This window comes from Pseudomonas sp. EggHat1 (genome assembly GCF_014892995.1).
In the GTDB taxonomy this organism is placed as follows: Bacteria; Pseudomonadota; Gammaproteobacteria; order Pseudomonadales; family Pseudomonadaceae; genus Aquipseudomonas; species Aquipseudomonas chaetocerotis.
Genome location: NZ_JACKQK010000010.1, coordinates 57672 through 113861, shown reverse-complemented (window position 1 = coordinate 113861; position 56190 = coordinate 57672). Strand labels below are relative to the sequence as shown.

59 protein-coding genes and 1 pseudogene (2 of these 60 running past the window's edge) are annotated in these 56190 nt (G+C 63.3%); 26 read left to right on the top strand and 34 right to left on the bottom strand.

What is annotated here, in order from left to right; genetic code table 11:
• From INS93_RS16690 to INS93_RS16675, 4 genes are all read right to left on the bottom strand, one after another.
• Positions 1-1257 carry the 5' portion of an FTR1 family protein gene (locus INS93_RS16690; protein WP_192984002.1) on the bottom strand. Its footprint begins 633 nt before the window's first position, so 1257 of the gene's 1890 nt are visible here — the first part of the coding sequence; its start codon is at positions 1255-1257; the stop codon falls past the left edge of the window.
• Between the two features lie 250 nt (positions 1258-1507).
• Positions 1508-2140: a LysE family transporter gene (locus INS93_RS16685; protein ID WP_192984000.1), complete on the bottom strand. Its 633-nt coding sequence runs from the start codon at positions 2138-2140 to the stop codon at positions 1508-1510.
• 76 nt (positions 2141-2216) lie between these two features.
• Entirely contained in the window at positions 2217-2756 is a 540-nt protein-coding gene (locus INS93_RS16680; protein WP_192983998.1) for a mechanosensitive ion channel family protein, read from the bottom strand.
• Positions 2756-4669: an ATP-binding cassette domain-containing protein gene (locus INS93_RS16675; RefSeq protein WP_192983996.1), complete on the bottom strand. Its 1914-nt coding sequence runs from the start codon at positions 4667-4669 to the stop codon at positions 2756-2758. Before INS93_RS16675 ends, INS93_RS16680 begins: the two co-directional genes overlap by 1 nt.
• Positions 4670-4707: 38 nt before the next feature.
• Between INS93_RS16675 and INS93_RS16670 the strand changes: the two genes are divergently transcribed.
• On the top strand, positions 4708-5151 hold the full coding sequence (locus INS93_RS16670) for a TIGR02444 family protein (RefSeq protein WP_192983994.1): 444 nt from the start codon (positions 4708-4710) through the stop codon (positions 5149-5151).
• Here the strand turns inward: INS93_RS16670 and INS93_RS16665 are convergent.
• Entirely contained in the window at positions 5148-6116 is a 969-nt protein-coding gene (locus INS93_RS16665) for an AlgP family protein (protein WP_192983991.1), read from the bottom strand. The two genes, INS93_RS16670 and INS93_RS16665, sit on opposite strands and share 4 nt — an antisense overlap.
• 136 nt (positions 6117-6252) lie before the next feature.
• On the opposite strand from INS93_RS16665, the gene INS93_RS16660 reads away from it, so the two are divergent.
• A complete protein-coding gene (locus INS93_RS16660; protein WP_192983988.1) occupies positions 6253-6900 on the top strand; it encodes an FKBP-type peptidyl-prolyl cis-trans isomerase in 648 nt (215 codons plus the stop codon).
• A 208-nt stretch (positions 6901-7108) separates the two neighbouring features.
• Here the strand turns inward: INS93_RS16660 and rsd are convergent, their stop codons facing one another.
• The 8 genes from rsd to INS93_RS16620 form a co-directional block, all read right to left on the bottom strand.
• Positions 7109-7582, bottom strand: a complete 474-nt coding sequence (rsd, locus tag INS93_RS16655; RefSeq protein WP_160016838.1) for a sigma D regulator — start codon at positions 7580-7582, stop codon at positions 7109-7111.
• Between the two features lie 236 nt (positions 7583-7818).
• Positions 7819-8310 (bottom strand): disulfide bond formation protein B, encoded by a 492-nt coding sequence (locus INS93_RS16650; protein ID WP_192983985.1) that lies wholly within the window; start codon positions 8308-8310, stop codon positions 7819-7821.
• A gap of 151 nt (positions 8311-8461) precedes the next feature.
• Positions 8462-9709 carry a heme biosynthesis HemY N-terminal domain-containing protein gene (locus tag INS93_RS16645; RefSeq protein ID WP_192983983.1) on the bottom strand — a complete coding sequence of 416 codons (1248 nt, stop codon included), beginning with the start codon at positions 9707-9709 and terminating at the stop codon, positions 8462-8464.
• Positions 9706-10836, bottom strand: coding sequence for a uroporphyrinogen-III C-methyltransferase (locus tag INS93_RS16640; protein WP_160016841.1), 1131 nt, complete (start codon positions 10834-10836; stop codon positions 9706-9708). Before INS93_RS16640 ends, INS93_RS16645 begins: the two co-directional genes overlap by 4 nt.
• Before the next feature lie 12 nt (positions 10837-10848).
• Positions 10849-11619, bottom strand: a complete 771-nt coding sequence (locus INS93_RS16635; RefSeq protein ID WP_192983980.1) for a uroporphyrinogen-III synthase — start codon at positions 11617-11619, stop codon at positions 10849-10851.
• The gene (gene hemC, locus INS93_RS16630; protein ID WP_160016843.1) at positions 11616-12554 is read right to left on the bottom strand and encodes a hydroxymethylbilane synthase; all 939 of its coding nucleotides are present in this window, start codon (positions 12552-12554) and stop codon (positions 11616-11618) included. The genes INS93_RS16635 and hemC overlap by 4 nt, the downstream gene beginning before the upstream one ends.
• A 94-nt stretch (positions 12555-12648) precedes the next feature.
• Positions 12649-13395, bottom strand: coding sequence for a LytR/AlgR family response regulator transcription factor (locus INS93_RS16625; protein ID WP_074677846.1), 747 nt, complete (start codon positions 13393-13395; stop codon positions 12649-12651).
• Positions 13392-14474: a sensor histidine kinase gene (locus tag INS93_RS16620; RefSeq protein WP_192983977.1), complete on the bottom strand. Its 1083-nt coding sequence runs from the start codon at positions 14472-14474 to the stop codon at positions 13392-13394. Before INS93_RS16620 ends, INS93_RS16625 begins: the two co-directional genes overlap by 4 nt.
• Before the next feature lie 232 nt (positions 14475-14706).
• Here INS93_RS16620 and argH point away from each other — a divergent pair, with 232 nt between their 5' ends.
• The 8 genes from argH (at position 14707) to INS93_RS16580 (ending at position 22140) form a co-directional block, all read left to right on the top strand.
• On the top strand, positions 14707-16101 hold the full coding sequence (argH, locus tag INS93_RS16615) for an argininosuccinate lyase (protein ID WP_192983974.1): 1395 nt from the start codon (positions 14707-14709) through the stop codon (positions 16099-16101).
• Positions 16102-16136: 35 nt separating this feature from the next.
• The gene (locus INS93_RS16610) at positions 16137-16379 is read left to right on the top strand and encodes a hypothetical protein (RefSeq protein WP_192983972.1); all 243 of its coding nucleotides are present in this window, start codon (positions 16137-16139) and stop codon (positions 16377-16379) included.
• 21 nt (positions 16380-16400) lie between these two features.
• Positions 16401-16880 carry a GNAT family N-acetyltransferase gene (locus tag INS93_RS16605; RefSeq protein ID WP_192983969.1) on the top strand — a complete coding sequence of 160 codons (480 nt, stop codon included), beginning with the start codon at positions 16401-16403 and terminating at the stop codon, positions 16878-16880.
• A gap of 71 nt (positions 16881-16951) precedes the next feature.
• Positions 16952-17704 carry an endo alpha-1,4 polygalactosaminidase gene (locus INS93_RS16600; RefSeq protein WP_226945569.1) on the top strand — a complete coding sequence of 251 codons (753 nt, stop codon included), beginning with the start codon at positions 16952-16954 and terminating at the stop codon, positions 17702-17704.
• A 26-nt stretch (positions 17705-17730) separates the two neighbouring features.
• The gene (locus tag INS93_RS16595) at positions 17731-18006 is read left to right on the top strand and encodes a hypothetical protein (protein ID WP_017678311.1); all 276 of its coding nucleotides are present in this window, start codon (positions 17731-17733) and stop codon (positions 18004-18006) included.
• Positions 18007-18059: 53 nt separating this feature from the next.
• Entirely contained in the window at positions 18060-18911 is an 852-nt protein-coding gene (locus INS93_RS16590; RefSeq protein ID WP_420707317.1) for a substrate-binding periplasmic protein, read from the top strand.
• Positions 18908-19162, top strand: a complete 255-nt coding sequence (locus INS93_RS16585; protein WP_021487644.1) for a TIGR02647 family protein — start codon at positions 18908-18910, stop codon at positions 19160-19162. Before INS93_RS16590 ends, INS93_RS16585 begins: the two co-directional genes overlap by 4 nt.
• Positions 19163-19281: 119 nt before the next feature.
• The gene (locus INS93_RS16580) at positions 19282-22140 is read left to right on the top strand and encodes a class I adenylate cyclase (protein WP_192983966.1); all 2859 of its coding nucleotides are present in this window, start codon (positions 19282-19284) and stop codon (positions 22138-22140) included.
• Positions 22141-22265: 125 nt separating this feature from the next.
• Here INS93_RS16580 and rnk read toward each other — a convergent pair whose 3' ends face one another.
• The 4 genes from rnk to INS93_RS16560 all read right to left on the bottom strand — a co-directional run bounded on the left by rnk (position 22266) and on the right by INS93_RS16560 (position 24416).
• Complete coding sequence (gene rnk / locus INS93_RS16575; RefSeq protein WP_192983964.1) at positions 22266-22673, bottom strand: nucleoside diphosphate kinase regulator; 408 nt, start codon at positions 22671-22673, stop codon at positions 22266-22268.
• A 117-nt stretch (positions 22674-22790) separates the two neighbouring features.
• Positions 22791-22988: a DUF1289 domain-containing protein gene (locus INS93_RS16570; RefSeq protein WP_160016851.1), complete on the bottom strand. Its 198-nt coding sequence runs from the start codon at positions 22986-22988 to the stop codon at positions 22791-22793.
• Positions 22978-23310 carry an iron donor protein CyaY gene (gene cyaY, locus INS93_RS16565; protein WP_017678304.1) on the bottom strand — a complete coding sequence of 111 codons (333 nt, stop codon included), beginning with the start codon at positions 23308-23310 and terminating at the stop codon, positions 22978-22980. The genes INS93_RS16570 and cyaY overlap by 11 nt, the downstream gene beginning before the upstream one ends.
• A gap of 68 nt (positions 23311-23378) precedes the next feature.
• A complete protein-coding gene (locus tag INS93_RS16560; protein WP_192983962.1) occupies positions 23379-24416 on the bottom strand; it encodes an AraC family transcriptional regulator in 1038 nt (345 codons plus the stop codon).
• A gap of 169 nt (positions 24417-24585) precedes the next feature.
• On the opposite strand from INS93_RS16560, the gene lptM reads away from it, so the two are divergent.
• Genes lptM through INS93_RS16530 form a run of 6 tightly spaced genes read left to right on the top strand, consistent with a single transcriptional unit; the run spans position 24586 to position 29166 of the window.
• Complete coding sequence (lptM, locus tag INS93_RS16555) at positions 24586-24711, top strand: LPS translocon maturation chaperone LptM (protein WP_017361215.1); 126 nt, start codon at positions 24586-24588, stop codon at positions 24709-24711.
• Positions 24712-24724: 13 nt separating this feature from the next.
• A complete protein-coding gene (lysA, locus tag INS93_RS16550) occupies positions 24725-25972 on the top strand; it encodes a diaminopimelate decarboxylase (RefSeq protein ID WP_160016853.1) in 1248 nt (415 codons plus the stop codon).
• Between the two features lie 10 nt (positions 25973-25982).
• Positions 25983-26813 carry a diaminopimelate epimerase gene (dapF, locus tag INS93_RS16545; protein WP_192983960.1) on the top strand — a complete coding sequence of 277 codons (831 nt, stop codon included), beginning with the start codon at positions 25983-25985 and terminating at the stop codon, positions 26811-26813.
• Positions 26810-27508 (top strand): DUF484 family protein, encoded by a 699-nt coding sequence (locus INS93_RS16540; RefSeq protein WP_075744829.1) that lies wholly within the window; start codon positions 26810-26812, stop codon positions 27506-27508. Before dapF ends, INS93_RS16540 begins: the two co-directional genes overlap by 4 nt.
• A 57-nt stretch (positions 27509-27565) precedes the next feature.
• The gene (gene xerC, locus INS93_RS16535) at positions 27566-28468 is read left to right on the top strand and encodes a tyrosine recombinase XerC (RefSeq protein ID WP_192983958.1); all 903 of its coding nucleotides are present in this window, start codon (positions 27566-27568) and stop codon (positions 28466-28468) included.
• On the top strand, positions 28465-29166 hold the full coding sequence (locus INS93_RS16530) for an HAD family hydrolase (protein ID WP_192983956.1): 702 nt from the start codon (positions 28465-28467) through the stop codon (positions 29164-29166). Before xerC ends, INS93_RS16530 begins: the two co-directional genes overlap by 4 nt.
• A 194-nt stretch (positions 29167-29360) precedes the next feature.
• Here INS93_RS16530 and sutA read toward each other — a convergent pair whose 3' ends face one another.
• From sutA to glnK, 4 genes are all read right to left on the bottom strand, one after another.
• Positions 29361-29684: a transcriptional regulator SutA gene (gene sutA / locus INS93_RS16525; protein WP_192983954.1), complete on the bottom strand. Its 324-nt coding sequence runs from the start codon at positions 29682-29684 to the stop codon at positions 29361-29363.
• Between the two features lie 77 nt (positions 29685-29761).
• Positions 29762-30187, bottom strand: a complete 426-nt coding sequence (locus tag INS93_RS16520; protein WP_192983951.1) for a secondary thiamine-phosphate synthase enzyme YjbQ — start codon at positions 30185-30187, stop codon at positions 29762-29764.
• Between the two features lie 98 nt (positions 30188-30285).
• Positions 30286-31536: an ammonium transporter gene (locus tag INS93_RS16515; protein WP_160016859.1), complete on the bottom strand. Its 1251-nt coding sequence runs from the start codon at positions 31534-31536 to the stop codon at positions 30286-30288.
• 334 nt (positions 31537-31870) lie between these two features.
• Positions 31871-32209, bottom strand: coding sequence for a P-II family nitrogen regulator (glnK, locus tag INS93_RS16510; RefSeq protein WP_003096476.1), 339 nt, complete (start codon positions 32207-32209; stop codon positions 31871-31873).
• Positions 32210-32618: 409 nt separating this feature from the next.
• Here glnK and INS93_RS16505 point away from each other — a divergent pair, with 409 nt between their 5' ends.
• Both INS93_RS16505 and INS93_RS16500 read left to right on the top strand, forming a co-directional pair.
• Positions 32619-32879 carry an accessory factor UbiK family protein gene (locus tag INS93_RS16505; protein WP_160016860.1) on the top strand — a complete coding sequence of 87 codons (261 nt, stop codon included), beginning with the start codon at positions 32619-32621 and terminating at the stop codon, positions 32877-32879.
• Positions 32880-32982: 103 nt separating this feature from the next.
• Positions 32983-34476, top strand: a complete 1494-nt coding sequence (locus tag INS93_RS16500; protein ID WP_192983949.1) for a YifB family Mg chelatase-like AAA ATPase — start codon at positions 32983-32985, stop codon at positions 34474-34476.
• A 1-nt stretch (position 34477) separates the two neighbouring features.
• On the opposite strand, the gene INS93_RS25130 is transcribed toward INS93_RS16500, so the two are convergent.
• From INS93_RS25130 to INS93_RS16490, 3 genes and pseudogenes are all read right to left on the bottom strand, one after another.
• Positions 34478-35200: a methyl-accepting chemotaxis protein gene (locus INS93_RS25130; protein ID WP_420707319.1), complete on the bottom strand. Its 723-nt coding sequence runs from the start codon at positions 35198-35200 to the stop codon at positions 34478-34480.
• 135 nt (positions 35201-35335) lie between these two features.
• Positions 35336-36412 (bottom strand): annotated as a pseudogene (locus tag INS93_RS25125) (Cache 3/Cache 2 fusion domain-containing protein); the annotation flags it as partial.
• 348 nt (positions 36413-36760) lie between these two features.
• On the bottom strand, positions 36761-37681 hold the full coding sequence (locus INS93_RS16490; protein WP_192983944.1) for a LysR substrate-binding domain-containing protein: 921 nt from the start codon (positions 37679-37681) through the stop codon (positions 36761-36763).
• 139 nt (positions 37682-37820) lie between these two features.
• On the opposite strand from INS93_RS16490, the gene INS93_RS16485 reads away from it, so the two are divergent.
• Complete coding sequence (locus tag INS93_RS16485) at positions 37821-39206, top strand: NorM family multidrug efflux MATE transporter (protein ID WP_192983942.1); 1386 nt, start codon at positions 37821-37823, stop codon at positions 39204-39206.
• Positions 39207-39265: 59 nt separating this feature from the next.
• Here INS93_RS16485 and INS93_RS16480 read toward each other — a convergent pair whose 3' ends face one another.
• Positions 39266-40933: a putative bifunctional diguanylate cyclase/phosphodiesterase gene (locus tag INS93_RS16480; RefSeq protein WP_192983940.1), complete on the bottom strand. Its 1668-nt coding sequence runs from the start codon at positions 40931-40933 to the stop codon at positions 39266-39268.
• Positions 40934-41204: 271 nt separating this feature from the next.
• On the opposite strand from INS93_RS16480, the gene rep reads away from it, so the two are divergent.
• The 3 genes from rep (at position 41205) to INS93_RS16465 (ending at position 44663) form a co-directional block, all read left to right on the top strand.
• Positions 41205-43214 carry a DNA helicase Rep gene (gene rep, locus INS93_RS16475; RefSeq protein WP_160016865.1) on the top strand — a complete coding sequence of 670 codons (2010 nt, stop codon included), beginning with the start codon at positions 41205-41207 and terminating at the stop codon, positions 43212-43214.
• 234 nt (positions 43215-43448) lie between these two features.
• Positions 43449-43931, top strand: a complete 483-nt coding sequence (locus INS93_RS16470) for a UPF0158 family protein (RefSeq protein WP_192983938.1) — start codon at positions 43449-43451, stop codon at positions 43929-43931.
• A 159-nt stretch (positions 43932-44090) separates the two neighbouring features.
• Positions 44091-44663: a xanthine phosphoribosyltransferase gene (locus tag INS93_RS16465; RefSeq protein ID WP_160016867.1), complete on the top strand. Its 573-nt coding sequence runs from the start codon at positions 44091-44093 to the stop codon at positions 44661-44663.
• Here INS93_RS16465 and INS93_RS16460 read toward each other — a convergent pair.
• From INS93_RS16460 to dadA, 6 genes are all read right to left on the bottom strand, one after another.
• Positions 44660-46792 carry an acetyl-CoA hydrolase/transferase family protein gene (locus INS93_RS16460; protein ID WP_192983936.1) on the bottom strand — a complete coding sequence of 711 codons (2133 nt, stop codon included), beginning with the start codon at positions 46790-46792 and terminating at the stop codon, positions 44660-44662. The two genes, INS93_RS16465 and INS93_RS16460, sit on opposite strands and share 4 nt — an antisense overlap.
• Positions 46793-46905: 113 nt before the next feature.
• Positions 46906-47328: a c-type cytochrome gene (locus INS93_RS16455; RefSeq protein ID WP_074915285.1), complete on the bottom strand. Its 423-nt coding sequence runs from the start codon at positions 47326-47328 to the stop codon at positions 46906-46908.
• Between the two features lie 113 nt (positions 47329-47441).
• Positions 47442-47990 (bottom strand): cupin domain-containing protein, encoded by a 549-nt coding sequence (locus tag INS93_RS16450; protein ID WP_004423167.1) that lies wholly within the window; start codon positions 47988-47990, stop codon positions 47442-47444.
• Between the two features lie 301 nt (positions 47991-48291).
• The gene (gene alr, locus INS93_RS16445) at positions 48292-49365 is read right to left on the bottom strand and encodes an alanine racemase (protein WP_192983934.1); all 1074 of its coding nucleotides are present in this window, start codon (positions 49363-49365) and stop codon (positions 48292-48294) included.
• 253 nt (positions 49366-49618) lie between these two features.
• Positions 49619-49966 carry a RidA family protein gene (locus INS93_RS16440; protein WP_074915290.1) on the bottom strand — a complete coding sequence of 116 codons (348 nt, stop codon included), beginning with the start codon at positions 49964-49966 and terminating at the stop codon, positions 49619-49621.
• Between the two features lie 39 nt (positions 49967-50005).
• Positions 50006-51304 carry a D-amino acid dehydrogenase gene (dadA, locus tag INS93_RS16435; protein ID WP_192983932.1) on the bottom strand — a complete coding sequence of 433 codons (1299 nt, stop codon included), beginning with the start codon at positions 51302-51304 and terminating at the stop codon, positions 50006-50008.
• Positions 51305-51460: 156 nt separating this feature from the next.
• Between dadA and dadR the strand changes: the two genes are divergently transcribed.
• Positions 51461-51949, top strand: coding sequence for a transcriptional regulator DadR (gene dadR, locus INS93_RS16430; RefSeq protein WP_013713454.1), 489 nt, complete (start codon positions 51461-51463; stop codon positions 51947-51949).
• 63 nt (positions 51950-52012) lie between these two features.
• Here dadR and INS93_RS16425 read toward each other — a convergent pair whose 3' ends face one another.
• Entirely contained in the window at positions 52013-52612 is a 600-nt protein-coding gene (locus INS93_RS16425) for a LysE family translocator (protein ID WP_160016961.1), read from the bottom strand.
• 109 nt (positions 52613-52721) lie between these two features.
• Between INS93_RS16425 and gcvA the strand changes: the two genes are divergently transcribed.
• Positions 52722-53627, top strand: coding sequence for a transcriptional regulator GcvA (gene gcvA, locus INS93_RS16420; protein ID WP_192983929.1), 906 nt, complete (start codon positions 52722-52724; stop codon positions 53625-53627).
• A 73-nt stretch (positions 53628-53700) separates the two neighbouring features.
• On the opposite strand, the gene INS93_RS16415 is transcribed toward gcvA, so the two are convergent.
• Entirely contained in the window at positions 53701-54054 is a 354-nt protein-coding gene (locus tag INS93_RS16415) for a YkgJ family cysteine cluster protein (protein ID WP_192983926.1), read from the bottom strand.
• A 211-nt stretch (positions 54055-54265) separates the two neighbouring features.
• Between INS93_RS16415 and INS93_RS16410 the strand changes: the two genes are divergently transcribed.
• On the top strand, positions 54266-55579 hold the full coding sequence (locus INS93_RS16410; RefSeq protein ID WP_192983924.1) for an NAD(P)/FAD-dependent oxidoreductase: 1314 nt from the start codon (positions 54266-54268) through the stop codon (positions 55577-55579).
• A gap of 55 nt (positions 55580-55634) precedes the next feature.
• On the opposite strand, the gene INS93_RS16405 is transcribed toward INS93_RS16410, so the two are convergent.
• Positions 55635-55859, bottom strand: a complete 225-nt coding sequence (locus tag INS93_RS16405; protein WP_192983921.1) for a DUF1127 domain-containing protein — start codon at positions 55857-55859, stop codon at positions 55635-55637.
• Positions 55860-56042: 183 nt separating this feature from the next.
• Here INS93_RS16405 and INS93_RS16400 point away from each other — a divergent pair, with 183 nt between their 5' ends.
• A protein-coding gene (locus INS93_RS16400; protein ID WP_192983919.1) for a PLP-dependent aminotransferase family protein crosses the window boundary here: on the top strand, positions 56043-56190 show its beginning. 1301 nt of this gene lie beyond the right edge of the window; the window shows 148 of its 1449 coding nt (coding positions 1-148); it begins with the start codon at positions 56043-56045; its stop codon lies off the right edge, out of view.

The window sequence follows — 56190 nt, the reverse complement described above, 5'->3', positions numbered from 1 at the left end:
ACCGGCGAGCAGTGCCAGGCCCCAGCCGACGTGCACACTGCGCACCGCCTGCTGCTGTCCGGTATTGCGCAGGAAGGCGAGAATCGCTGCCAGCACCAGAATCGCCTCAAGCCCCTCGCGCAGCAGAATCAACAGGCTGGCGAAAAAGCTCAGGCTATCGTCCATCGCGCCATCGGCCAGCAGCGCAGCAGACTTGTCCAGCTCGACCTTGGCCTGCTCCAGTGCCTGGGCAGCCTGCGCAACACTCGCGCCATCCTGCAGCGCCTGCCGATAGGCCATCAGAGCGCGCTCGGTGGTCTTGCGCTGCAGGGCATCGAGGTTGTCGAGGGCACTTTCGACCAGTTCGAAGCCTTCCAGATAAGCGCCTACGGATAGGTCATAAGCCTGCTCACGATCACCCTCACGATAAGCCTGCAGGCTGCGCTCCAGGGTCGAGCGGGTGTAGCCGATCAGCTGCTGCGGGCCGCGCTGTTCCAGCACCGGATGCGCGCGCTGAGCGCGGAATGCGGCGACATCGCCGCCTGCGGCCAAGATTTCAGCAGGCGTGCGGCCGGCCAGCTCGCTCATGGCGAAGCGTGTCTGGCCCTGCGTCTGCGCTGCAGTGAAACCGGCGATATAGACCGCCAGGTCCCAGCGTTGACGATCGTCGAGCTGATCGGCGAAGGCCGGCATATCGGTACCTTCGATGCCCAGGCCGAGGGTGTTGTAGAGATCAAAGAGGCTCAGCCGGTCCAGACGTGCGGCATCACGCAGATTCGCTGGCGCTGGCTCCAGGCCGATGCCGGCAGGCCCGTCACCCAGGCCGATATCGCCATGGCACACCGAGCAGTGCTGAGCGTAGAGCGGCGCACCACGTTCCGGGTCCGGTGTCAGCACCGGGCTCTGCGCCACCTGATAAAGCTCGGCCAGGCGTGAGCCCAGCTTGCGCGCGGCGCCAGCAACCTCCTCGCCCGGCTGGCGCTGGGCAATCGCCTGACGCAGGTTGGCAGCGCCCTGCTCCAGCTCGGCGCGGCCGGCCTGAGCGGGCAAGGCGACGATCAGGCCCTGCAGCACATCGAGAAATTCCAGTTGTTCCTGGTATTCGCCAGCATCGACGACCTGGCCGCCCGCGACGGTGGCCGGGTAATCAGCGCCGATGTAACCGATCAGGTGCAGTGCCTGTACGGCACCATCGAAAGGCTCGCCAACGGCGAGAAAGCTGAGACAGGCCAGCAAGGGCAGCATCAGCCAGGAAAGGGGGAAACGAAAGCGGATCATCAATGCATCCCAAACGAGAATGGGTGACATTAAATTGTTGCCGGCCTAACGATCGAGCACAAGAAAAATATGAAATATTCAGTAACAAACTGCCGAATGGAAACTGAAAGACCGCCCTGCCCGCGCAGACGGGCATCCAGAACCTGCGAATCACCTGGGCTCCCGCTTCCGCGGGAGTGACGATGAATGATTTTTTCAGAACATCCCTGGCAAACGCTATCGGCCAGCGTTGAACGATAGCGAACGAGACTCAGACTGCCGCGCGCTTGACGGTCGCCAGCAAGCCGGCAGCAGCGGCGAACAGCGCGGCAAAACTGCGATTCATCACCCGCTGCTGGCGGGGAGTGCGCAGCAGGCGCAGGACGCGCGAGGCGAGACCGGTGTAGCCGGCCATGACGATCAGATCCACGATGATCATGGTCACGCCCATCACCAGATACTGTGCCACCAGCGGCGCATGCGGATCGATGAACTGCGGCAGCACCGCGAGCATGAAGACAATAGCCTTGGGGTTGCTGAAGTTGACCAGAAAGCCGCGCAACACCAGAGCCAGAGGCCGGCCGATAGGGCGCTCGGCTGCACCGGCATCGAGGTCGCTGGGCAGTGCGACCCACTGCTTGTAAGCGAGGAACACCAGATAGGCCACGCCGAACCACTTGATCACGCTGAAGGCCAGGGCCGAGGTAGCAAGAATGGCGCCCACGCCCGCAGCGACGATGGCGATCTGCAACGCCAGACCGAGCTGCAAGCCGAGCGCGTTCCAGTAACCGCGCAAGAAGCCGTACTGCATACCGGCAGACATCGACGCCACAGCACCGGCACCCGGCGACAGGCTGATCACCCAGCAGGCGACGAAGAAAGCGAGCCAGGTTTCCAATGCCATGATGCGTACCTCGAGAAGCTGAATTCAGGGGAAGAGCAGCACAGCCTACTCCTGCTCCAGTGACTCGACCAGCCGGTCAGCGCCAGCGGCGCACCGACTTCTGGAAGAACAGGCTGTTGGGCACCTGCAACACGGCGCCGACAGCCTCCTCACTGACATCCTGCAGGGTGGTGTAGAACAGGTTGATGGAGATCACCTTCCCTTTCACGCCCGGCTTGTCGGCGCTTTCGATGACCTCGACGGTATCCCCCAGGCGAAACGGCCCCATGGTGAAGATCAGCAGCGCGCAGAACATGTTCGACAGCACGCTCCAGATGGCGAAGAACGCCACCGCGGCGACAGCGGTGAAACCGGTCAGCGCCGTCCACAACACCGTCGCCGAAACCCCCAGGCGCTCGAGCACCATGAGCAGCGCGCTGCCCATGATCAGCCAGCGCACCAGGCCCCGCAGCGGCTGCAGCACTTCGGCCGGCAACAGGCTGTAGCGCGCCCCAAGGCGACTGATGGCGCGGGTAAGAATGCGCTGAGCGAGCCAGGCCAGCAGGATGATCAGCAACACCTGGCCGGTACGAATCAGCGGGTCGCGCCAGGCCGCCAACAGTTCAAGCTGTTCCATTACTCGGCTTCCTCCAGTTGCTGCTGCAACGCCTCCAGGGTTTCCAGCGCCAACAGCCAGGCCTCCTCGAGCTCGGCCTCGCGGGCCTTGAGCTGTGCCTGTTCTGCAAGACACTCGCGCAGTTCGTCCTTGCGCGCGGACTCGTACAGACCGCTGTCACTCAACCGGGTTTCCACGGCGGCGAGTTTTTCCTGCACCTTGCCCAGCTCCTGTTCGAGCTTTTCCGCCTGTTTCTTGTGCGGGGCCAGTTGCTGGCGCAACGCCGCAGCAGCCTGGCGCTGGGCGCGCTTGTCGGTCTTGTCCGCCGCCCCTTCGACCTGCGCACTCGGTGGTGCCTGACGCTGACGGTAATCGACCAGCCAGCGCGCATAGTCATCGAGGTCGCCGTCGAACGGCACTACGCGCCCTTCAGCAACCAGCAGGAACTCGTCGGTGGTGCTTTTGAGCAGATGGCGATCGTGCGATACCACCACCACGGCGCCCGCGAATTCCTGCAGGGCCATGGTCAGCGCCAGGCGCATTTCCAGATCCAGGTGGTTGGTCGGTTCGTCGAGCAGCAGCAGATTGGGCTTGCCCCAGGCGATCAGCGCCAGGGCCAGACGCGCCTTCTCCCCACCGGAGAAATTCACCACCGGCTCGTCGCAACGCGGGCCACGGAAGTCGAAGCCGCCGAGAAAATCGCGCAAGGTCTGCTCGCGCTCGCTGGGCGCCAGACGCTGCAGGTGCAGCAGCGGGCTGGCCTTGTCGTCCAGCGCATCGAGCTGGTGCTGGGCGAAATAGCCGATCACCAGGTTCTCACCACGGCTCAGGCTGCCGCTCAGCGGCTGCAGTTCGGCCGACAGGTTCTTGATCAGCGTCGACTTGCCCGCGCCGTTGGGGCCGAGCAGGCCGATGCGCGCGCCCGGCACCAGGCTCAGCTTGACCTGCTGCAACACGGTCTTGTCACCGTAACCGAGGCGGCCTTCACTGAGGCTGAGCAGTGGCGTGGAGATCTTGTCGGCTTCGCGGAAGACGAAGTCGAAGGGCGAGTCGACATGCGCCGCGCTCAGCTCCTCCATGCGCTCCAGGGCCTTGATCCGGCTCTGTGCCTGACGCGCCTTGGTGGCCTGGGCCTTGAAGCGAGCGATGTATTTTTCCATGTGGGCGCGTTGCGCCTGCTGCTTCTCGTAGGCCTGTTGCTGCTGGGCCAGACGCTCGGCACGGGTACGCTCGAAGGCCGTATAGCCACCACGGTACAGCGTCAGCTTGCGCTGCTCGACATGGGCGACGTGATCGACCACGGCATCGAGAAAATCGCGGTCGTGGGAGATCAGCAACAGGGTGCCGGGGTAGCTTTGCAGCCAACCTTCCAGCCAGAGAATCGCATCCAGATCCAGGTGGTTGGTCGGTTCATCCAGCAGCAACAGGTCGGACGGGCACATCAGCGCCTGGGCCAGGTTCAGGCGCATGCGCCAGCCACCGGAGAAGTCGCCGACGCGGCGATCCATCTGCACGTTCTCGAAACCCAGACCGGCCAGCAGCTTGCGCGCGCGGGCATCGGCGGTATAGCCATCGGCGCTGTCCAGCTCGCTGTGCAGGCGGGCGATGGCGGCGCCGTCGTGCGCCTGTTCGGCGGCAGCCAGTTCGGCCTGCACGCGGCGCAGGTTGTGATCGCCGTCGAGCACGTAATCCACCGCCAGACGATCGAGGGTGTCGACCTCCTGGCGCATATGGGCGATGCGCCAATCACCGGGCAGCAGGCAATCGCCGGCATCAGGTGTCAGCTCTCCGCGCAGCAGGGCGAACAGGCTGGATTTACCGGCGCCATTGGCACCGATCAGTCCGGCCTTGTGGCCGGCGTGCAGGGTCAGCTCGGCGCCTTCGAGAAGACGCTGCGGGCCACGCTGTAGAGTGAGGTTCTGGAGTCGGATCATAATGGCGGCGGAGTCTACCAAATCGCCCCGGAGGCCGCGTGCAGGATCTGTGGAATTTCGCCCTCGAACTCTACGCCAGAGCAGGCGTGGAACAGGCCTGCCTGGAGTTGCAGGAAGCGGGTAACGACGTTTGCCTGCTGCTGACCGGCGCCTGGTTGCAGAGGCGTGGCGTGCGCTGCCTGGATGAACGCCTGCAAGCGCTGCAGGCATTAGCCGGCCCGTGGCAACGCGAGGTAGTCACGCCCTTGCGTCAGGTACGCCAAGACTGGCGCGCGAACGCAGGCCAGGATGCGGAACTCGCAGCCTTACGTGAGCAGGTCAAGAAACTGGAACTGCAGGCCGAACGGATATTGCTCGATCGTTTGCAGGCGCTGGCCGAGAACTGGCCAGACGAGGCAGGCGACAACGATTGGCTGGTGCGCCTGGCTGAAGGGAACAGCGCCGCGCTGCAGGTGCTGCGCGGCGCCGTTGATCCCCCTTAGGACGCGCTCGGAGTACCCGGGGCGGTGGCTCCATTGGTCGTCGCAGGAGCAGCAGGGGCTGCCGGAGCAACCGCGGCGGCGGCTGGCTTGGCCGCCGCTGGCTTGGCCGGAGCCTTCTTCGCCGGCGCCTTCGCAGCGACTGGCTTCTTCACTACAGCCGGCTTGCTGGCTGGTTTGCTCGCGGGTTTTGCAGGCACAGCCTTGGCAGCCGGCTTAACAGCGGGCTTGGAGGCAGGTTTACTGGCCGCTGCGGGCTTGGCCGGTGCTTTTGCCGCAGCAGGCTTGGCTGCCGGTTTGGCGGCTGGCTTGGCGGCAGCGGGCTTGGCGGCAGCTTTCGGCGCAGCGGGTTTTGCCGCAACAGCCTTGCTGGCAGCTGCAGCTGGCTTGGCCGCAGGCTTGCTGGTTGCCACAGGCTTCGCTGCTGGCTTGGCGACGGGTTTGCTCGCCGGTTTGGTGGCAGCTGGCTTGGCCGGGGCTTGCTTCACTGGTGCCTTCGCAGCAGCCGGCTTCTTCGCCGCGACCGGCTTGCTGGTCGGCTTGACGGCTGGAGCAGCAGCTTTCGCTTCACGCACATCCAGCGCCTTGCCGGCCGCTTCCTTAACTTTGCCAACACCCTGCGCCAGCTTCAGGCTTTCCTGAGCATCACGCTTGAGCTGGGCGATGTAGGTGCGGGTTTCGCTCTGACGGGCCTTGAGCGCATCGAGCAACTCCTCCAGCTCGGCGACTGCATCCTTGGCCTTGCCTTGCGCCTTGGCCTTGCCGGCAACAGCGGCGTCCTGCAGTTTACTGCGAGCCTTGTGCAGTTTTTCCTGAGCCTTGCCGCGCTGTTTCTCCAGCTTGGCAAGCAGCTTCTCGGCGTCGATCAGCGCTTGCGAGCAGGCATTTTCCAGGTGCTCGAGCAGGCTGGTAGACAGTTGGTGCAGCAGGTGCAGCGGGGTAGTGATGGACTTCTTCTTGGCCGACATGGCGCGCCTCCTGGCGGATGTGAACGCGACCATACTAGACGCAGCCGCGAGGGCTCGCCATAGGCCTTTTAGCCATGACAGCAAAGGCACTACTCGCCTGGCATAATCGGCAGCATCTTGATCGGGAGACATCGTCATGAGCCGCGCCGTACTAGCCGCCCTCGCTATCTGTTGCAGCCTGGGCGTGCAGGCTGACCAGCACGAGCAGGATCTGGCCTACAGCCTCGGCGTGCGCCTTGGCGAGCGCCTGCATGAAGAGGTGCCAGACCTGCCGCTGAGCGAGCTGCTCGAAGGCTTGCGCCAGGCCTACGAGGGCAAGCCCCTGCGACTCGACGCCAGCCGGATCGAGCAGCTGCTCGATGAGCACGAAACGCGTATCGAAGCCTCACCGCAGCGCCATAGCAGGGCCATCGAGGCGCAGCAGCGTTTTCTCGCCGAACAAAGCCGCCGCCCTGACGTGCGGGCAATGACCAACGGCGTGCTGGTGACCGAGCTCAGCCCCGGCAACGGTCCCACACCCACCGCTCGCAGCCGAGTACAGGTGAGCTACCGAGGCGAACTGGCGGACGGCAGCGTCTTCGACGAGAGCAGCACACCGCAGTGGTTTCGCCTGGACAGCCTGATCGGCGGCTGGCGCAGCGCGTTGCTGCAAATGCCGAAAGGCGCTCACTGGCGCCTGGTGATTCCGTCGGATCAGGCTTACGGGGAGGAAGGCGCGGGTGACCTGATACCACCCTATGCGCCACTGGTGTTCGATCTACGCTTGCTCGACGTGGCCGACTGAGCGTCGGCCTGCCGGCCTGATACCGATCCGACAAGACGCGGCCCTGCGTAGGAGCCCCGCCCCGGGGCGAAGCTTTTCAAGTGCGTTCAAGTGCGCACCGTCCTGATTAGCGGCGAGGCGCCGCTCCTACAAACTTGATGCGTCGACGCTTAGCTGATTGGCATCAACCTGAAGGCCCGGAGTGCTCCGGGCCATTGCCAGTACGAGTTCAGAGCGCTTCGGCGGCCTGTTCCTGATGCGCGTTGTGCAGCACTTCGATCAGGCAGTCTTCCAGTTCGAAGCGCTCGTGCAGCAACTGCCCCAGATGATTGAGCTCCGCCACCAGCGACGTGCTGTCGCGGCAATCGCCGTTGTCGCAATGATCGTTGAAGGTCAGCGCGACCGCCGTAATGGCTTCGATGCGTGGGTAGATCTGCTTGGCCAGTTCCAGACCACGCTGATCATTGAAGGCCTTGGCCTCGTTGGTCAGCTGCTCGTAGACCTCAAAGTGTCCAGCAGACACGTAGTCCACCAGCAACTCGCAGAACCCCTGCAGAGACTCACCGTTGATGGCTGGCGCCTGCGGCGCCTTGGTAAGGGCGGTGTAAGCCAGCACAAGTTCGCGGCGTTCACCCAGCCAGCGGTCAATCAACTGGTGAACCCCACCCCAACGTTCCTGTGCGTTCTGGCAACTCTCAAGCATGATGAACCTCGCTTCCCTTATCGATAATGCCTGTTATACGTCCGCTCCCGAGACGTTATTCTGTCAATCGGTGCTTGGCCTTGGGAAGGCAACCGCAAAATGGCATTTTTCCGGCGGTGCGTGCGAGCCAGATTATGCCCGTGGGCACCCACCATCAAGGCATCGCCGCGAGAAAGTTTCATACGAGCGTTTAATCTCGAAGCCACGACCCGCGTGGCTTCGTGCAATTCGCATTCTCAATTGCGACGCAGCAGCTGGAACAGGCAAAACCCGAGCATGCCGATGAAACCAAGCAGGCTCCACTCGGGGATGCTCATGCCGAACAGCGTCCAGTTGACCTCAGCACAGTCCGCCGTACCACGGAACACCTTGCTGACGATCTCCTGCAGAGGAAAAGCCTCGATCATGTACTCAAGACCCGGCAGGCAAGCTTCGAGCTGGTCGGCTGGCACGCTCTGCAGCCAGATCTGCCGGCCGGCGGTAGCGGCACCAGCACCGGCAAACAGCAAGGCCAGCATGGCGTAGATGCGGCGGCCGAAACTACCGGGCCCATGGATCGCTGCGATCAGGCAGACCACACCGAACAGAATCACGCAGATACGCTGCAACACGCACATCGGGCAGGGTTCCAGCCCGACGACATGTTCCAGATAAAGGGCAACCGCCATCAGCATTACGCAGCCGATGAATGCCAGGAAAAACAGGGGACGCGGGCTGGCCAAGTGCATGGTGGCTCCGGGAGGGAAATCGAGGGCAGTACGGTAGAGGAAAGCGAGGGCGCCTTTCAAGGCGCCCCATGAATCAGAGCAGGCTATTCATCATGCCCGAACGCCCCTCCGTCCGCACAGCGAGCCAGCTGTGGCAATCGGCCGCATCCGTTCAGACTGTCACGCCCTGCGGTTGCGGCAGCGGCGGCAAGCCCTGATGCAGCAGGCCGAGACTTTCCAGCAACAGCTGATTGCTGCGTTCCAACTCGCCCAGTTGCGCCAGCAGACGCGCCAGCTCTGCGCAGGTCTCCGGGTGGCGCTCGATTTTCAGACTGGTCTCGAAATAATCACGCGCCTTGCCCCACAACTGGTTCTGCAGGCACAGGCGGCCCAGGCTCAGCAACAAGGCAGGGTCCTGCGGATGCTGCTTGAGCCAGAGCTCGGCCGTTTGCAGCTGACGCGCCGGGTCGGCGCCACGCAGCACACCGTAAAAACGGGCCAGACGGCTGTCGTAACCGCGCTTGAGCGCGCTACGCAGAACCTCCTCGGCTTCTTCCTGCGCCCCCAGTCGACGCAGTTGCTCGACATAGGTGGCGATCAGCTCAGGCTCCTGACGCAGCGGCGCGGAGAGTTGCTGCCAGGCTTGTGTCAGCGGCTGCAGTGCGGTTTCGCCATGGCCCTGACCAGCCAGGCCGGCATCGGCCAGGCGACCGCGCCAGGTCTCGCGCTCCAACTCATCGAGTTCTGCTGCAGGCAACGCCTTTTCCTTGCGCAACTCGGGCAGCAAGCCGAGCAGCGCCGACCAGTCCTGACGCTGCAGATACAGACGCTGCAGCTGACGCAACACCAGATGGTGCCCCGGGTGACGCTCACGCATGACCTGCAGGGTTTGCAGCGCCGCATCAGTGTCGCCACGGTTGCGTTGCAGCTCGGCGTGGGTCAGAGCGATCGCCAATTCGGCCTGGGGTTGCTTGTTCAGTGCGCGTTCGAGCAATGCGTCGCTCTGCTCGTGTTCTCCAAGCTTGCTGGCGGCCCGAGCAGCGCCAAGGTAGTACATCAATGGCTGACTGTCGGCTTCGGCGGCACGGGTCAGCTGGCGCTGGGCACGCGCCCAGCGACCTTCGGCCAGATCGAGCATGCCCTGCTCGGAAGCCAGGCGCACACGGCGGTTGCGATGCAGGCGCGACCAGGGGTTGGCCAGCCGCGTCGAACTGAGCAACAAACGCAACATCCATTTGATCAGGTAGTACAGCACCACCACGACCACCAGCAAGCCAAGGAACGCCCACAGGCCGGACTGGTAGCGAAAGCCCTTGTAGGCGAACAGCACATAACCGCGATCAGCCTCGATGGCCAGACTGAGCAGATACAGCCCGGCGGCGACGGCCAGCAATAACAGAAGCCAGATCAGGCGTCTCATTGCGCCTCCTCGGCCGCAGCGGCCCCCTGCCGGCGTTGCGCCTGTTTGCGTTGCAGGTAGGCCTGCAGCGCATCGAGCGACTCGCTCAGGTCCGGCACCTTGACCTCGATGCTGGCGTCAGCCAGCTCGGTGAAGCGCTGGCGCAGCGCACGGCTGTCCGGGTTGTCCAGGTTGAAGTGGGCGTCGAGGATTTCCTCGGCCTGCTTCAGCGACTGCTTGTACACACCGGTCTGACCATGCAGCGCAGCCCATTGCGCCTGTTCCAACGCCAGCGACAGACTCAGGCGAACCTGCGACAGGCTTTGCCCGGACAGCAACGGACGCACGTTGCGATCGGCGTCGAACTCGATGCGGAAGTAGTCGGAGAGCTTCTTCACCCACTCGCTCCACCAGGCACTGCCGTCGCCTTCGGCTGCCAGATCGGAGAGCACGTCGCCCTGCCCTTCGAAGGTCGGCGCCAGGGGATTGAGCGTTGCCGCCTGCTCACGCAGGGCACCCAGCTGCAGGAACAGACCGACACGATCCGGGCGCGCCGTGGTACGCAGGGCTTCGAGACTACGGCTGAGCTGCTCGCGCGCAGCGAAGGCGGCAGGGTCGTCCTGCTCGCGGAGAATTTCATCGGCGGCCAGCACCAGCGCTTCGGCGCTGGCGACATCCTGCAGCGCGGACAACCTCAAGGTGGCCAATCGCAGTAGGTGTTCAGCCTCATCCAGGCGCCAATCCTGGCGACTGCCATCGAGCACGCTTTCCAGGCGCTGACTCATGCGCTGCTGATCGCTCTGCAGGTTGGCCAGCAGGCGGCGACGCTCGTCCAGTTCAGCCGCACTGGGCAGGGCGGACAGGCGCGAATCGAGGCGCTGAGCCAATTCGTCCACTTTCTTCGCGCTGTCGTCGCGGGTGCGCTGCAGGTCTTCGGCCTGCTGCTGGTCCCGGCTCTGCATTTCATGCAATTGCCAGAGGCTCCAGCCGCCGGCACCTGCACCTGCCAGACCAATCAGCAGGGCGAACGCGGCAAGGCCGCTACCACCGCTGCGCGATGCCTTCACCGGTGGCGGTGTGGGTGTGGGTTTCACGGCTTCGTTGGCCGGTTTTTCTTCTGGCGTGTTCGGGGTGGATGCTTCGCTCACGTATCCGTCCTTTTAGAGGGCGGCAGCCGGAAACTGCTCCAAAGCTGCCTGCAAGGCCGCGGCACTGGCGCCGCGACAGTCCACAACGATCTGTGCACCCGCAGCGTGAGCCTGTTCGGCGACACGCGGGCTAGGTACGAACAAGGGTAGCCGAGCCAACGCCGGCCAGTCATCGCCGGCTAGCTGCAGCAGATGCTCGAAACCCTGCCCACTGCTGACAACCAGGCCATTCAGGCGTTCCGCTCGCACCTGTCGGCTCAGCTCGCCCGGCGCATAATGGGGCAGCACGCGGCGATACAGTGGCAGATAGTCGACCGTCACGCCTTGGCCGCGCAAGCGCTCGGCGAGTAATTCTCGGCCACCCTCGCCACGCAGGATCAGCACGCGCGGCGTAGATGTCGCGGCGATGGCCTGCTGCAGCGCAGGCAGAGCGAGCAACGCTTCGCTGTCATCGCCCGAGTCTGGAAAATGCACGCACAAGCCTTGCTCGGCGAGTACCGCAGCGGTAGCGGCGCCGACACTGTACCAAGGTAGATAGGGTGTCGGCGCCCCATGTTGTGCCAGGCGCTGCAGGCCAATCCGGGCTGCCGGCTTGCTGACCACGATCACCGCGCAGTAGCGCTGCAACTCGGCAAAGGTGCTGCGCTGCTCGGGTGTCTCGTCCAGCGTCTCGATGGCCAGCAGCGGCATGCAGTGGCTTGCGATCCCCTGCGCGGCCAGGGTCTGCGCCAGCGCCGCACAGTCCTCGGCAGGACGGGTCAGCAACAGGCGCCAAGTGCTCAAGGGTGACCGGCCTCACCGTATACAGCCTGGAGAATGGCATCGGCCCCTTGCGCCAACAGCGCCTCGGCAACACGTACACCCAGGGCTTCGGCGTCGCTACTGGCGGCGCGATCTTCGGCGCGCAGCAACAGGCCGCCGTCAGGCTGGCCGACCAGGCCGCGCAGCCACAGCTGATCATCTTCGAGCAGGGCATAGCAGGCGATGGGCACCTGGCAGCCGCCGTTGAGATGCTTGTTCAGCGCACGCTCGGCGGTGACGCGCAGCGCGGTTTCACGGTGATGCAATGGTGCCAGCAAGGCATGCACGTCGCTGTCGGCACTGCGGCACTCGATGCCCACCGCGCCCTGGCCACCGGCAGGCAGGCTGTCCTCGGCGCTGATCGAACTGCGGATACGATCCTCGAACCCCAGACGGATCAGACCGGCAGCGGCGAGGATGATCGCGTCGTACTCGCCGGCATCGAGCTTGGCCAGGCGGGTATTGACGTTGCCACGCAGGAACTGGATTTTCAGGTCAGGCCGGCGCGCCAACAATTGAGCCTGACGGCGCAGGCTGGAAGTACCGACCACGCTGCCGGGCGGCAACGCATCGAGGCTGGCATAGGTGTTGGAGACGAAGGCGTCGCGCGGGTCTTCACGCTCGCAGATGCAGTACAGGCCCAGCCCTTCGGGAAAGTCCATCGGCACGTCCTTCATCGAGTGCACGGCAATGTCGGCCTCGTTTTCCAGCAGTGCGGTTTCCAGCTCCTTGACGAACAGCCCCTTGCCGCCGATCTTCGCCAGCGGCGCGTCGAGCAGCTTGTCGCCGCGGCTGACCATGGGCACCAGACTGACCTTCAGACCGGGATGAGCCTGCTCCAGACGGGCTTTGACATGTTCGGCCTGCCAAAGGGCCAGGGCGCTCTTACGGGTGGCGATGCGAATTTCGCGGGACATGAGGCAATTCCAGTAAACCGATTGCCGCGAATCATAACAGGCTCGCCCGACGCCGGCTGAAGGAGGCGGCCATAGGCCGCAGCCGACGTGCCCTCTAGAGAGCCTGCATCAGTTTACGTACACCAGCCACATGGCGGCGGCTGACCACCAGCGAATCGCCGTCCAGACCTTTGAGGAAGAGTTGAAAGTGTCCAAGCGGGGTGCGCTGCAGGCGCTCGATGCGCTCACGCGCCACCAGCGCATTGCGGTGGATACGCACGAAACGGTCACCGAACTCGTCTTCCAGCGCCTTCAACGGCTCATCCAGCAGGACTTCGCCGCCTTCGTGACGCAGGGTGACGTATTTGTGGTCGGCGATGAAGTAGACCACGTGATCCAGTGGAATCAGCTCGATGCCCTTGCGAGTGCGCGCGCTTATGTGGGTACGCGGGCCTCCGCCAGTCTCCGCTGCGGGACGAGTCAGGGCGGCCAGCTGCACACGATTGGGCCGCTCGGCCTTTTTCAGCGCTTCGCTCAGGCTCTCCGGGCGCACAGGCTTGACCAGATAGCCCACCGCGCTGACCTGGAAGGCTTCCAGGGCGAATTCATCATGGGCCGTGCAAAAGATCACAGCCGGCGGCGCTTCGCGCTCACACAATTTGGCAGCGACCTGCAGGCCGTCGAGGCCAGGCATGCGGATATCCAGCAGGACCACATCCGGCTTGAGGCTATCAATCAGGGTCAGGGCTTCCTCGCCGTTGCTCGCGGCGGGCTCCAGGACCCGGTAACCCTCGAGCTCACCGACCATGCGGCTCAGGCGCTCGCGGGCAAGGGGTTCGTCATCGACGATCAGGACATTCATATTGCTCTGGCTTCCTGCGTGAGTCTCGCACAAGGATAGCGTAGACAGCTGTAATGACGGCCGTCACGGCGCTCCACGCTGAGACTCGCGCGCGGCCCAAAAAGTGCCGCCAGGCGCGCATCGATATTACTCAGCGCTTGGTGCGTTCCCCGTGACGGGTGCTGCTCGCCCCGCTCTTCATACGGATTGCTGACACACAAGCTGAACACACCTTCCTGGTAATCCGCTTCGACCCGCACCAGGCCACCTTCGATAAGCGGCGCGATGCCATAGATCAGCGCATTCTCCAACAGAGGCTGCAGGGTCAGCTGGGGAATCGGCAGATCCTCCGGCACACCTTCTACCTCCCACTGCAACTGTAGTCGCTCGCCGAGCCGATAGTGCTCGATCGACAGATATCGTTTCGCCAGCTCCAGTTCCTCCTTCCACGGCACCAGCGTGCCAGGTTTGGCCAGGCTGGCGCGAAACAGATCTGACAGGTCCAGCACCGCCTGCTCGGCCTTGTAAGGATCGAGCGTGACCAGACTGGCGATGCTGTTGAGGCTATTGAACAGAAAGTGCGGTCGTATCCGCGCCTGCAACGATTCGATCCGCGCACGCAGCTCGGCCTGTTCCTGCCGACGCCATTGGCTCTGCAGATAGAAATAGCGTAGCAGCAGTGCGGACATGATCAGGCTGATCAACGCATGACGCAGATAAAGATTTACTTCACCATTGCGCGGTAGCGGACCGCCCAGCTCGTAATAGTCGGCCACGGCCGTACAACTCAGGGTCAGCACCACCACCAGCGCACAGCATAGGCCGCCAGCCAGCGCCGGCCGCAGGCGCGCCAGCAAGGGCCGCAATCGACACAGCACGGCAGCCGACAGCAGCACGATCCACTGCACGAACAGTGACGTCAGGGCCAGGCGTACCCAGTCGAAGCCTGGCGTCATCGGCTCGGCGAGCACCAGCACCAGTACCAGCAACTCGGCAAGCAGCACCATGCTCAGCATCGCTTCTGACTGGCACAGCTCCGGGACGAAGAAGTCGTCGATAGCGGCGTTGTATTTTTTCTTGGCAGAGGATTGTGTGTGCATCGACGCAGTTTCCTTGTCGCCCTGCGAACCGGCAAGCCAGGCGGCACCAGCCGGACAAAATAAAGCACTGAAATGCCGCCTTCCGGACAAAATTGTGAAGCAGCCGACACCGCCATCGAACGCCCAACGGCGAACGTGGCCCGGCGAAACCCCTGCGGACCCTGTTATTATCGACGCACTTTGTCCGCCATGCTGGCCGCCGATGCGGCTTGCCCGATCCCGAGCCCAAATCATGAGCAGCGAAAAAACCAACCAATCCTGGGGCGGCCGCTTCAGCGAGCCTGTCGACGCCTTCGTCGCCCGCTTCACCGCCTCGGTCGAATTCGACAAGCGCCTGTATCGCCACGACATCATGGGCTCCATTGCCCACGCCAGCATGCTGGCCAAGGTCGGCGTACTCTCCGATGCCGAGCGTGACGCCATCATTGATGGGCTCAAGCAGATCCAGGGCGAGATCGAAGCAGGCCAGTTCGACTGGCGCGTCGACCTGGAAGACGTGCACATGAACATCGAGGCACGTCTGACCGACCGTATCGGTGTCACTGGCAAGAAACTGCACACTGGTCGTTCGCGCAACGACCAGGTGGCCACCGATATCCGTCTGTGGCTGCGTGACGAAATCGACCTGATCCTGGCCGAGATCACTCGCCTGCAGCAGGGCCTGCTGGGCCTGGCCGATGCCGAAGCGGACACCATCATGCCGGGTTTCACCCATCTGCAGACTGCGCAGCCGGTGACCTTCGGTCATCACCTGCTGGCCTGGTTCGAGATGCTCAGCCGCGATTACGAGCGCCTGGTCGACTGCCGCAAGCGCACCAACCGCATGCCGCTGGGCTCGGCGGCGCTGGCCGGCACCACCTACCCGATCCAGCGTGAAATCACTGCACAATTGCTCGGCTTCGATGCCGTTGGCGGCAACTCGCTGGACGGCGTATCGGATCGCGACTTCGCCATCGAATTCTGTGCAGCCGCTTCGCTGGCGATGATGCACCTGTCGCGCTTCTCCGAAGAACTGGTGCTGTGGACCAGCGCCCAGTTCCAGTTCATCGACCTCCCGGATCGTTTCTGCACAGGCAGCTCGATCATGCCGCAGAAGAAGAACCCGGACGTGCCCGAACTGGTGCGCGGCAAGACCGGCCGCGTGTTCGGCGCCCTGACAGGCCTGCTGACCCTGATGAAAGGCCAGCCGCTGGCCTACAACAAGGACAACCAGGAAGACAAGGAACCGCTGTTCGACGCCGCCGACACCCTGCGCGATAGTCTGCGCGCCTTCGCCGACATGGTGCCGGCGATCAAGCCCAAGCGCGAAATCATGCGTGAAGCCGCGCTGCGCGGCTTCTCCACCGCCACTGACCTGGCCGACTACCTGGTGCGTAAAGGCCTGCCGTTCCGCGACTGCCACGAGATCGTTGGCCATGCTGTGAAGTACGGCGTCGACAGCGGCAAGGACCTGGCCGAAATGAGCCTGGACGAGCTGCGCCAGTTCAGCGACCAGATCGAGCAGGACGTGTTCGCCGTGCTGACTCTGGAAGGCTCGGTGAATGCCCGCAACCACATCGGCGGCACCGCGCCAAATCAGGTGCGTGCAGCGGTGGTGCGCGGTCGCGAACTGCTGGCCAGCCGCTAAGCGCGGCTCGGCGAGAAACGGGAAAAGGAGTTCCCATGCCTGAATTACTGCTGCGCGGCTTGGCGCTACTGGCCGAGATCGCGCTTGAAGTCATCATCGGCTACGTCTTCTACACGACCGGCTGGCTGGCGCTGCGACTGCTGACGCTGGGCCGCTACCCAAACCTGCCACTGCGCGTGGACGACCCGATGGGCTCACGCACTGCCTGGGTCGCAACGTTCGGCTTCCTCTGCCTGGTTGGCCTGCCCCTGACGTGGCTGACCGTCACTTACAGCTGAACGCTGCCACGAGACATTTCCATGCCTATAGACATCCGCCCCGCCACTCCCGATGACGCCGAGCTGATCCTGCGCTTCATCACCGACCTGGCCATCTACGAAAAGGCCGAGCACGAGGTGAAGACTGACGCGGCCGGCATCCGCGACAGCCTGTTCGCCGAAGGCAGCCCCGCCCATGGTCTGATCTGCGAGAACGACGGCCAGCCCATTGGCTATGCGGTTTACTTCTTCAATTATTCCACCTGGCTGGGCAAGCACGGCCTCTACCTCGAAGACCTCTACGTCAGCCCCGAGGCTCGCGGACTGGGCGCCGGCAAGGCGCTGCTGCGCCACCTGGCACAACTGGCCGTGGAAAGAGGCTGCGGCCGCTTCGAGTGGTCGGTGCTGGACTGGAACACCCCAGCCATCGATTTCTACGAGTCCTTCGGCGCCCGCCCGCAGAGTGAATGGACGACCTATCGCCTGACCGGCCAGGCCTTGCTGGACTTCGCCGCAGGCTGAGCAAGCCAGCGCCTGGCCGGGGCAACAGCTCTGGCCTAAGGTAATTACACCTCCACCTGCTCTGGACCATCATGCGCACACTCCTCGCACTGCTCAGCTTTATCGCCCCGGCACTGACGGCAGCGACACCGGTCACCATGCCCGTCAACGCATCCTGGCACATGCAGCTCGATGGCAAACTGCAAACACCTAATCGCCTGGTCTATGACATCGACCTGTACGACACGCCCATGCAAACCATCACCAATCTCAAGGCGGGCGGCCGTATCGTTATCTGCTATTTCAGCGCGGGCACCTGGGAGGATTGGCGCAGCGACGCTCAGGCCTACCCCACGGCGGCGCTGGGCAAAGCATTGCCAGATTGGCCTGGCGAGCGTTGGCTCGACTATCGCCGTGACGATGTACGCCAACTCCTCGCCAAACGTCTGGATCTGGCTGTCGACAAGGGCTGCGACGCTGTCGATCCGGACAACGTGGACGGCTACAGCAATGACAATGGCCTTAGCCTGACGGCAGCCGAGCAAATAGACTTCAATCGTTGGCTGGCCAGTGAGGCACACAGCCGCGACCTGAGCATCGGCCTGAAGAATGCCGTGGAACTGCTGCCTGAGCTTGGCGACTACTTCGACTTTGCCATCAACGAGAGCTGCTATCGCTACAACGAATGCGAGGGTTACAGTCACATGCGCAGCCAGGGCAAACCAATCTTCATCGCCGAATACCGCACCCTCAATACGAATCTTTGCAGTCGAGCCGCTAACTCCGGCTTTCGTCTGCAATTCTTCAAAGTCAGCCTGAAGGGCGTCGGCGTACCCTGCGACTGAGCCTGCGTCAGAACACGAGAGGAACCATGAGCCAAAATAACGAGCAAGAAGACGAAGACTTCGCCGAAGCCACCCTGATTCAGGCCATCGAAAACCAGCTGGAAAGCGGTGAGCCCGCCGCCGCCAAGGCGGTTTACAACAAGCTGACGCTGGTCGGTTACGAGCGTGAGGAGATCCTCGAGCTGATGGCGCTGGTCCTGGCTCACGAAGTCGACGCCATGCTGCGCGAAGACCGCCCCTTCGATGGCGCCTGGTATGAGCAGGCCCTGCGCGCCCTGCCGGAGCTGCCGGAAGAAAACTGAGCAACGATTGATCCAGGCCAATAGCCGGACTGGCAAGCAGATTGCTACTGTCAATGCCAACCCCGACCAGGAAGGCACCGTCTGCGATGGCCTGTCAGTCGACTCAAGCTCTTGCTCTGCTTGTCTTCACGCTCTGCTTGAGCGGCGCCTGCATTGCTCGCGCCGAAACGCCGCGTATTGGTGCCGAAGATGACTGGTACCCCTACACCGCTCTGCGCAATGACAGGATCGAGGGCATGTCGGCAGACATCGTCCGCGCAGCGTTCAGTGCCAGCGAAACGTCCGTCGAGCTGGCGCCCTACCCCTATTCGCGCTGCATGGAACTGGCGCGCTCAGGCAGCCTGGCAGGCTGCTTCAACACCACGCCTGACGCGCACATCCGCGCGGAGTTCCTGTTACCGCAGGAGGTGCTGTTCAGCGACGACATTCTGCTCTGGGGCCATGCGGGGGATGCGGCAATAGATGATCTGGACGCCATCCGCGGCAAACGCGTGGCAGTCACCATCGGTTATACCTACGGCGAGCACTTCGACAGCTATGCGGATATCCAGCGCATTGCGGTGCGGCGCGATATCAATGGCTTTCGCATGCTGCAACGCGACCGCGTGGACTACGTCATCGCCTTTCGCGGCACTACCGACGCACTGCTGCGCGAGAACCCCGACTTGGTCGGCCAATTCAAGGCGCTGACCAGGGTGCATCGCCCGCCACTCTATCTGACGTTCTCTCGCCAGCATCCGCAGGCTGCTGCCTTGCTGCGAGACTTCGATGCCGGCATGCGGCGCATCAGGCAGGATGGCACCTACCACCAAATTCTCACCAACTGGCAGCTCAGCGATGGGCAGAGCTCGGTACATGGCTCTACACTGCAAGAGCGCCATAACGACAAGACGGAGTCACCATGAAGTCATTCACCGCTGACCTGATCGACGAGCTGGAAATCCTCGCCCTGTACAACCTGGACAATCATCAGGAGGGCCTAAAGGTGCATAACAACGCTTCATTCAAGGCGCAGGGCGCCATCACCCGTCTTCACGAAAAAGGCCTGGTGAGCCAAGCCGACGGCGGCTACCTGACCAGCCTGGGCATCGATGCCGCCGAGCATGCACAGGCGCTGCTGACCATTCTATCGACCCGCCAGACCACCTCCGCTTGATCCAAGCCGCCCGCTGGCCGCCCTTCAGGGAAAGGCGCGGCGGGCGATATAGCGTCAAAGGCACTGCACTGGCGAGCCTACCGCTGATAGGCTTGCCGCATCTGCAGTAGAGTTCGAGCATGACGCGCACGCAGGAAATACGCCCCGATATCGATGACGGCATCGACCGCAAGGTGCTGACGCAACTGCGCGCGCGCTTTCTGCAGATCAATCAGGGTCGCCTGCAGCGGGCCATGGAAGCGCTGTCCACGCGGCAACAACTGGTCCTCAAGCTGTTGCCGCTGCTGCTGCACGTCAATCATCCACTGCTGCCCGGCTATGTCTCGGCCAGCACACCGGCCGGTCTCAGCGGCTTCGAACCGGATGATGCCAGCCTCGCTGAAGTCCAGCGGCTGACCCGTTCCTTCGTTTATAAACCGCGCCGTGGCCAGGGCGCGGCGCCGTTGCATGGACTGTTTCTGATGGGCAGCCTGGGCACCGTGGCACAGGCCGAACAGAGCGATATGGACCTGTGGCTATGCCATTCGCCCAACCTCACGGCGCAGGAACTGCAGGACCTGCGCAAGAAGTGCGATCAGCTGGAAAGCTGGGCCGCCACCCAGGGCGCCGAGGTGCATGTCTTTCTGGTCGACCCGCAGCGCTTCACCCAGGGTGCGCGCGAGGCGCAACTGAGCTCCGACGACTGCGGTACCACTCAGCATTATCTGCTGCTCGACGAGTTCTACCGCACGGCCATCTGGCTCGGCGGTCGTACGCCGCTCTGGTGGCTGGTGCCGGTCTACGAGGAAGCGCGCTACCACGACTACTGCCGCACCCTGCTGAGCAAACGCTTCGTTCGTGCCGAGGACGTACTCGACCTCGGCAACCTGGCGCATATCCCACCGGAAGAGTTCATCGGCGCCGGCATGTGGCAGCTGTACAAGGGCATCGAGTCGCCCTACAAATCGGTACTCAAACTTTTGCTCACCGAGGTCTACGCCAGCGAGCATCCCAAGGTCGAGTGCCTGGCGCTGCGTTTCAAGCGGGCGGTGTTCGAAGGCCGCCTGGACCTCGACGAACTCGACCCCTACATCGTCGTCTACCGTCGCCTGGAAGAGTATCTGAGCGCGCGTGGCGATCAGGAAAGGCTGGAGCTGATTCGCCGCTGCCTGTACCTGAAGGTCAACAAGAAGGTCAGCCGTCCACCGACACGCGGCCGCGCAAAAAGCTGGCAACGCCTGCTGCTCGAGCGCCTGACGGCGGAATGGGGCTGGCAGAGCCGCCAGCTCAACGTGCTCGACAGTCGCAGCCAGTGGAAGGTGCGCCAGGTCGCCGCCGAGCGCCGCGTGCTGGTCAACGAGCTGACCTACAGCTACCGCTTTCTCTCGCAGTTCGCCCGCAGTGCCGAGGCCGGCAGTTCGTTGAACACCCGTGACCTCAACGTGCTGGGCCGGCGCCTGTATGCAGCCTTCGAGCGCAAGGCTGGCAAGGTGGAGTTCATCAACCCCGGCATCGCCCCGGACCTGGCTGAAGACACCCTGACCCTGGTCCAGCACCCCAGTCCCGAGGTACCCAACGAATACCAGTGGGCGCTGTTCAACGGCAGTCTGGGCGCCCAGGAGTGGAGCGACTTCGCCCCTCTGAAGCGCTCGCGCGAACTGATCGAACTGCTCGCCTGGTGCCATCGCAATGGCGTCATCGACAGCAGCACGCGCCTGTCGCTGCATCCGGGCAGCAGCGACCTGACCGATTTCGAACTGTCCAACCTGATCGGCAGCCTGCAACAAAGCTTCCCCTTGCCGCAGCCCAGCGTCGAAGAAGCCGCCCTGCTGCGCGCCAGCATCCCCAGCCAGGTGCTGTTGCTGGTCAATGTCGGGGTCGACCCGCTCAAGCAGCACAGCCAGATGAATGTACACATGACCACCGGGCGCACCGATGCGCTGGGCTATTCAGGGGTACGCGAGAACCTGGTACTGACCCTCGATCAGGTGGTGCTCAACAGCTGGAACGAACTGCAGGTCAGCCGCCATGACGGCACCGATGCTCTGCTCGACTGCCTGCGCGACCTGCTCAACAGCTTGCCGATCGGCGGCCCGCAACCCCAGGTACAGGTGCGCTGCTACTGCCGTAATCGTGCGCAACCGATCGCAGAACGCGTCGACGAGCTGCTGCGCGACCTGCTCAATACCTATGCCGAAGGTCGCCAGTCACGCTATCTGGTGCAGGTACGCCAGCATTACCACGTGTTGCAGCTGACACCCGGCCAGGTCAGTCACGCTGCGCTGGGTGATCTGCCGGCACTGCTGGAGCACCTCGGCGCGGAGCAGGAGCTTTACAGTCCCCTGCATCTGGACCGCCATGCCCTCGATGGCGACGACCTCGCACTGATCCTGCCCATGGGCCGCCCGCAGTGCATACAGGTGTTCTACCGCCTGCACGAAACCAACGGCGAAGCGGAGCTGACCCTGCTCGATGAACGCAACGCGCTCTGGCGTCGGCGCCTGCCATTTCGTGATGAGCAGAGCCTCCTGACACCGATCCATCGCTTCCTGCAGTCATTGCTGTATCGGCGCAATGCCATGCTGCCGCTGGATGGCGCCGACAACCAGCCGCCCCTGGAAATTCTCTACTATCAACTGCTACCAGCGGCACCATTACGCGCTCAGCGCCTCGAGCGCAGACCGGCGCCCGAGGCGCAGGTCAGCCATCCGTTCTACGATGTGCAGGCCATCGTCGAGCCAGGCGACGGTCGCCAGCGCCATGTCACCCTGTACTGCAACCATCGCGAGTTTTCCGAGCTGGAGTACGGCCGCGAGCTGTATCGCGCCGTGGCGCAACACATCCTCTCTCAGCGTGCCGGCGGCGAGCGCTATCCCTGCTACATCACCGACCTGGATCTGTCCGCCCTGCTGGCCGGACAACAGGCACAGACCGTGCACTACCTGCGCTACAAGAGCGAACTGGAGAATGCACTGAACGCGGCGCTGCAGCAGGCCTAGTATCGCGACATGGATGTTCTGCGGCTGTCCGCGGGGCACCACGCAGGAGGGGCAAACCCGCGATTGGTGCACTGGTCCAACAGCGGGTTCCTGTGAAAAAAGGCGCAAAGCTGCGCCCTCGAGGCTTAGCGGTCGTATTCGCCGGCTGCTTCCGGCTGATACTCGACGGCCAGCAAGGTCAGCTTGAGCTGCTTGCCGCCCGGCGCGGGCCAGTCGATATGCTGACCGACGGACAGACCGAGCAAGGCGCTGCCGACTGGCGCGAGGATGCTGACCTTACCTTCGCCGCCAGCATCCTGCGGATAAACCAGGGTCAGGTGATAGTCCTTGCCGCTGCTCTCCTCGCGGCAGTGCACGCGCGAGTTCATGGTCACCACACCGGCCGGCACCTCGTCGTGCCCCACCACGTCGGCACGATCCAGCTCGGCCTGCAGCGCTGCCGCGCCAGGACCGAACTCGTCCAGGCTGTCGAGCAGGCGCTCCAGACGCTGCAGATCGAGGCGAGTAATGGTGATGGTCGTTGTGCTGTTCATGATGCCGGGCGGACTCCTTGCGTAAACCATAAAAAAGCAAAACCCCGCCCGAAGGCGGGGTTCAGCTGAATGTCTGTCGACCCTAACACAGCCGGATAAATAAACAAGACCGCCGGGTCAGTGCGCCCGTTTGCGCTCGCGCAACCGCTGCTCGGCGGCCTGGCAGATCAAGCGCCTTCGCGCGTTATCGGCTGCGCCCCAGTCGAGAATCTCCTGCAGGGTACGACCACAACCGAGGCACTGCTCATGCTCGTCGAGGCAACACTGGCGCCGACACGGCGAATCCAGCGGCTTGTGCGCGGGGTCAGAGCTCATCGAACTCCAGCTCGGCGCCCGACTGCTCGAGGGTGATGCGCACCAGCATTTCACCGAGCTGCTCGTCGCTGGTGTCGCAGATCCAACGGCCATCGGCCTCGTCGTAATCGAAGTGGAAACCACCGGAGCGCGCCGCCAGCCACAGCTGACGAATCGGTTCCTGGCGGCTGAAGATCAGCTGACTGCCATTGTCGAAACGTACCGTCAGCACACCGGCGCTGTTTTCCAGATCGACGTCCAGACCACTGTCGTCGAAGATGTCCTCCACCGCTTGCTGGGTGGCATCGACCAGGTCGTGAAAGCGGGCTTCGCTCAGGCTCATCGGGGTGTCCTCACAAGGTGCAGCGACTGCAGAAAAATTAGACGAAAACGCAAGACCAGAGTAGCGGCCTAGGCGCAAAGGTGGCGACGGTACTCGCCCGGACTCATTCCCGTCCAGCGACGAAATGCGCGCGCCAACGAACCCGACTCACTGAAGCCGACCAGAAAGGCGATTTCTGCCAGCTCCAGCGCGGGGTCACGCAGGTAGTGCAACACCAGTTGCTGGCGGGTTTCATCGACCAACTGGCTGAACGACAGCCCGCCCTCACGCAAGCGCCGCTGCAGGGTCCTGGGGCTCAGCGCCAGGGTAGCGGCAATGGCCTCCAGATCAGGCCCCTGTTCCGGCAACTGGCGCGCCAGCTCCAGGCGAGCCTGATCGAGCACGCTGTTGCCCTGATTGAGTTCGGCCAACAGGCGATCGGCGTAGGCATCGAACATGCCACGCACCTGAGCATCGGCCTGGTTCAGCGGCACCGCGAGCAAACGTTTGGGAAAGATCAGGGCATTGTCGGGTTGATCGAACAGCACCGGGCAGCGAAAGATGCGCGCGTGCTCAGAGGTATCCGCCGGCGCCGGATGCTGGAAGCGCACCTCGGTCGGCGCGATGTCCAGACCGCTGATCCAGCGTCCGAAACTGACCCAGCCGGCCAGGGTTTCTTCACTCAGCTGGCGCTGCTGCTGCGCCAGCAACGGCTGCCAGCTGTGGGCGACCAGTGGCTCGCTGTCGGGCCGAGCGGGCTCGTCGTCAAGCACGACCTGTCCCAGATTGCCAACCAGCGAGGCATAGCGCGCCTGGCGGTGCAGCGCGTCGGCCAGGGTTGCGCAGCTCATGATCAGGTAACCGAGCACGCCGTAATAACCCGGCCGTACCGATTCCCCCAGATGCAGGCCCAGATCCGGGTCGCCGGTCAGGCGCACGCCCTCGCCCAGCAGCGTCAGATAAGCACTGGCCGCGATGCGCTGATCGCGCTGGCTCAGAGCTTCAGGGCCGAGCTGGGCATGGGCAAGCAACGCCTCGGGGGCGACCCCCTGGCGCTGCAGGTGTTCGACCAGCCCTTGCAGGTAGGCCACAGAGACCGAGCCGGCCAGAATCGCAGGATTGTCCATCGGGGCTCCTCGTTACTCGCCGCATGCTAACCCAAGCCGGCACGATTGCCTCCGATGGACGCACGCAAATCGAGCCGGCGCCCCGCCAGGCGGGCGCCGGGCGCATAGGCAAGGTGGCAGGGGGTCGGTATACTCCGGCGCAATTCACGCTTATTTCAAGGACTGCCCCATGAAGCGACTGACCCTCGCGCTCCTCGCCGCCGTTTGCCTGCTGGCCGGCTGCGGTCAGAAAGGCCCGCTGTACCTGCCGGGCGACGACAACGCCGGCAACAGCCGAGACCGTTTCGAACTCTGACAGGAGCTGCACCATGGAAGCCTTCAACTACCGCGACGGCGAGCTGTTCGCGGAAGGCGTTGCCTTGTCTGCGCTGGCGCAGCGCTTCGGCACGCCCACCTATGTCTATTCCCGCGCCCATATCGAGGGGCAGTATCGCGCCTATGCCGATGCCCTGGCCGGCATGCCGCACCTGGTCTGCTTCGCAGTCAAGGCCAACTCCAATATCGGCGTATTGAACGTGCTGGCGCGCCTCGGTGCCGGCTTCGACATCGTTTCCAGCGGTGAGCTGGAGCGCGTGCTGGCCGCCGGTGGCGAGCCGAGCCGCATCGTCTTCTCCGGCGTTGGCAAGAGCCGCGACGACATGCGCCGCGCGCTGGAAGTCGGCGTGCACTGTTTCAACGTCGAATCCAGCGTCGAACTGGAGCGCCTGCAGAAGGTCGCCGCCGAGCTGGGCGTCAAGGCGCCCGTCTCGCTGCGCGTCAACCCGGACGTGGACGCCGGTACCCATCCGTACATTTCCACCGGCCTCAAGGAAAACAAGTTCGGCATCGACATCGAGCAGGCGGAAGCGGTCTACGCCCGCGCCGCCGAACTGCCGAACCTGGAAGTGATCGGCGTCGATTGCCATATCGGCTCGCAGCTGACCACCCTCGAGCCCTTCCTCGATGCCCTGGATCGCCTGTTGCTGCTGATCGACAAGCTGGCCGCGCGCGGCATCACCATCAAGCATCTGGATCTCGGCGGCGGCCTCGGCGTGCAGTACCGCGACGAGCAACCGCCGCTGGCCGGCGACTACATCACCGCCGTGCGCAAGCGCCTGCAAGGCCGTGACCTGGGCCTGGTGTTCGAGCCGGGCCGCTTCATCGTCGCCAACGCCGGCGTGCTGCTGACTCAGGTGGAATACCTCAAGCACACCGAGCACAAGGACTTTGCCATCGTCGATGCGGCGATGAACGACCTGATCCGCCCCGCCCTCTATCAGGCGTGGATGGAGGTGTCGCCGGTGCAGCCGCGTGAAGGCGAGTCGCGCAACTACGACCTGGTCGGGCCGATCTGCGAGACTGGTGACTTCCTGGCCAAGGATCGTCAACTGGTGCTGGCCGAAGGCGATCTGCTTGCCGTGCGCTCGGCCGGTGCCTACGGCTTCGTCATGAGCTCCAACTACAACACCCGCGGCCGCGCCGCCGAGGTGCTGGTAGATGGCGAGCAGGCTTACGAGGTGCGTCGTCGCGAGACCGTCCAAGAGCTCTATGCCGGCGAAAGCCTGCTGCCGGCCTGAGGGCGACGTCATGCTATTGCGCTTTACCAAGATGCACGGCCTGGGCAATGACTTCATGGTCCTCGACCTGATCAGTCAGCACGCTCACGTGCAACCCAAACATGCCAAGCAATGGGGCGACCGCCACATCGGTGTCGGCTTCGACCAACTGCTGATCGTCGAGCCGCCGAGCCACCCGGATGTCGACTTCCGTTACCGCATCTTCAATTCCGACGGTTCGGAAGTGGAGCAGTGCGGCAACGGCGCACGTTGCTTCGCCCGCTTCGTACTGGACAAGCGCCTGACCACCAAGAAGGTCATTCGCGTCGAGACCAAGAGCGGCATCATCGAGCTGCGCGTGCAGAACGACGGCCAAGTCTGCGTCAACATGGGCGCACCGCGCCTGGAGCCGGCACAGGTGCCATTCCAGGCCGAGCAGGCGGCGCTGACCTATCGCGTCGATGTCGAGGGCCAGAGCGTCGAGCTGGCTGCGCTGTCGATGGGCAACCCGCATGCCGTGCTGCGCGTCGACGACGTCGACAGCGCACCCGTGCACGAGCTGGGGCCGAAGCTGGAACACCATCCACGCTTCCCGCAGCGGGTCAATGTCGGCTTCCTGCAGATACAGGATCGCAAACGTGCACGCCTGCGCGTGTGGGAGCGTGGTGCCGGCGAAACCCTGGCCTGCGGCACCGGCGCCTGCGCGGCGGCCGTCACGGCAATTCGCCAGGGCTGGATGGATTCGCCCGTGCAACTGGAACTGCCAGGCGGCAAACTGTCCATCGAATGGGCAGGCGAAGGTCAGCCGGTTATGATGACCGGGCCCGCTGCCCGCGTATACGAAGGACAGGTTCGCCTATGACCGACCAGCAGGATTCGCCCAAACCGCTCGATTCGGAAACGGTCGCGGCCTATTTGCGCCTGCACCCGGAGTTCTTCATCGACCATGAAGAACTGATTCCCGAGTTGCGCATTCCGCACCAGCCCGGCAACGCCGTGTCGCTGGTCGAACGCCAGGTCAAGCTGCTGCGCGAGCGCAACATCGAGATGCGCCATCGCCTCGGCCAACTGATGGACGTGGCGCGCGACAACGACCGCCTGTTCGACAAGACCCGTCGCCTCGTGCTGGACCTGCTCGATGCCGGCAGCCTCGAGGAAGTGGTCGGCGTGGTCGAAGACAGCCTGCGCCATGAATTCCAGGTGCCCTTCGTTGGCCTGATCCTGTTCAGCGACAACAAGCTGCCGGTCGGTCGCTCGGTCAGCTCGGCCGAGGCGCATCAACAGGTCGGCGGCCTGCTCAGCGGCGGGAAGACCATCTGCGGCGTATTGCGCCCGCACGAGCTGGAGTTTCTCTTCGGCAAGGAAGACGCACCGCAAGTCGGCTCCGCCGCCGTGGTCAGCCTCAACCATCAGGGCCTGCATGGCATTCTCGCCATCGGCAGCGCCGACCCGCAGCACTACAAGAGTTCGCTCGGTACCTTGTTCCTCGGCTACATCGCCGAAGTACTGGCACGTGTCGTGCCCGGTTTCTCTACACCGCTGCGTTCGGTACGCTAGGTCGTGTAGGGTGGATGGCGAAGCTCATCCACCTTCGGCCCGTTCGGAACCCGACACGTGACACTTGAAGCCCATCTCGACGCCTACATCGAGCACCTGCGCCGCGAGCGCCAGGTGTCGACGCATACCCTCGACGGCTATCGGCGCGACCTCAGCAAGGTGCGGGCATTCTGCGAAGCCGAAGGCCTGAGCGACTGGGCCGGGCTGGATACACGCAACCTGCGCCGCCTGGTCGCCCGCCTGCATCAGCAGGGTCTGGCAAGCCGCAGCCTGGCGCGCCTGCTTTCGGCCACCCGCGGCCTCTATCAATATCTGTTGCGTGAAGGCCTGTGTCGTCACGATCCGGCGACTGGCCTGAGCCCGCCAAAACGCGAGCGCCGCCTTCCCCGCACCCTGGACGCCGACCGCAGCGCGCAACTGCTCGACGGCGCGGTGGAGGACGACTTCATCGCCCGCCGCGATCAGGCCATGCTCGAGCTGTTCTATTCCTCGGGCCTGCGTCTGTCCGAACTGGTCGGGCTCGATCTCGACGGCCTGGACCTGCCAGCCGGCCTGGTGCGCGTACGCGGCAAGGGCAACAAGGTGCGCGAGCTGCCGGTCGGCAGCATGGCGCGACAGGCGCTGGAGCAGTGGTTGCCGCTGCGCAAGCAGGCCAACCCTAGCGATGGCGCGGTATTCATCAGCCAACAGGGCCGTCGCCTGGGGCCTCGTGCCGTGCAACTGCGCGTGCGCCAGGCCGGCGTGCGCGAGCTGGGCCAACACCTGCATCCACACATGCTGCGCCACAGTTTCGCCAGTCATATGCTGGAGTCTTCGCAGGATCTGCGCGCGGTGCAGGAGTTGCTCGGTCACGCCGATATCGCCACCACTCAGATCTATACCCACCTGGACTTCCAGCACCTGGCCAACGTCTACGACCAGGCCCATCCACGTGCCAAGCGCAAAGGCGGTTCCGAATGAGCATTGAACTGATCACCTTCGACCTCGACGACACCCTGTGGGACGTCACCCCGGTGATGCAGGATGCCGAAGCCGCCCTGCGTAATTGGCTGGCCCTGCATGCGCCGCGCCTGGGCGCGGTGCCGGTCGAGCATCTGTGGGCGGTACGCAGCCGTCTGCTCGACGCCGACCCGATGCTCAAGCATCGCCTCAGCGAGCTGCGCCGGCGCATTCTGTTTCACGCCCTGGAGGACGCCGGCTACCCGCACAGCGAAGCGCAGTCGCTGGCCGAATCGGGATTCCAGGTCTTTCTCAGCGCCCGCCATCAGGTCGAACTGTTCACCGAGGTACACCCGACGCTGGAGGCCTTGGCCGAGCGCTTCATGCTCGGTGTGATCACCAATGGCAATGCCGACGTGCGTCGCCTGGGCCTGTCGGATTACTTCCAGTTCGCCTTGTGTGCAGAAGAACTGGGCATCGGCAAACCTGACCCGAAACCCTTTCGTGAAGCCCTCAGCCGCGCAGGTGGTGTGGCGGCCGAGCGCGCCGTGCACATCGGCGATCACCCCAGCGACGACATTGCCGGTGCTCAGGCCGCCGGCATGCGCGCGATCTGGTTCAACCCGCAAGGGCGAGCCTGGGAAGGTGAAACCACGCCGGACGCGCAGATCGCCAGCCTGGCCGAGTTGCCAGCACTGCTTTCCAGCTGGACGCGTTAATGCCGCCCCCCTTGTAGGAGCCCGCTTGCGGGCGATAAGGACGTCGGCAAGTGGATCGCCCGCAAGCGGGCTCCTACGAGATGCCGGCGCGGGCATACTGCGCCCCCCCTTGATCTGCACCGCCGCGGATTGCCGCCAGGGATGGCGGACACAAAAAACCCGCCACATGGGCGGGTTCTCGCAGCGAGCCGTCCTCAGATGGGGCGGCTGCCGTATTTGCTGTCGGGCTTCTTGGGTGGGTCGGCGACCACGTTGGGCTCCACCTCCTGCACCTTGCCACCACGGGAGAGAAACTCTTCCATGGCACGCGCCAGGGCATCACGCTCCTTCTGCTTGGCTTCGATGCTGGGCAACTCATCGACTTCAACGGCTTTGGCCTTGCTCTTCTTGCCGCTGGCTACGACCGCACCATCGCCTTCATCGTCGCCGCTGTCGCCGTCGTCGGCAGCAGCCAGCTCCTCGCCATCGTCCTCGTCAGCCCCTTCCAGGTCGTCTTGTTCCAGGTCTTCGTCGCTCATGTTCAACCTCATGACTTGCGAAAAGCAGATTAGTTATAGCCCAGTCGCACGATGTGCACCGCACGACCGGAAAAAATTCAAATAGCCTCGCCATGCAAGGTCGCCACCACTCGCCGAACACCGCCATGATCGCGATGCTCACCGAGGTAGATCCCCTGCCAGGTCCCAAGCACCAGCTGTCCATGCTGTATCGGCAGCTGTAGCTGAAAGCCCAGCAGACTGCCCTTAAAGTGCGCCGGCAGATCATCCGGCCCTTCGTAATCGTGCTCGTAGCCCGCCTCACCCTGCGGCACCAGACGATTGAAGAAGCGCTCGAAATCGCGGCGTACCGCGGGGTCGGCGTTCTCGTTGACCGTCAGCGATGCCGAGGTGTGCTGCAACCACAGATGCAACAGACCGACACGTACCTGCGCCAGTTCCGGCAATGCTGCCAGCACCTCTTCGGTCACCAGATGAAAACCGCGCTCACGCGGACGCAGGCTGATGATGCGTTGCTGCCACATGCCGTTCTCACTCTCGATGGCTCCAGCGCGCGCATTCTAGCGTGCTGCCAGAAAAAACAAAGGGCGCCCGAAGGCGCCCTTTGCGATTTACCGGAGGATCACTTGTTGGTGAATTCCGGGTAGGCCTCCATACCGCACTCGGCGATATCGACACCTTCGTATTCTTCTTCTTCGCTGACGCGCAGACCGATCACCGCCTTGATGATGCTCCACACGATCAGGCTGGCGATGAAGACCCAGGCGAAGATGCTGCCGATACCCAGCAACTGAGCACCCAGCGAAGCATCGCTGTTGGTCAGGCAGACAGCCAGCAGACCCCAGATACCGACCACACCGTGCACGGAGATGGCACCAACCGGATCGTCGATCTTCAGCTTGTCCAGACCGAGGATGGCGAACACCACCAGCACACCACCCACGCCGCCGATCAGAGTCGCCTGCAGGCCGCTCGGAGTCAGCGGTTCGGCAGTGATGGCCACCAGACCAGCCAGAGCACCGTTGAGCGCCATGGTCAGGTCAGCCTTGCCGAACAGGATGCGGGCAACGATCAGCGCGGCAATCAGGCCACCGGCGGCTGCCATGTTGGTGTTGACGAACACCTGAGCGACGGCGTTGGCATCTTCGATGGTGCTCATCTTCAGCTGCGAGCCGCCGTTGAAGCCGAACCAGCCCATCCACAGGATGAAGGTGCCGAGCGTCGCCAGCGGCAGGTTGGCACCTGGGATGGCGTTGACCTGGCCATTGGCGCCGTATTTGCCTTTGCGTGCACCGAGCAGCAGGACACCCGCCAGAGCAGCGGTGGCACCGGCCATGTGAACCACGCCGGAACCTGCGAAGTCGAGGAAGCCCGCTTCGTTGAGGAAGCCCGAGCCCCATTTCCAGAAGCCCTGAACCGGGTAGATGAAGCCGGTCATGACCACGGCGAACGCCAGGAATGCCCAGAGCTTCATGCGCTCGGCAACAGCACCGGAAACGATCGACATGCAGGTCGCGGCGAACACCACCTGGAAGAAGAAGTCCGAACGGGCCGAGTAGTAAGGTGCATCGTCGCCACCGGCAAGTACCGAGTCGACGCTGTTTTCGTCACCGATCAGGAAACCCAGGCTCGGCAGGATGCCGCCTTCCGGGCTGGAGTACATGATGTGATAGCCGATCACCAGATACATGACGCTGGCAACGGCATAGAGCGCCACGTTCTTGGTCAGGATCTCGGTGGTGTTCTTGGCACGCACCAGGCCGGATTCGAGCATGGCAAAACCCGCTGCCATCCACATCACCAGGGCACCACAGATCAGAAAGTAGAAGGTATCGAAGCCGTACTGCAATGCAGTCAATGCTGTGTTATCCATTTTTCACCTCTTGCCGGCGCTTTTGTTGTGCGCTGTTCGGTTGAAACGTCCAGGTTGGCTCAGGACGCGTTCCGCATGCTTTACAGGTCGTTGCCACGCTCGTACTGGATCACCGGAACCCCTGCGCCATGAGGCGACCAGGCATTCCCATCACTAGGCCAAGCGCAAGACCTCAAGAGGGTCTGGCACAGCAGAGCGGCGAAGGCATCGCCAGCTCCGGCTTTGGCCCTCGAAAACAGCGTAAAGCCAGAATTCGAGGACAAAAGGGCTCCTAGCCCTGCGAAAGTTCGCAGAGTCATGGGTTTACTCCTGGGGCGTGGGGTTCGGAGGCTTGTTAGATCGCGTCGGTATCGGTTTCGCCGGTACGGATACGAATCGCCTGTTCCAGGTTGACTACGAAAATTTTGCCGTCGCCGATCTTGCCGGTGTTGGCAGCCTTGGTGATGGCCTCGATCACGCGATCGAGCTGATCGTCAGCGATGGCCACGTCGATCTTCACCTTGGGCAGGAAATCGACCACATACTCGGCACCGCGATACAGCTCGGTATGGCCTTTCTGGCGGCCGAAGCCCTTGACTTCGGTGACGGTAATGCCCTGCACGCCGATCTCCGACAGCGACTCGCGCACGTCGTCCAGCTTGAACGGCTTGATGATGGCAGTGACTAGCTTCATGAAACTTTCTCCCGTGTAAGGTGGACTTGCCCCAGGAATTGCGAACCCGACTCAAGTCTAAGCGCAGTGTCTGGCTTTTGTAATGCACCGACCGCTCCAGCCTGGCGTGGTCGATACCCACCAACCGCTCCCGACGAAACACTCCCCCGCTTCGCCTGCAGCACCAGAACTGCATCGGTGCATGCGTCGCTGGGGTCTAAGCAGAAAGCTTGCCAGCTCACGCAAAAGCACTATCTATCAGGCCTTTAACAGCTTCCAGCCACAGTGACCGGTCATTCATGTCGAATGCGAAGCACTAATTTGGTGCATTGATACATTCCATGATGCTCAAAATCGTGCAGTCGCCGCTCAGCCGCCCTGCACCTACCTGCGTGCTACACTGCCGACCGTCTGTTTATGGAACCTGATCATGCTGCCGCCGAAAGCCTTGCTCGATACTCTCAGTAGCCACGCCTCGCGTCTTTTCAGCGGCGACAGCCCGCTGCCGCGCGCCGAACTGGAAGCTCAGTTCAAAGCCCTGCTGCAGAGCGGTTTCAGCAAGCTCGATCTGGTCAGCCGTGATGAATTCGACAGCCAGATGGTGGTCCTGGCCCGCACCCGCGCTCGCCTCGAGGCGCTGGAAGCCAAGGTCGCCGAACTGGAAGCCAAGCTGAACCCGCCCGCCGACTGAACCGACGGAACATTGAGAGCACAGGCGACGGCGGTTTAACCCCTTGTCGCCAATGCAGAGTGTTTTCAATGGCCGCCCAGGCGGGCCTGATCAAGGAGTGATCATGTCCCTGGCCATCGTCCACAGCCGCGCCCAGGTCGGCGTCGAAGCACCGGCCGTCACCGTCGAAGCACACCTGGCCAATGGCCTGCCCTCCCTGACGCTGGTGGGGCTGCCGGAAACTGCGGTCAAGGAGAGCAAGGATCGCGTACGCAGCGCCATTCTCAACGCCGCGTTCGAGTTTCCCAGTAAACGCATTACCTTGAATCTGGCGCCCGCCGACCTGCCCAAGGATGGCGGCCGCTTCGATCTCGCCATCGCCCTGGGGATTCTCGCGGCCAGCGGCCAGGTACCGGCTCACTCTCTGGATGAGTGCGAATGCCTGGGCGAACTGGCGCTGTCCGGAGCGGTGCGCCCTGTGCAGGGCGTATTGCCGGCCGCCCTCGCCGCGCGCGCAGCCGGGCGCACCCTCTTGGTGCCACAGGCCAATGCCGAAGAAGCCAGCCTGGCATCGGGGCTGAAGGTCATCGCCGTCGAACATCTGCTGCAGATCGCCGCGCACCTCAACGGCAGCGCACCACTCGAACCCTACGCCGCCCAGGGTCTGCTCAGGCAGAGCCTGCCCTACCCGGATCTGGCCGAAGTGCAGGGCCAGTTGGCCGCCAAGCGTGCATTGCTGGTGGCCGCCGCTGGATCGCATAACTTGCTGCTCAGCGGCCCACCCGGTACCGGCAAGACGCTGCTGGCCAGCCGCCTGCCCGGTTTGCTGCCGCCGCTGGACGAGAGCGAGGCGCTGCAGGTTGCCGCAATCCATTCAGTAGCCAGCCATCTGCCGTTGCAGCACTGGCCGCAGCGCCCCTTTCGCACGCCGCACCACAGCGCCTCCGGGCCGGCATTGGTGGGAGGTGGCAGTCGCCCGCAGCCTGGCGAAATAACCTTGGCCCATATGGGAATCCTGTTCCTCGATGAGCTGCCGGAATTCGATAGGAAAGTGCTGGAGGTGCTGCGAGAACCGCTGGAAAGCGGCCACATCGTCATTGCCCGGGCACGCGACAAGGTACGCTTTCCCGCGCGTTTTCAGCTCGTTGCCGCCATGAATCCCTGTCCTTGTGGTTACCTGGGCGACCCGAGCAACCGCTGTCGCTGCACACCGGAGCAGATCCAGCGCTACCGCGCCAAGCTGTCCGGGCCATTGCTCGATCGCATCGACCTGCACCTGACGGTCGCCCGCGAAACGACGATATTGAACGCCGCACCGCAGCATGGCGAAAGCACCGCACAAGCAGCAGCGAAGGTCGCCCGGGCTCGTGAGCGACAACTGCAACGCCAAGGGGTGGCCAATGCCTTTCTCGATTTGCCCGGCCTGCGTCAGCACTGTGCATTGAGCAGCGCGGATCGTCAGTGGCTGGAAAGTGCCTGCGAACGTCTCGGCCTGTCGCTACGCGCCGCGCACCGTGTGCTCAAGGTAGCGCGCACGCTGGCTGATCTGGCGGATCAGCAGCAGATTGACCGCGCTCATCTGGCCGAAGCACTGCAGTATCGCCCCGCTGCAGGATGAATCAGCGGAAGCGCTCGACTTCCTGACGCAACTGGGCGGCTAGGCGATCCAGCTCGCGCGCGGTATCGGCCAGGTTGGCCACCACTTCACGCTGCTCGCCATTGGTTTGGGCGATGCTCTGCAGGTTGGCGCTGAGCACGGTCGCGGTGCTGCTCTGCTCGCTGGTAGCGGTGGTTATGGCGGCGAATTGCTCGCCGGCCTCGGCGCTCTGCTCACTGATTTGCGCCAGTGCCGCCGCCACCTTGGCGTTACGTTCCAGGCCATCCTGCATCAGCTGTCGGCCGTGCTCCATGGTGGCGATAGCGCTGCTGGTCTCGCTCTGGATGCTGCCGATCATCGTGGAAATCTCGTTGGTCGCCTCGCGGGTACGCCCGGCCAGATTGCGCACTTCGTCGGCGACGACGGCAAAACCGCGGCCCTGCTCGCCGGCCCGCGCTGCTTCGATGGCAGCGTTGAGCGCCAGCAGGTTGGTCTGGTCGGCGATCGCGGTGATGACGCTGACGATACCGCCGATCTCCTGGGAGCGCTGGCCGAGGCCGTTGATCGCCTTGGAGGTTTGCTCAAGTGCTTCGGCGATCTGCACCAGCGCTTCGGAAGCCTGATCCATCGAGGTACGCCCGATACGGGTCTGTTGGGCGTTGCCGCTGGCCAGTCGCTCGGTGCTGCGCATGTTGTCGGCGATGTTCTGCGAGGTGGCACTGAACTCCTCCACCGCGCCGGCCATGCTGCTGATCTCGCCGGATTGCTGATCGATCCCCTGATAGGCATCGCGCGATAGCGTGGACATTGCCTGCGAGCGAGCGCTGACATCCTGAGCAGCGCTGCGAATACCCGCCACCATGCTCGCCAGCGCTTCGCCCATACGATTGAAGCTGCGCGCCAGCTCGCCGATTTCGTCATCGCTGGATTGCGCCATACGCGCGCCAAGATCACCGGCGCCAAGCGCCTGTGCCTGCTGTACCAGGTCGCCCAACGGGCGCAGTTTGCGGCGCAGCAGCCAGACCACGGCAATGACCGCCAGCAGCAGCGTCAGTGCGCTGCCGATGGCCAACTGGGTACCGACACGCCAGGTGACAGCCTGGATTTCCTCGCGCGGCATGCTCGCCAGCACCATCCAGGGTCCGCCGGCAAAGGGCATGGCGACGCTGTAGAACTCATTCTGGCCATCGTTCCAGAAACCGCCGTCCCCCGAGTGAGCGATCAGCTCGCCGAGGGCTGCCGGTAGTGTATCTAGAGCGCCAGTGCCAGCGGGCTTGACCAGCCACTTACCCTGCTCGTCGAGCAGGGCAAGTGAGCCCGTTTCGCCAATCCGAAATTCGCTCAGTTTTTTGAACTGCAGCTTCTGCGCATCGGTGTAGTCGAAGCCGACGAACAACACGGCAATGACCTGTCCACTGCCATCACGCACGGGGGTGTACTGGGTCATGTAGTTGCGGTCGAAGAGCAAAGCCCGGCCCACGTAATTCTGCCCGGCCAGCAGGCGCTGATAGGCCGGGTGCTGATGATCAAGCGCCGTTCCCAGAGCACGAGTGCCATCCTGCTTGGTCAGCGAGGTGGTGATGCGGATGAATTCGCTACCGTCACGCACGAATACCGTGGCCACACCCGCAGTCATGCGCGTGAAGTCATCGACCTCGGTGAACTCGTTGTTCAAGCGCGTAGTCCCCAGGTAAAGCGCAGGTGTCTGCAGGCTGCCGACGCTCACACGCTCTTCACTGCGCACCTGCAAGCCACTGCTGAAGCGCTGCTCGAAGAGTCCGGCCAGACGCTGCGTGCTCTCACGCAGGCTGCCGTGGAAGGTTTCGAGCTGGTCGGCCAGCAGCCCCGCCTCGCTGCCCAGGTGCTTTTCGCGAGTGACCAGATTGGCCTCGTTGAGTGAACGCAGGGCAAACAGGGTGCTGACGCTGATCAGCAGCACCAGCACCAAAGCCAGCATGGCAGCCAGTTGCAGGGCTATACGAGAGCGAGGAGGATTCATGAGGGCTCCAGGTGTGCGCCCATGAGCATATGGGCAGATAACTCAGACAATTTCGGCACCACCCAGTCGTCATATGACTCGGCGAAAAGGCGCGAGGATACTTGAGCATTCAGCTCGGTCAATATCAAAGCGCCATACGGTCGTCATTTATTATCAAAACAGCGCTACAGAGCGATGGCTGATAGGTTTTATCGATTACTCAATAGATGATGGCACTCATGCCTACAGAGAGCAGCCTGACCACACTACAGTCGACCTGCCCGGTCTTTGATGGCCGTCAGAGTCCTGAGCGCTGGCCATGATCGTTCAGCGCAAACGCTCGACCTCGGGCAGTGCCAGCGCGGCGACCTCCGCCAGCAAGTAGTCACGCAAACGCTGCAGACGTGCCTGCGCACGATGTCCACGCGGCCAAACCATATAGTAGCTGTCACCACTGAATACCGCCGTCGGCCAGGGCACACCGAGCCGGCCGGCGTTCACGTCCTCGGCCACCATCAGCAGATCACCGATGGACACGCCATAGCCGCGCGCCGCCGCAACGATGCCCAATTCGAGCATGTCGAACAGCTGCCCGGTTTTCAGCGGCACCTGTTCGACCAGGCCTGTAGCCTGCAACCAGCGCCGCCAGTCGCGACGATCCGGCGTCGGATGCAGTTGCTCCGCCGCACGCAACCGCGCCAACGACCAGGGACCGACCTCAGAATCACCGGCAGCGCACACCGGAATCAGCCATTCCTCGAATAGCAGGACGCTCTCCCACTCCTCTGGAAACTGACCATCGGACAGCAGCACCGCGCAGTCGAAGGGTTCATGGCGGAAGTCGACCTTGTCCACGTCCATCCAGGCACTGGTGAGCTGCACTTCGCTGTCCGGGTTGGCCAGACGGAAGTGCGACAGCCGCGCCAACAGCCAACGCATGGTCAGGGTCGACGGTGCCTTCAGGCGCAGCACCTCGTCGTCGGCGTGCAAGACAGCGCTGGCGCGCTCCAGCGCATCGAAGCCCTCGCTCAGCCCCGGTAGCAGGGCACGGGCCGGATCGGTCAGGTGCAGGCTGCGGCCACGGCGTTCGAACAGACGGCAGGCGAAGTAGTCCTCGAGCGTACGGATATGCCGACTCACCGCGCTCTGCGTGATCGCCAGCTCTTCGGCGGCGCGAGTAAAGGAGGCATGCCGGGCTGCGGCCTCGAAGGCGCGCAGGGCGTAAAGCGGAGGAAGACGACGCGTCACTGCATCGAACCATGAGTTTTAATCATGCCTGGCATGGCTATTTTCCTTTTGTGAGTAATCGACAGGAACCACAGAATAGCGGTCATTGCTCATCTCCTGACAGCCAGGCGATGCTCCCCCTGCCGAAGTTTTACTCATCATGAAGAATTCCCTTGGTCACGAGTTGGGTGCGCTGCTGCGTCTGGCCGGCCCGCTTATCTCCGCACAGTTGGCCCACGCGCTGATGATTTTCACCGACACGCTGATGATGGCCATGCTCGGCCCGCAGCAGTTGGCAGGCGGTGCGCTGGGCGCCACGTGCTATTTCATCTTCTCGATCTTCTGCACCGGGGTGATCGCCGCGGTGGGCAGCCTGATCGCCATTCGCCATGGTGCGGGCGATCCGGCAGGTATCACGCGCCTGATCCGGAACGGCCTGTGGCTGGCCATGCTGTTGGGTATCGTCAGCGCGCTGTGTCTCAACGGCCTGGGCCCGCTGCTGCCGCATCTGGGTCAGGACCCAGGCGCGGCCAGCCAGGCCATGGATTTCCTGCGCCCGCTGTCGCTGGCCCTGCCTGGCTACCTGTGCTTCATGGCGCTGCGCGGCTTCACCAGTGCCATTGGTCATCCCGGCCCGGTGATGGCCATCAGCATCGCCGGTACCGCTGCCAATTTCGTCATCAACTACGCGCTGATCAAGGGCTGGTTCGGCCTGCCCAACCTGGGCCTGAGTGGCATCGGCATGACCACTGCGCTGGTCAGCAGCGCCATGGCCCTGGCATTGGCGCTGTACATCCTGCTCTCGCCGACCTATCACCGCTACAAACTGCGGAGCGGCATGGGCCGCCCACAACGGGCGGAAATACGCGCACTGCTGCGCCTGGGCCTGCCCATTGGCGGTACCTACGCCGCCGAGCAGGGGCTGTTCACCTTCGCCACCCTGTGCATGGGCGCGCTGGGCAGTGTGCAACTGGCGGCACATCAGATCGCCATGCAGACGGTGGCGCTGGCGTTTATCGTGCCGCAAGGGCTGTCCTATGCGGTGACCTTCCGCGTCGGCCTGCATTACGGCGCCGGGCATCTGCACCTGTCGCGCCTCAGCGGCCATCTGGGCATGTTCCTGGGAGCGGCGTTGATGCTGCTGTTCGCCCTGCTGTTCTGGCTGCTGCCGGAGTGGATCATCGGCCTGTTCCTCGACCGCCACGATCCGGCTTTCGCCGATATCGTCACCCTCGCGGTCAGCCTGCTGGCGATCGCCGCCTGGTTCGAGCTGTTCGATGGTTTGCAGAGCATCGCCATGGGCGCGATCCGCGGGCTGAACGACGGCCGCACCACCCTGCTGATCGGCCTCACCGGTTACTGGTGCGTGGGCGCACCGCTGGTCTGGCTGTTCGCCTTCGCCCTTGGCTGGGGTGCACAAGGCGTCTGGTGGGGCCTGGCTGCCGGCCTGGCGGTAACGGCAAGCGGCCTGGTGCTGGGCTTCCAATGGAAGACTGCGCGCCTGCAGCGGCCGAACAGGATAGAGGGCGAGGTCTATCTGTCGTAGCCCGGATGCAATCCGGGGAATGCCCGGCACACGGCCCCGGATTGCATCCGGGCTACGGGTTACGATCCGCCGAGCAGCGGCTGGCGCAGGCCGAACACCAGAAAGCGTGCCAGCTCCGCCAGAGGTATGGCCTTGCTGATCAGGTAACCTTGTACCTGATCGCAACCAAACTGGCGCAGCATGTCGAGTTGCTCGATGTTCTCCACCCCTTCGGCCACCACCTCGAGATTGAGGTTGTGCGCCAGATTGATCATCGCCCGCACCAATTGGCGGTTCTCGGCACGCTCGCCCATACCACCGACAAAGCTCTTGTCGATCTTCAACAGAGTGATCGGCAGGTTGTTGAGATGGACGAAAGACGAAAAGCCGGTGCCGAAGTCGTCCAGCGAGAAACGCACGCCGAGCCGCCCAAGCTCCAGCATGGTCTGCTGCACCTGATCGCTGCGGCGCATCACCGCAGTTTCGGTCAACTCGAACTCCAGCCACTGCGCATCGACGCCACGTTCTTCGATCAGGCGGCTGAGGGTCGGCAGCAACTGGCTGTCCTGAAACTGGCGGAATGACAGGTTGACCGCCATGTGCAGTGCCGGCAAGCCGCGCCCACGCAGCCACTGCATATCGCGCAGGGCACGGGAGATGACCCAGTAACCGAGCGGCACGATCAGCCCGGTTTCTTCGGCCAACGGTACAAATTCATTGGGCGAGAGCAGCCCTCGCTCGCTGTGCTGCCAGCGCACCAGGGCCTCCAGACCGACGATGCGCCCGCTCTTCAGGCACAGACGGGGCTGATAATGCAGCTCCAGTTCGTCACGGCGTAGCGCACGGCGCAGCTCGCCTTCCAGATCGGCCTGGCTGCGTGCGCTGCGGTTCAGGCGTTCGTCATAGACATGAAACACGCAGCCTTGCTGATTCTTGGCCTGCTGCATGGCGATATGCGCGTGCCACAGCAGCGGATCGGCGCCCTCGCCCGCGCGGGCATGCGCCAGGCCAAGGCTGCAGCCGATCAGCAGACTCTCACCGTCCACCCAGTAAGGCTCACCCAATACCTCGGTGACACGCTCGGCGAGGCGCTCCACGCGCTGCGCATCGCGGCGTGCATCGAGCAACAGAGCGAATTCGTCGCTGCCCAGACGCGCGATCTGATCGCAGGGCTGCAGCAGCCCCTTGAGCCGCGCCACCACCTGCAGGATCAGGCGGTCTCCGGCCTGGTAGCCGAGGGCATCGTTGGCGTGACGGAAGTTGTCCAGATCGAGATGCCCCAGCACCAGGCCACGGCCGCCACACTCGGCCAGACGCGCCGCGAGCAGGGTCTGGAAGCCCTGGCGATTGGCGATGCCGGTCAACGGGTCCTGTTCGGCCAGGCGCTGCAGGGTGTGCTTGAGGTTGCCCTGTTCGCGCACATAGCGCAGGCAGCGGCGCAGCACATCGAGGTTGAGGCTGCCGCGCACCAGCCAGTCGCTGACACCGGCAGGCTCTTCGACGGGTTCCTCGTCGAGCAGCAGGACGATGGGCAAAGGGCACTGACGGGGTTCGGGAAGGCGATCCGGGGTACTCAGCAGCAGACCACTGGCGTGATCATCGAACAGACTGCTGGCCGCCTCCCAGGACGGCGCGGTAATCAGCGGGGATGGGCTGCCCAGGGCGCTCAACTGCTCGCGCAACAATTCGGCCCAGTCCGGCGTTTCAGCCAACAGAACCAACCGCAAGGGTTCGACGAGCGTGGACAAGCAACCTCCCCCAATGACCGCAAGAATGATGGCGAATCGCGTCGCCTGAACGCGCCGTAATCGGCGTCTAATCAATCACATCCGTGCGAAAGGTGGTGCACATCCTGAGGTATAGCCAGTAAACCGACAAGTGGAACCAGAGTACTGGAATAAAGTGATTAACCAAGTGCATGGCTATGCAATTTCGTGCGCTAGGCCACAGTTCCAGACGGTCGCGGCAGAAGTCGCCAGGCCTGTTAAAATGCGCGGCCCTTTTTCTGCGAACGACCCCATGTCCCGACTGAACCCCCGGCAACAAGAGGCCGTGAACTACGTCGGCGGCCCGCTTCTGGTGCTCGCCGGTGCAGGTTCCGGCAAGACCAGCGTGATCACGCGCAAGATCGCCCACCTGGTGCAGAACTGCGGCATCCGCGCCCAGCACATCGTCGCCATGACCTTCACCAACAAGGCCGCGCGCGAGATGAAGGAGCGCGTCGGCACCCTGCTCAAGGGCAGCGAGGCGCGCGGCCTGACCGTGTCCACCTTCCACAACCTGGGCATGAACATCATCCGCAAGGAATACGCACGCCTGGGCTACAAGCCCGGCTTCTCGATCTTCGACGACGGCGACATCAAGGCGCTGCTCAGCGACATCATGCAGAAGGAGTATTCCGGCGACGACGGTGCCGACGAGGTGAAGAATCTCATCGACAGCTGGAAGAACGACCTGATCCTGCCCGACGAAGCCCTGGCCAAGGCGCGCAATCCCAAGGAACAGACTGCCGCCATCGTCTACCTGCACTACCAGCGCACGCTCAAGGCCTACAACGCAGTGGACTTCAACGACCTGATCCTGCTGCCGGTCAAACTCTTTCAGGAGCACGCCGACATCCTGGAGAAATGGCAGAACCGCATCCGCTACCTGCTGGTCGACGAATACCAAGACACCAACTCCAGCCAGTACCTGCTGGTGAAACTGCTGGTGGGCATGCGCAACCAGATCACCGTGGTCGGCGACGACGACCAGTCGATCTACGCCTGGCGCGGCGCACGGCCGGAAAACCTGATGCTGCTCAAAGAGGATTATCCCTCGCTGAAGGTAGTGATGCTGGAGCAGAACTACCGCTCCACCAGCCGCATTCTCAAGTGCGCCAACACCCTCATCGCCAACAACCCCCACGCCTTCGAGAAGCAGCTGTGGTCGGAGATGGGTATGGGCGACGAGATTCGCGTGATCCGCACCCGCAACGAAGACGCCGAGTGCGAACGGGTGGCGCTGGAAATCCTCACCGAACACCTGCGTACCCAGCGCCCCTACAGCGACTTCGCCATCCTCTATCGCGGCAACTACCAGGCCAAGCTGATGGAGCTGAAACTGCAGCACCACCAGATTCCCTATCGCCTGTCTGGCGGCACCAGCTTCTTCGCCCGCCAGGAGGTGAAGGACCTGATGAGCTACTTCCGTCTGCTGGTCAACCCGGACGATGACAACGCCTTCCTGCGGGTGATCAACGTGCCGCGCAGGGAGATCGGCTCCGCCACCCTGGAAAAACTCGGCAACTACGCCAACGAGCGCAAGATCAGCATGTACGCCGCAGCCGGCGAGATGGGCCTCGGCGAGCATCTCGACGCGCGCTTCACCGAGCGCCTGCAGCGCTTCACCCGCTGGATGGACCGGGTGCGCCAGGAATGCGCGCAGAACGATCCGATCGCCGCCATCCGCAGCATGGTCATGGACATCGACTACGAGAACTGGCTGCGCCAGAACGCCTCCAGCGACAAGGTGGCCGACGCGCGCATGGGCAATGTCTGGTTCCTCGTCGATGCGCTGAAGAGCACGCTGGAGCGCGATGAAGACGGCGACATGACCATCGAAGACGCCATCGGCAAACTGGTGCTGCGCGACATGCTCGAACGCCAGCAGGAAGAGGAAGAAGGCGCAGAGGGCGTGCAGATGATGACCATGCACGCCTCCAAGGGCCTGGAGTTCCCATCGGTGTACATCATCGGTTTCGAGGAGGAGATTCTCCCTCACCGCTCCAGCATCGAGGCCGACACCATCGAGGAAGAACGGCGCCTGGCCTACGTCGGCATCACCCGCGCCAAGCGCAACCTGGCGCTGACCTTCGCCGCCAAGCGCAAGCAGTATGGCGAGGTGATCGACTGCTCGCCGAGCCGCTTCCTCGACGAGCTACCGCCGGAAGACCTGGTGTGGGAAGGGCTGGAAGAGGCGCCGGTGGAGGTCAAGGCGGCGCGCGGCAACGATGCCCTGGCGAATATGCGGGCGATGCTCAAGCGCTGAGGTCATGGCTGACTGGTGTATGGTCGGTTTATTCGGTGGGCTGAAGCCCACCCTACAGACCTGAAGCCCAGGTCTTGCTGTCTGGTGGACGAAAGCGGATCGCCGCCCGGTCCACCCTACCCCGCTCATGCATATCGTAGGGTGGGCTTCAGCCCACCACTTCAATGCCACTGGCATCCTCGCCATATTTGCCAGTCAGAAGAGAAGATCGTTCAGACACAGAGGGCTGGAACCATGCGCACATTCACGCTCGACATCGATGCCCTGATTCAGCTGATCAATGGCCGTGAACAGCAGGAAAACTGGTTGGACCTGGAGAGCGGTAGCGTGCTGAGCCTGTCGCCTGAGGATCAGCACAGCGAACAGCGCCAGCAGATCGAACTCGATCCCGAGCGCTACAGCCAGGTGCCCAACCTCGACGTTCCCCAGCGGGTGGCCATGCGCGAATCCTTCCTGTTCACCCTCGACAACCTGCACGCCCACCCACTGCTGAGCGCCGCGTTGACCGGGCGCCGGCCGCTGCGCGCGTTCGACTACGAGATCGAATCCTTTCCAGCGATTCGTCAGCAGTGGCAGGCCTACGAGCTCAAGCAACTGCGCGAGTACACGCTCAACTGGCTTTACGAGCTGGGCCTGGAGCCCGCACCGGACAAGCTGCCGCTGGATACGCGCGGCATTCCCAAGGACATTCTGCGGCGGCTGACCAAGAGCGCCTGAGCGGAGCCTCCCCCGGATTGCACCGGGGCTGGTAGTGGCTAACAACCTGTCTAACCGGTCAATTGGCCACGACTGTCGGGCAGGCTGCAGTTTCACTACACAATGCAGGGTGTTTTGAGCGAAAATCCGCAGCTTTTCTGCTCAACCAGAGGATCGACCGTGGAGTCGTTGAAACAGAAGATTCGCAGCGAAGGCATCGTGCTGTCCGAGCATGTACTCAAGGTGGACGCCTTTCTCAACCACCAGATCGATCCGCGCCTGATGCAGGAGATCGGCCACGAGTTCGCCCAGCGTTTCGCCGGCCAGGGCATCACCAAGATCGTCACCATCGAGGCCTCGGGCATCGCCCCGGCAGTGATGGCAGGCCTGGAGCTGGGTATTCCGGTGATCTTCGCGCGCAAGTTCCAGTCGCTGACGCTCAAGGACGACCTGCTGATCTCCAAGGTGTTCTCCTTCACCAAGCAGACCGAAAGCACCATCGCCATTTCCGCCCGTCACCTGACCGCCGCGGACCGCGTACTGGTGATCGACGACTTCCTCGCCAACGGCCACGCCGCCAAGGCGCTGATCGACCTGATTCAGCAGGCCGGCGCTCAGATTGCCGGTATCGGCATCGTCATCGAGAAGTCCTTCCAGGACGGTCGCAACCTGCTGGAGAGCGAGGGTTACCGCGTCGAATCGCTGGCCCGCGTTGCCGCGCTGGAAGACGGCCAGGTGCGTTTCCTCGACTAAGGCCCACTGGTTGCTTGCAAGCCGGCCAGCAGCAAACGCTGGCAGAGGGCTTCACGCATCCCGTCAGGCGCCTCCAGACTCATGCGTCGCAGATGCTCGGCATAGGCTGCTGGTTCGGGCGCATCGAACGTGGCCTTGCCCAGTTCCAGTACTTCGCTCAGGCGCAGCTTGCTCTTGAGCCAGCTCAGCGCCCGCACCAGGTCCTGCTCCACCGCGCTGAAATCGCTGCCTAGCGGATATTCGGCGAACAGCGACGAATGCTCAGTGCGCAGCGCCTGCAGGCGTTCGGGCAGGTTGTTGCCGAAGCGCTCATCGAGCCGGAAATCCGCCGGCAGCTTGCCGGCCTGCTGGGCCTGCTCGATCAGCCCGTTCTGGAAGCGTGAATCGCTGATCTTGAGCAGCGCCTCGATCACCTGCGCGTCGGTCTTGCCGCGTAGATCGGCGATGCCGTATTCGGTCACCACGATATCGCGCAGGTGCCGGGGGATGGTGGCGTGGCCATATTCCCAGACAATGTTCGAATTCACCTCACCGCCTGACTCGCGCCAGCTGCGCAGCAGCAGGATCGAGCGCGCATCCTCCAGCGCATGGGCCTGGGCGACGAAGTTGTATTGCCCGCCTACGCCGCTAAGCACCCGACCGTCCTCCAGTTGATCAGCCACGCCCGCACCGAGCAGGGTCATGGTGAAAGCCGTATTGATGAAGCGTGCATCACGGCGCTGCAGACGCTTGAGTTCCTCTTGGCCGTACAGCTCGTTGATGTAGCGGATGCCGGTCATGGCAAAGCGCTGCCGTTCGCTGTCATCCAGCTCGCGCAGACGCCGGTAGAAGCTTTCCGGGCCAAGGAAGAAACCACCATGCAGCACCACGCCGCCCTGCGCGCTGCCGAGACAGCATTGCAGGCGAGCCTGCGTCTGGGGATCACCGAGATCCGCTGCGACGCGGCTACCGTCAAGCCACTGCAACTCGCCCGCCTCCAGTTGCACATCGCCCTGCAGCAGACCGCTATCGCGCAGCCAGGCCAGATCGCTCGGCTGCAGCTTCGTCGGCAGCCCCGCGTCGACCAGCGCCTGAACGCTATGGGGCCGACCGTGTTCATCCAGCGCACCGTTAATGACCAGACGCTGCAGGCGCAGATCCGGGTAGACCCGACGCCGCAGCAGACCAGCCTCGGCCAGTGCCAGCAAGCCGTTGACGAACATTTCGCTACAGCCATAGAGGCCATGATCGAGCGGCTCGACACCGCCGTTGGCGGCGATTTCACCCGCCCACTCATCAGCACGTAGCGCCTGCAACAGCGCGCGGTAAAGGGCATTGTCGTCCTGCCTGGCGATCATTGCGGCAGTCAGGGCGTCACCCATCGCACCTATGCCGATCTGCAGGGTGCCGCCGTCGCGCACCAGGGTGCTGGCGAACAGGCCGATGCAATGATCCTGCAAGGTCACCGGCATGTTCGGTGTGGAGAACAGCGTGGTGCACTCGTCCTCGTCGATATGGATATCGAAGGTATCGCGCGGCACCTGGGCATCACCAGCCATGTAGGGCAGGTCGCTGTGGATCTGAGCGACGCTGAGCACGGTCTCGCCAGCCTTGCGGCGCTTGTCCAGCAGTGGCAGCAGATCGAGGGTGACGTCCGGGTTGCAGCTCAGGCTGAAATGCTCGGGCTGCGCGGCGTCGACGGCCACCAGCTGGGCGACCAGATTCAGGCCCTTGGCATTGAGGTCACGGGCGACATGGCTGTAGTTACTGCTGATGTAGTCCTGCTGCGCCGGCTCGCATTCGAGCAGGCTGCCCGGCTGGAAGAAGAACTGCTCGACGCGCACGTTGGCCGGCAGCTTGCCGCTGTGCAGGTCGGCGAGAAAGTCCAGCTCGGGATAATCGCCGTAGACCCGATCAACGAAAGGTTCGAGAAAGCGTCGCTGCAAGTCCTGGGCGGCACGCGGACGCGCCAGGCACAGCGCGGTGTAGATGGTCAGTTGCCGCTCGGGCATCTCCCGCACCCGTGCATACAGCGCGTTGACCCAGCGATTGGGCTTGCCCAGACCGAGAGGTAAACCCAGATGAATCGGCCCAGCGATCTCGCTCAATACGCGGTCGACGGCTTGTTCGAGGGTACAGGTATGCGGCATATGACGCTCCTCGCGACATCCATGACAAATGGAGTTTGGACTGTATAGCCGCGTGCCGCTGCCATAAACGAAAAAACCGCCCGGAGGGCGGTTTTTCAGGGAAGAGACGGGTCTTACAGACCGGACATCTTCTTGATCGCTTCGCGCAGTTCGTCGTCCGAGCAATCAGCGCAGGTACCTTTCGGCGGCATTGCGTTGATGCCGGAGATGGCCTTGGCCAGGATGCCGTCGAGACCGCCCTGGTGGTCGGCACGCTCTTTCCAGGCAGCGGTGTCGCCGATCTTCGGTGCATCCAGCACACCCGTGGCGTGGCAGGCATTGCAATGCTTGGCGATGATGTCGTCAGCGGTGCGTGCACCACCACCGGCGGAGGCGGCGACGGTTTCGACGCCCTTGCACTCTTCGCCCATGATGCACACGTCGCCTACAGGCTTGAGACGCTCGGCGATGGCTTCATCAGTCGTGGCCTGAGCAGTCACTGCCCACAGGGCCAGTACGGCAGCCGGTACTGCCAGCATTTTCTTCATCAGATTCACGGTACACCCTCTTCGTGGCTAGTCACGCCCGCGGCCACGGTTTCGCGAGCGGGCGACAGTATAACGGCAAGCGGGCCTGGCCGAAACAACCCATATTGTCGCAGGGTTATTGATCAGAAGTTCGCTGGCGTGGTGGCACTGATCAAACGCGCCGGTACATCGAACGGATTGCGGAAGCGATGCGGCTTGCTGCTTTCGAAGTAATAGCTGTCGCCCGGCTCGAGGATGAACACCTCGTTGCCAACGGTCAGCTCCAGCTTGCCCTCGACCAGCATGCCAGCCTCTTCGCCTTCGTGGGCGTACATTTCGTCACCGGTGTCGGTGCCGGCCGGGTAGGTTTCGTCGAGGAAGGAAATGGCGCGACTCGGGTGGGCCTTGCCAATCAGCTTCATGGTGATGGCGCCACTGCAGATATCGGTCAGTTCGGCGGCACGATAGACCACCTGGGTCTGGTTCTCCTGCTCCATGTCGAGCGAGAAGAATTCCACCAGCGACATGGGAATGCCGCCGAGCACCTTTTTCAGCGAACTGATCGAGGGGCTGACGCTGTTCTTCTCGATCATGGAAATGGTGCTGTTGGTGACGCCCGCCCGCTTGGCGAGTTCACGCTGGGATAGGCCTTTGAGCTTACGAATCGATTGCAGTCGAACGCCGACGTCCAATGCTGGAATCCCCCTTGGGATAAGAGACGAAAAAGTGTCCGTATCATGGCATAGCGTTCGGAATTTACAACACTTGCGTTCATCCTTCGCCTACACCTCCCAGGAAACCCGTTAAAAGGCCGCGAGCTAGAGCCATGCAAGGCGCAACGACCCACAGGAGTAACAGCCGAAGGGAGAGCGCCAGCGAATCAAATAGGGGAGGACCGGTCGGAGTCGCGTTCGACTGTACGAGCTGTACATGAGCAATACGACCTGGCTGGCGAACCAGCCTGTTTTTAACGCAGCAGTCTTTTAACGGGTTTCAGCCCCCGAGATAGAGCAGCGGCACTCGCCGCAGGTTGCAGAAAATCTGATAGGGAATGCTGCCAGCAGCCATGGCCACGTCGCTGGCCAGCACCTGCTTGCCCCATAGTTCGACACGGCTGCCGAGGCCGGCCTGCGGCAGATCGGTCAGGTCCACGGTCAGCATGTCCATCGACACGCGCCCGATCAGGCGGGTCAGTTGACCGTCGACCATCACTGGCGTACCGGTCGGCGCATGCCGTGGATAGCCGTCTGCATAGCCCATGGCGACCACGCCAACGCGAGTCGGTCTTTCGGCCACGAAGCGCGCGCCATAACCCACCGGCTCACCGGCCGGCAGCTCACGCACGCTGATGACCTTCGATTCCAGCGTCATTACCGGCTGCAGGCGCGCAGCGTGCTGCTGAGCCTGCTCGAACGGCGTGGCGCCGTACAGCATGATGCCGGGACGCACCCAGTCACTGGGCACCTGTGGCCAGCCGAGCACGGCCGGCGAGTTGCGCAGGCTGACCTCGGCGCTCAGACCGTCGCGAGCCTGCTGGAACACCGCCAGTTGCTCGGCCGTGCGCTCGCACTCGGGCTCGTCGGCACGGGCGAAGTGGCTCATCAGCACGATCTTGCTGACCTTGCCGCTGGCCAGCAGGCGACGATAGGCGGCCTGGTAATCGGCCGGATGCAGACCGACACGGTGCATGCCGCTGTCGAGTTTGAGCCAGACGGTCAGCGGCTTGCTCAGTTGGGCCTGCTCGATGGCCTCGATCTGCCACTGCGCATGAATCACGCACCACAGGTCATGCTGGTCGATCAGCGCCAGTTCGTCAGCCTCGAAGAAGCCTTCGAGCAACAGGGTCGGCGCGACAATTCCCGCCTCGCGCAGTACCAGCGCCTCTTCGATGCAGGCCACAGCAAAGCCGTCGGCCTCGGCTTCGAGTGCCTGCGCACAGCGCACCGAGCCATGCCCATAAGCATCGGCCTTGACCACGGCGAGGGCACGGGCACCGCTCAGTTCACGGGCCAGGCGGTAGTTATGACGCAGGGCATCGAGGTCGATCAGGGCACGGGCAGGACGCATGTTCGTTTATCTCTCAATCATTCGCTGAGGCTACGGTTTTTCGTAGCCCGGATGAAATCCGGGGCCATGCCGGCGCAGGCTCCCGGATTGCATCCGGGCTACACGCAGGCAAATCGTCATTCAAAAAAAACCCGGCGGGGGAGCCGGGTGAAAAGCCAACACAAAAAAATTCCGGGAGAATTTTTTGACGTCGTTTGCGACGGCCCGGAGGGTTGCCGCCATGGATGGCAGGCAACAAAAAGCTGTGGCCGCCTCAGACGGCAGCCACCACACACATTTCCACCAGCACTTCGGGCTTGTACATCTTCGCTTCGACGCAGGCGCGGGCCGGCGCATTGCCGTCGGCGACCCAGGCGTCGTACTCGGCGTTGAGGCCGTCGTAGTCGGCCATGTCCTTGAGGAAGATGGTCAGCGAGAGGATCTTGCTCTTGTCGCTGCCACCCTCGGCCAGCATCTTGTCGATGTTGGCCAGGGTCTGGCGGGTCTGCTCGCGGATGTCACCGGCGAAGTCGTCAGCCAACTGGCCAGCGAGGTAAATCGTGCCGTTGTGGATCACCACTTCGCTGTAGCGTTTGGCCACATGCAGGCGCTGAATCGACATAAGGGTAAAGCTCCTTGAGTTGCGAAAGCGCGAAGGCTATCAGGTGCGCAGCGGCTGCGGTGCGCTCTGAACTTCACGCGCCTTGCGCGAGTAACGCGAGATATCCAGGCCATCGGCGCTGATCTGCGGACGTTTGTTGGCCATCAGGTCGGCCAGCAGGCGACCGGAGCCACAGGCCATGGTCCAGCCCAGGGTGCCGTGACCGGTGTTGAGGAACAGGTTGCGGAAGGCGGTGCCACCCACGATCGGCGTGCCATCAGGTGTGGCCGGACGCAGGCCGGTCCAAAAATCAGCGCGTTGCAGATCACCGCCTTCCGGGTAGAGGTCGGAGGTGATCATCTCCAGGGTTTCGCGACGACGCGGGTTGAGCGACAGGTCGAAACCGGCGATCTCGGCCATGCCGCCGACGCGGATGCGGCCATCGAAACGGGTGATGGCGACCTTGTAGGTCTCGTCGAGAATGGTCGAGGTCGGCGCCATGTCTGCGTTGACGATAGGCACGGTCAACGAATAACCCTTGAGCGGGTAGACCGGCGCACGCACGCCCAGCGGCTTGAGCAGTTGCGGGCTGTAGCTGCCGAGGGCGAGCACATAGCGGTCAGCGGTTTCCAGTTTGCCGTCGATCCACACACCATTGATGCGGTCGCCCACGGCGTCCAGACGCTGGATGTTCTGGCCGAAACGGAACTCGACGCCAAGCGCCTTGGCCATGTCCGCCAGCCTGGTGGTGAACATCTGGCAGTCGCCGGTCTGATCGTTGGGCAGGCGCAGGGCGCCAGCCAGCTTGTGCTTGACGCCAGCCAGGGCCGGTTCGACGCGGGCGATACCGTCGCGGTCGAGCAGTTCGAACGGTACACCGGAAGCTTCCAATACAGCGATGTCCTTGGCGGCAGCATCGACCTGAGCCTGGGTGCGGAACAGCTGAGTGGTGCCGAGCTGGCGGCCTTCATAGGCGATGCCGGTTTCGGCACGCAACTCGTCGAGGCAGTCGCGGCTGTACTCGGACAGGCGCACCATGCGCTCCTTGTTGATCGCATAGCGGCTGGCGGTGCAGTTGCGCAGCATCTGCGCCATCCACAGGTACTGGTCGACGTCACCAGTGGCCTTGATCGCCAGCGGAGCGTGTTTCTGCAGCAGCCACTTGATGGCCTTCAGCGGCACGCCCGGAGCGGCCCAGGGCGAAGCGTAGCCCGGAGAGACCTGGCCAGCGTTGGCGAAGCTGGTTTCCAGCGCCGGGCCATTCTGACGGTCGACCACCACCACCTCGAAGCCCTGACGGGCGAGGTAGTAAGCACTGGCGGTACCAATCACACCGCTGCCGAGAACCAGAACACGCATGTTTTTCTCCCCGCCGCGCCCAGAGCGCGTGCGTTACAGGCCATTGTTGTAGATGGGCGCAGTATAGGAAGAGCCGTGCAGTGCTTTTCACCATATACATAGCTATATTTGGCGAGAATTCTTGGCAAAAAGCCGTTTTACAGAGGCGGATTCCCCATGAGAACCCAGCATCAAAGCCGTCGTGAACTGGACAAGATTGACCGCAACATCCTGCGCATCCTGCAGGAGGACGGGCGCATCAGCTTCACCGAACTGGGCGAGCGCGTGGGGCTGTCGACCACGCCCTGCACCGAGCGCGTACGGCGCCTGGAGCGCGAAGGCATCATCATGGGCTACCACGCCCGCCTCAACCCGCAGCACCTCAAGGCCAACCTGCTGGTATTCGTCGAGATCAGCCTGGACTACAAGTCCGGCGACACCTTCGAGGAATTCCGCCGCGCGGTGCTCAAGCTGCCGCACGTGCTGGAATGCCACCTGGTCTCCGGCGACTTCGACTACCTGGTGAAGGCGCGCATCAACGAGATGGCCAGCTATCGCAAGCTGCTAGGCGACATCCTGCTCAAGCTGCCGCACGTGCGTGAGTCGAAGAGCTATATCGTCATGGAAGAGGTGAAGGAGAGCCTGGCGCTGCCGGTGCCTGAGTAATCCTGCGGGCGCGGGCTCTGCCACTCGTGCCATGGAGACGGTGAGTGAAGGGCCAAGCGGGACTCAACCCAAGACCATGTAGATCGCCACCGCCACCATCAAACCACCGAAAACAAGGCCCTGTATCCGCAGGGATTGGTCTGATGTGAATCGCCCAAGAATCACCCGCCCGCCATATATCCAGGGAAAATGGCAAACGATCCCCACCAGCAGGAAAGCTCCGGTCAGCACTGCCACCTGTGGAGCCAACGCCCGGTCCGGCCGGAGGAACTGGGCAAACATGACTGCCACCATCGAGTGGATCTTGACGTTCAGCAGCACGGCAACGATGCCGCTGACCAGCCCCATGCGCTCCACGGTCTGGGCCTTCTTGCCAGGTGCAGCAGAGCGGAAGAATCCCCAGGCCAGATACAGTACATAGGCCGCCCCCGCCCACAGCATCACCGTATGACTTTGCGGGTATTGCAGTAGCAGTGCCCCAAAACCGAGCCCGTACAGCAGACATAGCAGAACATTGCCGACTTCAAACCCCAGCCAGAACGGGACTGTGCCTCCCACCCCAAAACGTGCCCCGGACAGCGCCAGCACCGTGTTACCAGGCCCCGGACTGATCACCATCGGCACCGCATACCCCAGAAAAACCGCGACAAGCTCCGGCGACATCACAACCTCCCATTTCCTAATCGATTTCAGGGAGTTAACCGTCGTTTGCAGCAGCGGGGAAATGATCTAATCTCGGGCATTGGATAAATACAGCTAATGGAAGAGGCTCATGCGCCGTCTGCCGCCGCTGGGGGCCGTACGCGCGTTCGAAGCTGCCGCCCGCCATCTGCATTTCACCCGCGCCGCCGACGAACTGGCGGTGACGCAGGCCGCCATCAGCCATCAGGTGCGCCTGCTGGAAGAGTGGCTGGGCCAACCGCTGTTCGAGCGGCGAGGCCGGATGCTGGCCTTGACACCCACCGGGACCGCCTACCTGGCTGACCTGACCCCGGCGCTGGAGCGTATCGCTGCCGCCAGCGCCACTGCTCGCCGCCCGGCCAATGGCCCGGTACGGATGACCGTTCTGCCGTCACTTGCCGCGCGCTGGCTGGTGCCGCAACTTCCCGCCTTTCAGGCAGCCCATCCAGAAATTGACCTGCAATTGACCACAACGACCGACCTGTGGGACGGCAGGGACACTCGCTTCGATCTTGGCCTGCGATCCGGCCCCGGTGGCTGGCCCGGTCTGAACAGCGCTCTGCTGTCCACCGAAACGCTGACCCCGCTTTGTAGTCCAGCCCTACGCAAGGCCTTGCCAGCTTCCTGCACGCCACCAGATCTGCTAAGCCATCGCCTGCTGCATGACACCCCTAAAGGGAACTGGGGCCGATGGTTCAGTGCCGCCGGATACCCGGATCTGCCAGTACCCGCAGGACTGAACCTGACCGACTCCGCCATCACTCTTCAGGCCGCCGTAGATGGACAGGGCATTGCACTGGGGCGGCTGTTTCTGGCCGCGGCCGACTTGCGCGCCGGTCGTCTGGTAATGCCCTGCCCGGAACAGCGGATCGCCAACGACTATGCCTACTGGTTGGTCTGGCCGCCACGCCATGACGCCAACCCGGCCATCACCGCCGTGAGGGACTGGATACGCTCGACTGCACAGACAGAAAACACGGGTGCAGACCAGGCTTGAAACAGCGAGTAGCTAGCGCAATAACGGACCAGCGCAGCACGCCTCCCCTGCATGGTGAGGCTCATGCCGTCTCCTACACCAACCGCTGCCGAGTGCTGGCGATCAGGCGATGCACCTGACGCTCGACTGCCGGCTCGATGGGCTGCTCCGGGCCACGCCCATGCGGGCAAGGCAGGTTCGGCGTGGTACCGAACAGGCGGCAGATCAGCGGGCGCTGGTCATACACCTCGCAGCCGTTCGGCCCCAGGTGCACGCAGTTGTATTCGGCCAGCGCCGCGTCATGTTCGGCGTCGCTCTTGACCGGCAGGCGCGCCAGTTCCTCGGACGATGCCGTGACCGGCCCACAGCAGTCGTGGCAACCGGGCACACAATCGAAACGCGGGATCTGGCGGCGCAGGTGGTCGATCTTGCGGTCGGTGCAGCTCATGCTCAGGCGCCTTGAAATGAAGGGAGCAGTTTACAGCGCCCGTAGGCCAGACGTAGCCCGGATGCAATCCGGGAACCGCTGCGCTCAACCTGGGCAGGCCCGGGATACCCAGCGGGAAATCGCGCTTTTTTCCGCTGACCTATTGGCGTCGGACGGATCACGCGCTTATGCTGCGTTGAATTTTCCACACAACAAAATCAGGATTTCGCACATGAACGCCCGCGTTCACCAGCCCGTCCACAGCCCGCAGCATGCCGCTTCCTATTACGCCGCCAGCGTCAATCGCCAGCAGGCCTACCCGCCCCTGGGCGGTGAGCTGCAGGTGGACGTGTGCATCGTCGGCGGCGGTTTCAGCGGCCTGAACACCGCTATCGAGCTGGCCCAGAAAGGCCTGTCGGTGGCGCTGCTGGAGGCGCGCAAGATCGGCTGGGGCGCCAGCGGCCGCAACGGCGGACAACTGATTCGCGGTGTTGGCCATGATGTCGAACAGTTCGAATCAGCGGTCGGCAAGGACGGCGTGCGTCAGTTCAAGCTGATGGGCCTGGAGGCGGTGGAGATCGTGCGTAATCGCGTCGAGCAGTTCCAGATCGACTGCGACCTGACCTGGGGCTACTGCGACCTGGCCAACAAACCGGCGCACATGGAAGGCTTCGCCGAAGACAAGGCTGAGCTGGAAAGCCTCGGCTATCGTCACGAACTGCGCATGGTGCCGAAGGAGCGCATCCATGAGGTGGTTGGTTCGGACAACTATCACGGCGCCATGATCGACATGGGCTCGGGCCACCTGCACCCGCTCAACCTGGCGCTCGGCGAAGCCGCTGCCGCCCAGTCGCTCGGTGTGCAGCTGTTCGAAGACTCGCCGGTGACGCGCATCGACTACGGCAGCGAGGTGCGCGTGCACACTGCCAATGGCAAGGTGCGCGCCAAGTACCTGGTGCTGGCCTGCAATGCCTACATCAACGGCCTCAACCCGACCCTGAGCGGCAAGGTGCTACCGGCCGGCAGCTATATCATCGCCACCGAACAACTCTCCGAAGAGCAGGCGCGCCAGCTGATCCCGCAGAACATGGCGCTGTGCGACCAGCGCGTGACCGTCGACTACTACCGCCTCTCCGCCGACCGTCGCCTGCTGTTCGGCGGTGCCTGCCACTATTCGGGACGTGATCCGGCCGATATCGCTGGCTACATGAAGCCGAAGATGCTCAAGGTGTTCCCCCAACTGGCCGATGTGCGCATCGACTATCAGTGGGGCGGGATGATCGGCATCGGCGCCAACCGCCTGCCGCAAATCGGCCGACTCAAGGATCAGCCCAACGTCTTCCACGCCCAGGCCTACGCCGGCCACGGCGTCAACGCCACGCACCTGGCCGGCAAGCTGCTCGCCGAGGCCATCGCCGGCCAGGAAAGCCGCGGCTTCGACCTGTTCGCCCAGGTGCCACACATGACCTTCCCCGGCGGCAAGCACCTGCGCTCGCCGCTGTTGGCCATGGGCATGGCCTGGCACCGGCTGAAAGAGCTGCTGTAGGGTTCGCGGCTGAAGCCGCTCCTACGGCAGCGGAGGCGCCGAGATTGCATCCGGGCTACAGCTTCCAGAACGGCAGATTCGCCTCGCGCTCGGCCTGGGCGCGGCTCAGGCCGATATCGCGCAATTGCTGGTCATTGAGTTTGAGCAGCACGCGGCGGGTGTTCAGGCGCCGCCAGAAGGCCGGCCAGTCGCGGCCGAAATAGCGAACCTCGCCCTCGTGCGTCGCAATCCGCACGGCCTCACCCACTGCTACGAAATCTGTATTGCTGTACCCGGTCATGGCTGTTCTCCCGCTGTCTTCTGTCATGGGAGATCAGAATGCCGTCAGACGAAAAGTCATGACAGATTCAAAAAACTCTTATTAACTCCATACAGATTCCGTCGACTTTCCCCTGAATGGGAATTTCCGCGCCGATCTGTACTGGTTTCATTTCATAAACCCCACACAAGCCGGACGACTGCCATGACGCTCTATCTGAATCTGGCCGAGCTGCTCGGCACCCGCATCGAGCAGGGGCTTTACCGCCCCGGCGACCGCCTGCCGTCGGTACGCAGCCTGAGCCAGGAGCACGGCGTCAGCCTCAGCACGGTGCAGCAGGCTTACCGCCATC

Coding starts and splice junctions, on each gene's coding strand:
- INS93_RS16685 (WP_192984000.1), bottom strand. CDS start 2,140: ATGGCATTGGAAACCTGGCTCGCTTTCTTCGTCGCCTGCTGGGTGATC.
- INS93_RS16680 (WP_192983998.1), bottom strand. CDS start 2,756: ATGGAACAGCTTGAACTGTTGGCGGCCTGGCGCGACCCGCTGATTCGT.
- INS93_RS16675 (WP_192983996.1), bottom strand. CDS start 4,669: ATGATCCGACTCCAGAACCTCACTCTACAGCGTGGCCCGCAGCGTCTT.
- INS93_RS16665 (WP_192983991.1), bottom strand. CDS start 6,116: ATGTCGGCCAAGAAGAAGTCCATCACTACCCCGCTGCACCTGCTGCAC.
- INS93_RS16660 (WP_192983988.1), top strand. CDS start 6,253: ATGAGCCGCGCCGTACTAGCCGCCCTCGCTATCTGTTGCAGCCTGGGC.
- rsd (WP_160016838.1), bottom strand. CDS start 7,582: ATGCTTGAGAGTTGCCAGAACGCACAGGAACGTTGGGGTGGGGTTCAC.
- INS93_RS16650 (WP_192983985.1), bottom strand. CDS start 8,310: ATGCACTTGGCCAGCCCGCGTCCCCTGTTTTTCCTGGCATTCATCGGC.
- INS93_RS16645 (WP_192983983.1), bottom strand. CDS start 9,709: ATGAGACGCCTGATCTGGCTTCTGTTATTGCTGGCCGTCGCCGCCGGG.
- hemC (WP_160016843.1), bottom strand. CDS start 12,554: ATGTCCCGCGAAATTCGCATCGCCACCCGTAAGAGCGCCCTGGCCCTT.
- INS93_RS16625 (WP_074677846.1), bottom strand. CDS start 13,395: ATGAATGTCCTGATCGTCGATGACGAACCCCTTGCCCGCGAGCGCCTG.
- INS93_RS16620 (WP_192983977.1), bottom strand. CDS start 14,474: ATGCACACACAATCCTCTGCCAAGAAAAAATACAACGCCGCTATCGAC.
- argH (WP_192983974.1), top strand. CDS start 14,707: ATGAGCAGCGAAAAAACCAACCAATCCTGGGGCGGCCGCTTCAGCGAG.
- INS93_RS16610 (WP_192983972.1), top strand. CDS start 16,137: ATGCCTGAATTACTGCTGCGCGGCTTGGCGCTACTGGCCGAGATCGCG.
- INS93_RS16605 (WP_192983969.1), top strand. CDS start 16,401: ATGCCTATAGACATCCGCCCCGCCACTCCCGATGACGCCGAGCTGATC.
- INS93_RS16600 (WP_226945569.1), top strand. CDS start 16,952: ATGCGCACACTCCTCGCACTGCTCAGCTTTATCGCCCCGGCACTGACG.
- INS93_RS16595 (WP_017678311.1), top strand. CDS start 17,731: ATGAGCCAAAATAACGAGCAAGAAGACGAAGACTTCGCCGAAGCCACC.
- INS93_RS16590 (WP_420707317.1), top strand. CDS start 18,060: ATGCCAACCCCGACCAGGAAGGCACCGTCTGCGATGGCCTGTCAGTCG.
- INS93_RS16585 (WP_021487644.1), top strand. CDS start 18,908: ATGAAGTCATTCACCGCTGACCTGATCGACGAGCTGGAAATCCTCGCC.
- INS93_RS16580 (WP_192983966.1), top strand. CDS start 19,282: ATGACGCGCACGCAGGAAATACGCCCCGATATCGATGACGGCATCGAC.
- rnk (WP_192983964.1), bottom strand. CDS start 22,673: ATGAACAGCACAACGACCATCACCATTACTCGCCTCGATCTGCAGCGT.
- INS93_RS16570 (WP_160016851.1), bottom strand. CDS start 22,988: ATGAGCTCTGACCCCGCGCACAAGCCGCTGGATTCGCCGTGTCGGCGC.
- cyaY (WP_017678304.1), bottom strand. CDS start 23,310: ATGAGCCTGAGCGAAGCCCGCTTTCACGACCTGGTCGATGCCACCCAG.
- INS93_RS16560 (WP_192983962.1), bottom strand. CDS start 24,416: ATGGACAATCCTGCGATTCTGGCCGGCTCGGTCTCTGTGGCCTACCTG.
- lptM (WP_017361215.1), top strand. CDS start 24,586: ATGAAGCGACTGACCCTCGCGCTCCTCGCCGCCGTTTGCCTGCTGGCC.
- lysA (WP_160016853.1), top strand. CDS start 24,725: ATGGAAGCCTTCAACTACCGCGACGGCGAGCTGTTCGCGGAAGGCGTT.
- dapF (WP_192983960.1), top strand. CDS start 25,983: ATGCTATTGCGCTTTACCAAGATGCACGGCCTGGGCAATGACTTCATG.
- INS93_RS16540 (WP_075744829.1), top strand. CDS start 26,810: ATGACCGACCAGCAGGATTCGCCCAAACCGCTCGATTCGGAAACGGTC.
- INS93_RS16530 (WP_192983956.1), top strand. CDS start 28,465: ATGAGCATTGAACTGATCACCTTCGACCTCGACGACACCCTGTGGGAC.
- sutA (WP_192983954.1), bottom strand. CDS start 29,684: ATGAGCGACGAAGACCTGGAACAAGACGACCTGGAAGGGGCTGACGAG.
- INS93_RS16520 (WP_192983951.1), bottom strand. CDS start 30,187: ATGTGGCAGCAACGCATCATCAGCCTGCGTCCGCGTGAGCGCGGTTTT.
- INS93_RS16515 (WP_160016859.1), bottom strand. CDS start 31,536: ATGGATAACACAGCATTGACTGCATTGCAGTACGGCTTCGATACCTTC.
- glnK (WP_003096476.1), bottom strand. CDS start 32,209: ATGAAGCTAGTCACTGCCATCATCAAGCCGTTCAAGCTGGACGACGTG.
- INS93_RS16505 (WP_160016860.1), top strand. CDS start 32,619: ATGCTGCCGCCGAAAGCCTTGCTCGATACTCTCAGTAGCCACGCCTCG.
- INS93_RS16500 (WP_192983949.1), top strand. CDS start 32,983: ATGTCCCTGGCCATCGTCCACAGCCGCGCCCAGGTCGGCGTCGAAGCA.
- INS93_RS25130 (WP_420707319.1), bottom strand. CDS start 35,200: ATGGCCGGCGCGGTGGAGGAGTTCAGTGCCACCTCGCAGAACATCGCC.
- INS93_RS16485 (WP_192983942.1), top strand. CDS start 37,821: ATGAAGAATTCCCTTGGTCACGAGTTGGGTGCGCTGCTGCGTCTGGCC.
- rep (WP_160016865.1), top strand. CDS start 41,205: ATGTCCCGACTGAACCCCCGGCAACAAGAGGCCGTGAACTACGTCGGC.
- INS93_RS16470 (WP_192983938.1), top strand. CDS start 43,449: ATGCGCACATTCACGCTCGACATCGATGCCCTGATTCAGCTGATCAAT.
- INS93_RS16460 (WP_192983936.1), bottom strand. CDS start 46,792: ATGCCGCATACCTGTACCCTCGAACAAGCCGTCGACCGCGTATTGAGC.
- alr (WP_192983934.1), bottom strand. CDS start 49,365: ATGCGTCCTGCCCGTGCCCTGATCGACCTCGATGCCCTGCGTCATAAC.
- INS93_RS16440 (WP_074915290.1), bottom strand. CDS start 49,966: ATGTCGATTCAGCGCCTGCATGTGGCCAAACGCTACAGCGAAGTGGTG.
- dadA (WP_192983932.1), bottom strand. CDS start 51,304: ATGCGTGTTCTGGTTCTCGGCAGCGGTGTGATTGGTACCGCCAGTGCT.
- dadR (WP_013713454.1), top strand. CDS start 51,461: ATGAGAACCCAGCATCAAAGCCGTCGTGAACTGGACAAGATTGACCGC.
- INS93_RS16425 (WP_160016961.1), bottom strand. CDS start 52,612: ATGTCGCCGGAGCTTGTCGCGGTTTTTCTGGGGTATGCGGTGCCGATG.
- gcvA (WP_192983929.1), top strand. CDS start 52,722: ATGCGCCGTCTGCCGCCGCTGGGGGCCGTACGCGCGTTCGAAGCTGCC.
- INS93_RS16415 (WP_192983926.1), bottom strand. CDS start 54,054: ATGAGCTGCACCGACCGCAAGATCGACCACCTGCGCCGCCAGATCCCG.
- INS93_RS16410 (WP_192983924.1), top strand. CDS start 54,266: ATGAACGCCCGCGTTCACCAGCCCGTCCACAGCCCGCAGCATGCCGCT.
- INS93_RS16405 (WP_192983921.1), bottom strand. CDS start 55,859: ATGACCGGGTACAGCAATACAGATTTCGTAGCAGTGGGTGAGGCCGTG.